A 57,199-nucleotide genomic window follows, 5' to 3' on the forward strand; every position below is an offset into this window, starting at 1 on the left:
CGCTGGTCATCGCCTTTGGCGCCGTGGCGCTGATTTCGGTGCTCGGCGTCGGCTGCGCCTATGTGCTCGCCCGCTACCGTAATGTCTGGGTCGATATCGGCCTGTTTCTCATCCTCATGCTGCAGGTGCTGCCGGCCTCGCTGATGATCACGCCCATCTTCGTCGGCTTCTCGCAGTTTGGCCTGCTCGACACGCCGCGCTTCGCGGTCATCCTGGCGATCGCCGCCAAGAGCATGCCGTTCTTCGTGGTCCTCGTCAGGGCGACTTTCATGAGCGTGCCGATGGAGCTCGAGGAGGCGGCTCTCGTCGACGGCAATTCGCGCATCGGCGCGTTCTTCAACATCGTCCTGCCGCTGGCGCGCAACGGTATCCTCGTCAGTGCGATCCTCATCTTCATGCAGGCCTTCGGCGAGTTCGTCTATTCGAAGTCGATGATCCAGGACATCGAACTGCAGCCCGCCAGCGTTGGCCTGAATTCCTTCATGGGGCCGAACACCAACGAATGGAACAACATCATGGCCTACGCCACGATCTACGTGACCCCGATTCTGGCAGCCTTCATCCTCTTGCAGCGCCGCATCGTTTCCGGCCTCACTTCGGGAGCCCTCAAATGACCCTCCAGATCGAACTCAACGGCGTCAACAAGTTCTACGGTGCCTTCCACGCGCTGAAGGACATCAATCTCGCGATAGAGGAGGGGACCTTCGTCGCTCTCGTCGGCCCATCCGGCTGCGGCAAGTCCACCCTGCTGCGTTCGCTCGCCGGCCTCGAAAAGATCTCGACCGGCGAGATGAAGATCGCCGGCGCGCTCATGAACGACGTTCCGCCGCGAAAGCGCGATGTCGCCATGGTCTTCCAGTCCTATGCGCTCTATCCGCATATGACGGTCGAGGAGAACCTGACCTACAGCCTGCGCATCCGCGGCGTGAAGAGGGCGGAAGCGCGCAAGGCTGCGGAGGAAGTGGCGGCAACGACCGGGCTCTCGCATCTGATGAAGCGCTATCCGCGCGAACTCTCGGGCGGCCAGCGCCAGCGTGTCGCGATGAGCCGAGCTATCATCCGCCACCCGAAGGCATTCCTGTTCGACGAGCCGCTTTCAAATCTTGACGCAGCGCTTCGCGTGCATATGCGCAAGGAAATCCGCGCATTGCATGACCGGCTCAACGCCACCTCGGTCTACGTGACGCACGACCAGATCGAGGCGATGACCATGGCCGACCACGTCGTCGTCATGCGCGACGGCATCATCGAGCAGCAGGGCCGGCCGCTCGATCTCTACGACCGCCCGGCCAACAAGTTCGTTGCGGGCTTCATAGGCTCGCCCGCTATGAACTTCATACCGGCGATCGTCGGCGAAGGTGGCGCTCATGTCGCTCTCGACTTCGGCAAGACGCAGGCGAAGCTCGCGCTCGGGCGCGGCCTGCCGCCGGGATCCTCCGTCACTGCGGGTATCCGGCCGGAGCACATCAAGGTCGTTGCCGAAGGGCAGGGCGCCTTTGACGTTCCCGTCGGTTTCGTCGAGTCGACCGGTTCGGCCACTTTCATCACCACGGCAACGCAGCCGGAACTGACGATCGTCGAGACCGGCCGCGGCGGAGTCGGAAGCGGCGATATAATCGGCCTTGCGATAGATCCGGTGCAACTGCACCTTTTCGATACCGCGACAGGCAAGCGGATCGAACCGGAAAATGGGCGCATAGGCATAGAACCGCCGCGGCATCTCCACCTAGCCGGCCATGCGAGCTAGCATCCGGCGAAGAGGGCGGTCATCTCATCTGAGAAAGCCGCCCTAACGCTTTGTTCTTTCGTGCGTCCATGCGCGTCGCGCTTTCACGATCCGCTATGAAGAGGGGCCTTGCCTTCCGCGAGGTTAAGCATGAGCCGATCCTGGCCGACGCGGATCACGTTCTCCATCGCGCTTCGAGCACCATCTTCGTCACGGCGCTGGATCTCCTCGACGATCCGGATATGCGCCATCGCGACGCGATCGATTTCGGCCTCTTCGGGGGGCGGGCTCGTCAGTTTGAACACACCGATCAACGCCGCTTCGATAAGGCTCCCCACGGTCCGCATGAAGGGATTGAGCGAGGCCTCCAGCAGATGCAGGTGGAAATCAAGGTCGGCATGCACCAGCGTCTGGGCACTGTGCCCGGCATCGCCCATGGCGACGGCAAGCCGCATCATTTGGCTGATGTCCGCGTCCGACGCCCGTCGCGCTGCGAGCCCGGCAGCATAGGGTTCGAGGGCCAGTCTCACCTCGCTGAGGTGATGCAGGAAATCCCGGTCGACGCCGACATTGAAATGCCACGAGAGGACATCGCTGTCGAACAGGTTCCAGTGCGAGCGCGGCATAACGCGAGTCCCGATGCGGGCACGCGGGAAGACAAGCCCCTTGGCCGCAAGCGTTTTCATCGCTTCACGCAAGACGGTGCGGGATACTCTGAAGCGCGCCGCAAGCTCCGTGTCGCCCGGAAGTATGTCGCCAACGGCAAATTCGCCGCCGACGACAGCCTGGCCCAGTTCGTCGACGACGTGCTGATGGCTCGTCCGCTTTCCCGACTGTTTGACGAAGGTTCCCGGCGGCATCTCAGACGGCCCTCGGCTTCTCACGCGCGTTGCCGGTTGTCGCGCGACAGATGGATGATCCCCTTCTGCAGGAGGATGAAGGCGAAGAGCAGCGCTCCGATCAGGATCTTTGTCCACCAGCTGGAGAGCGATCCGTCGAAGGTTATGTAGGTCTGGATGAGGCCCTGAATGAAGATGCCGACAAGCGTTCCGGCAACGAAGCCCGATCCGCCGGTCAGCAGCGTCCCGCCGATGACGACGGCGGTGATGGCGTCAAGCTCGACGCCGACCGCGGCAAGCGAATAGCCGGCCGACGTATAAAGCGAGAAGACGATCCCCGAGAGACCAGCGAGCAATCCCGAGAGCGCATAGATACTGACGGTCGTGCTTGCAACAGGGACGCCCATGAGCTTCGCCGTCGCCGTGCCGCCGCCGAGCGCATAGACGTTCGTGCCGAAACGGGTCCGGTGAGCGAGGAGGATGCCAACGGCGAAGACGAGCAGCATCAGTCCGCCGATAAGCGTGATCCGCCCTCCGCCCGGCAGCTTGTAATAAAGGCCCTTCAATGTCGCGTAGAACGGATGCTTGATCGGAATGGAATCGATCGAGAGCACGAAGGCCATGCCGCGCGCAAGGAACATTCCGGCAAGCGTCACGATGAAGGCGGGCATTTCGAGATAGTGGATAATTGCGCCCATCAGTGCGCCGAAGAGCGTGGTTGTCATAAGGACCAGCGCGAAGGCGACGAGCGGGTGCATGGTATGCTCCAGCACCACCGCCAGGAAGACCCCAGTGAAAGCGATCACGGAACCGATCGAGAGGTCGATGCCGCCCGAAAGAATGACGAAGGTCATGCCTACGGCCGCGATGCCGAGGAAGGCATTGTCGGTCAAAAGGTTCCCGATCACCCGGGTGGAAAGAATGTTCGGATACTGAGCGGCGCAGAGCGCATAGCTTAAGACGAAGATGAAGATCGTCGCCGTAAGCGGAAGATATTTCTGCTTCATTTCGCCTCCCGCTCGGTCGGTTTGGCTGCTCGTCCAGGGATGGCGAGGAACGCAAAGACGGTGCGAAAGCGCGGCGACTGAAGCACCAGGATGAAGACGATGATTGCCGCCTTGATGATGAGGTTGAACTCAGGCGGAAAACCGGAAAGCAGGATGCCGGTATTGATCGCCTGGATGATGATCGCGCCGAACACCGATGCGGCGATGCTGAAGCGGCCGCCAAGCAGCGAGGTGCCGCCGACCACGACTGCCAGAATGGCGTCGAGCTCCAGCCAGAGCCCTGCATTGTTGGCATCGGCCCCCCTGATGTCGGCGGCAGCGATAATGCCGGCAATCGCGGCGCACAGGCCGGAAAGCACGTAGGCGGCAACCAGAAGCACCGGCGTGAAGACGCCAGACAACGTGCTTGCCTGACGATTGACGCCGATCGCTTCGATCAGCATCCCGAGTGCAGTTCGCCTGACGAGCAATGCGACAAGAATTCCGAAGACCAGCCAGACGATCACCGGCATCGGTAGACCGGCGAAAGAACCGCTGCCGATGAAAATGAGGCCAGGATCATTGAAGGTGAGGATCGCGCCCTCGGTGATGAGCTGGGCGATGCCGCGCCCGGCGACCATCAGCACCAGCGTCGCAATGATCGGCTGGATGTCCAGAATGGCGACAAGGATCCCGTTCCAGATGCCGCAAAGGATGCCGACCGCGAGCGTGACGAGGAGTGTCTCGGCGAGCGAATGGCCGGAGGTGATGAAAGACGCGGCGACTGCCCCGCAAATCGCCATGACCGCGCCAACGGAAAGGTCGATGCCCTTGGTGGCAATGACGACGGTCATGCCGATGGCAAGCAGAACCACCGGTGCGCCGCGATTGAGGATGTCGATCAGGCTGCCGTAGAGACGGCCATTCTGAATTTCCAGGTTGAGAAAACCGGAAAAGGTCATTGAAATCGCGGCGAGAATGGCGGTGAGCGCGATCAGTTGCGGCAGCAGGCGCGCAAGATAGGTCCTGACGATCGTTGTCACGATGCCCTCCGCTCGTTGGCCGCAGCAATCGCCTCGACGATCTGATCGGCGGTAATTTGCTCGCCGTCGAGTTCGGCCACGTGGGCGCGGTCGCGTAGGACGACGACCCGCGTGCTGTAGGCGACCAGTTCTTCTATTTCCGACGAAATGACGATGAGCGACATACCTTTCTCACGCAGCGTTTCGATGAGCCTGACGATCTCGGCATGTGCGCCGACGTCGATGCCGCGCGTCGGTTCATCGAGTATCAGGAATACGGGCTCGGTAGCCAGCCAGCGGGCGAGTATTGCCTTCTGCTGGTTGCCGCCGGAAAGCAGTTTGATCGGCTTTTCTCGGTCGGCGGTACGGATATCGAGCGCCCGGATATAAAGGTCGGCCAGCCGGTTCTGCTCTGCGCGCGAGATCGGCCGCGTCCAGCCGCGCCTGGCCTGTAGGGCCAAGACGATGTTCTCGCGCACGGAGAGGTCGCCGACAATGCCGGCGGTCTTGCGATCCTCCGGGCAAAAGCCGAATTTCTGGCGGATGGCGGCACGGGGCGACGATAGCTCGACAGGGCGGCCGTCGATTTCTGCCGTGCCACTGTCGGCGCGATGGGCGCCAAAGAGGACTTCCGCCGTTTCCGTTCGCCCCGAACCGAGCAGGCCGGCTATGCCGACGACTTCACCCGCCCTGACGTCGAGATCGAACGGTTCGATACGCCCCCGCCGGCCGTAGTTTCTGAACCGGTAGCGCGGCTCGCCGCCTGCAGTGTTCGCGTGGGCCGAATGGATCTCGGCCGCGAGTTCGCGACCAATCATCATCGCGATCAGATCGCGCCGGTCGAGGTCGGCCGCGTCGCGGGTTCCGACGAGGCGGCCGTTGCGCAGCACCGTTATGCGGTCCGAAACTTCGTAGACCTGCTCGAGGAAGTGGGTGATGAAGATGATGCCGAGGCCGCGTGCCTTGAGGCGTCGGACGATGCGAAAGAGCATCGCCACCTCGTGCGCGTCGAGGCTCGCTGTCGGCTCGTCGAGGATCAGCACCTTGCCTGAGAGGTCGACGGCGCGGGCGATGGCGACGACCTGCTGAATGGCGACCGAATAACTCGCAAGCGCACGGGTGACATCGAGCTCAAGCTCGTATTGCGACAGCAGTTCGCGCGCCTTGCGGTTCATCGCCCGGATATCGACCATGCCGAAGCGGCGTGGTTGCCTCCCGAGAAACAGGTTCTCGGCGACGCTGAGGTTCGGCAGCAGGTTCACTTCCTGGTAGACCGTCCCGATCCCCAGCCGCTGGGCATCGAAGGTATCGCGCGGGTCGAGTTCGGCCCCGTCGAGCAAGATGCTGCCGCCGTCCCGGTGATAGGCGCCGGTCAGGCATTTGATGAGCGTCGATTTGCCCGCGCCGTTCTCTCCGAGAAGCGCGTGAACCTCGCCCCGCCGCAGATGAAAGTCGACCTTGTCCAAGGCCTTCGTTCCGGGAAAACCCTTGTCGATCCGGACCGCCGAAAGAATGTTCTCGCTGCTGGTTTGCATGGATTCCGTCTCTGGACTACCGCCTGCTTGGCAATTGGGCGGGGACGCCGCGTCTTGGCGGCGTCCGCTCCTGTCTCAAGCCAAGCGGGTATTCCTCTCCGAAGGCATAGGCGGCCCGCGCGCATCCGTCGTGGCGGGCCGCAAGCGAGATCAGTAGCCGAGGCCCTTTTTCTCCTCGTAGACCTTCATGGGATCGTCAGCCTGGGTATAAAGCTTCGATTCCGTCTGGATCCATTTCGCTGGTTCCTTGCCGTCTTTGAGGTAGGCGGCGAGGGCGTCGAAGGCCGGACCGGCCATGTTCGGGGTGAGCTCGACCGTTGCGTTCGCTTCACCAGCGGCCATCGCCTGGAAGATGTCCGGAACGGCATCGATCGAGACAACGAGAATGTCCGTGCCCGGCTTCAAACCGGCTTCCTTGATGGCCTGGATTGCGCCAACGGCCATGTCGTCGTTATGGGCATAGAGGGCGCAGATGTTCTTGCCGCCGCCTTCCGCCTTCAGGAAGCTTTCCATGACTTCCTTGCCCTTCGTGCGGGTGAAATCACCGGTCTGGCTGCGAATGATCTTCAGGTTGTCGTGGCCGGAGAGCGCCTGTTCGAAGCCCTTCTTGCGATCGATCGCCGGCGACGAGCCGGTCGTGCCCTGAAGCTCGACGATGTTGCAGGGCTTGCCGGCAACCGTATCGGCAAGCCACTTGCCGGCGACGTTGCCTTCATGGACGAGATCGGAGGTCACAGCCGTCAAATAAAGATCGTCCGATGCATCGACGGTCCGGTCGAGCAGGATGACCGGAATTTCCGCATCCTTCGCCTCCTGCAGGACTTCGTCCCATCCGGTGGCGACCACCGGAGCGAGAAGAATGGCGTTCACGCCTTGCGCGATGAAGGAGCGAATAGCCTTGATCTGGTTTTCCTGCTTCTGCTGCGCATCGGCGAATTTGAGGTCGATGCCACGCTGCTCGGCCTGCTGCTTCGTCAGCGTCGTTTCAGCTGCGCGCCAGCCGGACTCAGATCCGATCTGGGAAAAGCCGACGACGAGCTCCGCAGCCGATGCGCTGCCGAAGGTGCAGGCGGCAAGGATCGTTGCACTCGCAAGTGCCTTTGCAAATTTCATGATTTCCTCCCAAAGAAAGCTGCTCTCCATGCAGCTGCAGAGAAAAAATCATATTATATTACTTTTGTAAACTGACGTTTGAAATTATCGAGCGTGTTCGCGCCAAATTCATCGGTTCGTCATGCGCTTGACGTCGTTAAAGCGTTGCCAGCGTGCGGTTCGACAATGTTCCCGAATAGAGCTGTCGGATGCTCAGCTTGTTTTCAAGCGCGATTATGATGTCCTCGCTGAAATCCACGCCGCAAAGCGCGGCGATCTCCGGGAGGGCTCCGGGACTGTAGACATTGATTTCCAGTATCTTGTCGCCGACGATGTCGAGGCCCACCAGGAACATGCCGTCTTCCACCAGTTTCGGACGGAGCTTTTCCGCAAGAGTCAGAATTTCCGGCGTGACCGTTGCCGCTTCCGGCGTGCCGCGGGCATGCATGTTGGAGCGCACATCGCCCTTGGCCGGCACCCGGCGGAGTGCGGCATAAACACCATCGCGCGCCAGTGGCCGCCCGTTCATGAGAAAGAGGCGGACGTCGCCGGCCGTGGCTTCGGGCAGGTAGGTCTGGGCGATAAGGTACCCTTCGCCGCTGGCAACTTCGAATATCTGGTTGAGATTGGCTTCTTCCCTGGAACTGATCTTGAAAACGTTCTTGCCGCCTGATCCTTGTAACGGCTTCAGGATGACGCCGTCGGGATGCGCATCGATGAAGCCCCGAATCTCCTCGATGCTCCGCGAGATCAGCGAGGTGGGGCGAACAACCTCCGGAAAGCCTTGAAAATAGAGCTTGTTCTGCGCGGCCGCCAATCCGGTTGGGTCGTTGACGACGATCACGCCGCGATCAACCGCCAGGCGCCCGAAATTCACGCCGGCATAAGCCGCCCAGGAACGTCGTTCTGCGTCCTCGGACGGATCGTTGCGCAGAAAGAGGACATCGATTTCATTGACGTCAATCGTCCTGATCTTTGCCCGCTCGTCCTTGAGCGCGTTCAGCAATGTTTCCGGCTTCTTCGGCTTCGGACCATGCAAGGTCGTGGCGCGGACCAAAAGGCTGTCGTCGGAGCGCAATACGAAATCCCCTGGCATGACGTAGCAAACGTCGTGCCCACGGGCGAGCGCGGCGAGCGCAAGCCAAGTTGTCGTGTAATAGGTAGCCTCGCCTTCGATGGAATTGACGAAAAAGGCGATGCGCATGTCCGGCTCCTAAGGTTCGACCATGTCGAGTGGCGACATTCCCGCACGCGCTCTGGAGAGGCGTGACGGCGCTTCCGGATAGTCTAGGAATATAGGGTGAACCGCCGGCACACCAAGCAGGCCACGGGCACTCAGTTCCTGCATTACGCCAAAATGCGAAGCGGCGATCTTTCCCATCCAGAAGGGTTCCAGGGCGCCGTCAGCCGCAAGATGGGTGAGGAGTTGCAGAAGGCCGCGCAGGTAAATCGCATCCTTGGCCAAGCCCCCGCCGCGATAGACGCGCAAGACGACGTTGAAGGCATCCGCCCTCAAGAAACCATGGTCCTCGATGAGCAGTCGATAGGTTTCGGGCAGCGACGCGCCATCTAGCATTGCGGCGCAGGCAACGACGCGGGCGGCGATGAGACGCAGCCGCTCACCGCTCATGCCGCTCGTCAGGAATTCCGCAAAGACCGCCAGCCCCTCCTGCATGCCCTCGTATCCGGCAAGGCCTGACCGGAAAAGCCGCAAGCCCTGCGCCGAACCGTTGAAATAGGTCAGCAGGTGCACGCCGATTTCATGGCTCAAGATCGGCTCGACGCGCTCCGCTTCCATGGCGGTGCTGCGTGCAATGAGGAGGCGGCTGCCCGAAACCAGAAGACCGGAGGGAAGATCGTCGCGCACTTCCACGGACGCGTCGAAGCCAGCATAGCGGCGCCGGTATTCGGCAATCATCGCGCGCGCCTGTTGCTCGACGAAATAGCAATCGGCGTGTCGTTCCGTGACGCGTGCCTGGCCGCCTGCACTGGCGCTTCCATCGCCGGCCCGAGCAAGAATGTCCCGCGCTACCCGCAGGAGCTCCGGTTCGACGGGACCATAGAGCGCGCGGCCGAATTCGATGAATTTTGCGGTTTCCCGGGCCGAAAGCAACGAAAGCTGAAGATCCAGTTCCTGCTGCTTTTCGCGGTAGAGCTGGTACAGCACCGGGTCTTCAAGATGGTCGAAGCTGATGGAGAAGAGTTTCTTCTTTGCCGCCTCGACCTGCAGCGTCAGCGGCCGATAGAGAAAGCGCGGCGCTCGCCGGTAGTCGCCTGCGGCAAACTCGCTCCAGGCTGCGTCGGCATTGATCGGGGTCACGGCGAGCAGGAAGTCGAAAGTCGAAGCGACCTCGTCGATGCTGCGGTCGGTGCGGACCACGGCATCGATGAAGGCCTTTCTGCCGAGCGCCCGATGCGTCGAGATATTCATGCTTTTGGTAGCCCCGACGAACGCTGCGAGGGCTTGCAGGCCGGCATCGAAAATGCTTGCGATGAGGCGTTCACGAAGCTGCGGATAGATGTTGCCGGATTCTCGCTGCCGATAGATCGGCGCGAACCGAACGCGAAGATAGGGAAATGGCAGGTCCATCCCATCGGCTTCACGAAGTTCGACACGCGGCGTGCGGAACTTTGCTTCGGTCGCTTCGGCGGCATTGGCAAATGCCTTGGCAGCAATCCGCGCGGGCCCCTCCGGGCTTGCCGTGACCTCGATCTTGAATGGCGGAAGGTACGGTGCGTCGTCGGTCAACAGTTCGTCGCGCGCAAGCTCGCCCATTTCGAGGACCATGAATGCACCGAAACGCCGCTTGAGCAGCGTTCCGATGGCTTCTATGACCGAAATGGCGATCTCGGCCTCTGGTGCAATGAGGTAGGACGCATTCGCTTGCGCAATCTCGCGGGCCACCGGACCTTCGTCGTCGCCGGAGATGTGCAGGCAAAGAAAGGGAAGCGCGCGGTCGATATGCAGTCGGCCGCCATCCGGAAGATCTTTTCGTACGGCCTTGCCGGCCTTGATGCTCGCCAGCGCCTCGGCGAGCCAGTCCGGAGTGTCTCCGGTATCCGTGGAAGCGGGCGCGACGGAGCGTTTCATCGATCTGCACCCAACGTGCTCACAAGCAACGGCAGCGTCGACGAGACAAGCTTCCTGATCGCGCCAAGCGCCTCCAGGTCCGGCTCGCCCGTCCATTCGTCCATGAAGAATTTCTTGAATTCGACGGCAATCGCGCAGCCCGTATCGGGGTAGCGCTCATGGATGAACCGAGTTTGTTCGCCTCTACCCTGAAACGCGATGTTTTCCCGCACATCGAGCCGTCGCCCCTGGCATTCGGTGGAACGCAATGCCTCGACAAAAGCATCCACCACACGGGCCCATTTCACGCGATCCATCGAAGACGTGCCGATGTTGACCTCCGGCGCGACTTCCGTTTTCGCCGCTTCCGCTTCGGGGCCGTCGCGCCGGTGGTTGTAACTGTGCACGTCGAGAACGACGAATCGTCCATAGCGCCGTTCGATCCCCGCGAGCAGCGCCTCGAGCATGGCATAATATTCGTCATGCATTGCCAATGACGTCTCTACCACCTCGCGTGGCGGCTCGTGGTTCCAGACCTTGAGACCCCATGCCTGCTCCGGCCGCATGTAGATGGCACCGCTGCGTGGGCGATTGATATCGACTTCGAATCGCGAGCGATGAACGATGATCCGGTTCGGGAAATCGCGGATGATGAACTCGGTGAAGGGATCCTCCTCGCGCAGCCGCTCGACGTCCGAAAGGGCAAGGAGGCCTTTGGCCGCACCACGCACGACATGACCATTGTGAATGGCGGTGGCGACGACAGGCGAGTCACCGCGATGCTGCGTCCACCATTCGTGGTAGAGAGGCTCCGTTGACACCCCACTGGGATAATCCGGCATCTTCATCTCTCATCGGTTCCGCGGCCGTACTGCGCGTATCGGTGACATGTCTACAATTCAAAAACGAACTTTTCTGTTCCCACGTGCGGGCGCAAAAAAGCGCCGCCGGCGGCGCGGATGGCGCCGCAAACGAAAAGCAGTACGGCTCACGCCTCATGCGCGATTGATCGTCGGCAGCAGAAGTTGCACCTCGCGCTGTCTTTCCGGCGCAAGTATTTCGACGTTCTTTTTCCAGAACGCCTCGGCGGCGGCCGGCTCTGGCTCCCAGTTCCGGACCGATGTCTGGTTATCATCGATTACCACCCGGCGATGACCGCCGAGGCGCAGATATTCCTCTGCCAATCTGCGAGCGTCTGTCTGTTCCATGGCTCTCACTCCAGGTTGTTCCCGGAAGTCGGCTCGGCGGCGCCTCGCCGGACACTGCCTATCCGTAACGTTCCTGGCGCGCGGACGTTCCCGGAGCGCAGGTCTTCGGCGTATGAGGCGCCAGCCCGCCGAAGTCTATGTATTTATACGCGCTTCCAGTCGTCGATGCGAGAATGAAGGACTCGGGACCGATCTCGGGAGCGCTGGAACGCCACCGTCGCCGCGTCGGTCGCAGTCACGGCCATGCATCCGAGCGTCGCCCAAGCGCATGTTGATCACCTGAGGGCGGCGGGGCTGGACGGAGCGCGACATTGCGGATGATAGCGGGGTTTTCGGTCCACTACGGTTTAGGCCCGCGGCCCGCTGCTCGAAGATTTTCCGGCTTGTGGTTGGGCGAGTGACGACGGGGAGTCTGAGTTTGTGTCTGAGGCGCTTGAAAAAGGCATGCCGCATTGAGAGGTGCAGCATGCCATTGGCGATGGAGAATGAAAAACAGCGCAGTTGCAAACGGCGGCCCCTGCCGACCACTCTGGCCTACTCCGCCGGCTGCGGGAGCTCGTCGCTAACATGCTCCGCTCTCTCTGCAGCTAGACTGGGCTGCCCCAAGGCTACCGTCGCCACGGTCGCCGCGCCGGCCGCCACTGATACCCAGAAGCCGTTCTGCGCACCAAAATTGTCCACCACCCATCCGGACACGAATGCGCCGAGCGCCATCCCGATTCCGATGCCAGTCATCACCCAGGTGACACCCTCGGTCAGCATCGAGTCCGGCACGCGGCGCTCGATCAATCCAAAGGCGGTGATGAAGGTTGGCGAGATCGCAATGCCGCTGAGGAATACGGCGAGAGCGAGCAACGGTACGGATATGCCCGCCGCAAGAAGCGGCAAAGACGTGACGGCAAGCACACTGACTGCGATGAGCAACTGGCGGTGCAGCGGCATTTTGGGGTTGAAAGCGCCAAGGGTGAGCCCGACCACGAAGGAGCCGACTGCATAGACGCCGATCACCAGACTTGCTGCACTCGGTTGCCCAAGCTCCTTGGTGATCGCCACCGCGCTTACTTCGGCCGTGGCGAAGATCGAGCCGACAAATACAAGCGCCAGAGTGATGATCTGTACGGGGCGCCGACCGATTGCCGAGCCCTGTGCAGTCTGGTCCTGCGCAATCCGCACTTTTGGTTCAGTCGAACGTTGCAGAATGAAGGCTGCAGTTCCCAAGGCAAGGAAGAGCGTGCTGATCAGCATGCCGGCCTCAGGAAAAAGCGCGACCGCCAACCCTACCGAGAGCGATGCTCCCGCAATGTAGACGAGCTCGTCAGCGGCGGATTCGAATGCGAAGGCGGTGTTCAGCTCCGGCCGGTTGCGGAAAAGCTCCGTCCAGCGAGCACGTACCATGGCCGGTATGCTCGGCATGCTCGCGGCGAGGAACGCGGCGATGAACATGGTCCACTCCGGCCATTTCTGGTTTGCTGCCAGAATAAGTGCGAGGAATGACAGGGCGGAAATGATCGTGGTCGGCGTGACGACGGCCGCTTGGCCAAAGCGATCGACAAGCCTCGATATCTGCGGTGAGACAAGCGCGTTGGCGAGAGCGAAAGTGGCCGAGACGGCCCCTGCCAGCCAATACTCGCCATGGGTTTGAGAGAGCATTGCGACGATCCCGATCGGGGCCATCGCGATCGGCAGTCGTGCGAAGAAGCCCGCGGCCGAAAAGCCTTTGGCGCCCGGCGCGGCGAATATTTTTCTGTATGGATTTGACATGCGACGCTCCTCTAAAATCGCGGGCGCGCCACTTACATACGTGGCGTATGCAAACAGGTAATTGCATACCGCGCGTATGTCAATTAGAATACGCCGCGTATGTAAAAAATATACGCATCGTATCCGAAAAGGACATTTATGGTCAGGCCACGCAAGGAAATGATTGCCGAAACCCGTGCCAAGCTGATTGGAGCGGCGCGCCGGGCATTCGGAACGATCGGATACGCGGACTCGTCAATGGATGATTTCACCGCCGAAGCCGGTCTGACACGTGGTGCGCTCTATCACCATTTCGGAGACAAGAAGGGCCTGCTTCAGGCGGTAATCCAGGAGATAGACGCGGAAATGACGGCGCGATTGAACAAGGTGTCAGCCGACGCGCCGACGCGGTGGCAAGGCTTCGTCGCGGAGAACGTGGCCTATGTCGAGATGGCCCTCGAACCGGAGATCCAGCGCATCATGTTTCGCGACGGCCCTGCCGTTCTCGGCGATCCGTCGATGTGGCCCAACGCCAATGGCTGCATCGCCGCGGTCGCGCGGACTATCAGCGCCCTGAAGGCCGAAGGTTTTATTGTAGACATCGATCCCGAGGCAGGTGCCAGGCTCATTATCGCAGCGAGCAGCGGAGCAGCGCAATGGATCGCCAATTCCGATAATCCAGCGGAAACGTCCAAGAAGGCGGTGGGCGGCTTCCGCGTCCTACTCGAAGGTCTGCGCGCCCCAAAATGACCAGTCTCCGCCGCGCTATATGAGTTCAGGACCAGGACTGCGACCGGCAGCGCTGCGCATCTTGTCAGACGCGCAAAGGTGCAGGTTCCATTCCTTCACAGCACCAGGCTCCGGCTTGGGCTGTCCCACGATCTGCTGCGGCCGCTTAGGGTCGACTTCAGCCGTGCCTCGCATCGAGGATAGGCAACTCATCGATATTCCACCCGCCTCGATGCCGGGGGTCAAGGCGAGATGATGCGCGTCGACAACGATGTTGCTGCCCTGCGCAAAAGCCTTTTTTTTCGAAAGGAAGGAGGGCCTGGGAAACAAGAGTTCGCGCAGACATAAGCCTCACGATTCCAGAAAACCTTCCCGTGCATGTTGCCATGCGGTCGTATTTTGTTAAGGTTTGTAGTTCGGTTCACCACCGCTGAGGTTGTGAAAAATGAGAGGTTTGGCCTCGTCGAACCGCCGGACTTGTGAACGGGTTAGCGTGGTCCTTCTCGGCGGACACGTGAAGCGCGGGTTCGACATTGGGGCCGCTGCATTGGGGCTCATCTTCATCAGCCCATTATTCCTGCTGGTTGCCTGCCTTGGCAGATTTGCAGACGGCGAGCCGGTCTTTCAAACCCATCCGCGAATTGCCCGACGCGATAGCCTCGCCAAACGCCAGGCTTGCCGCGCGACGTCCGGGTGCGTCGGCCGCTTGCCGGCGATCGACCTGACGGGCAGGGCTATGCAGCAGTCGTTGAGGCCGCGTCCCCATCCACTCTGTTTAAAAGGCTAGCGAATGGTCCTGGACCTGCGCCCCGAACAGGTAGCTGGAGAGCATTTCGATGTCGTCGTGATCGGCTCAGGCTTTGGCTCAGCCTTTTTTCTTCATGGCTTTTTGAAAAGCCGCAAAGCGCGGGTCCTCCTGCTCGAATGGGGCCGCCACAACTCGCATGCGTGGCAACTTGAACATGGGGCCAATACCGACCTCAAGGATGAGCAGACCTACAGGAGCAATTCGACAAAGCCGTGGAACTACACGATCGGTCTCGGGGGCGGAACGAACTGCTGGTTCGCGCAAACGCCCCGGTTCCACCCGAATGACTTCAGGCTGAAGAGCCTCTATGGGATCGGCCAGGATTGGCCGATCAGCTACGATGATCTCGAGCCTTTCTACTGCCAGGCGGAAACAGTGATGTCCATCTCGGGAGATCCGGATATGGACGCGCTCATGCCGCGTTCGATGCCTTTCCCGCAGCCGCCGCATCGCATGTCGACGCCCGACCGCATGATGAAAACGGCGCAGCCCGATCGGCATTTCGTCATGCCGGCGGCACGGGCGCGGGTGGCGACGGAACAGCGTCCGGCATGCTGCGCATCGCTTCGATGCTGGCTCTGTCCCGCGGATGCTAAATTCACTGCAAACAACGGCCTGATGCATGTGTTCGAACACCCGGATGTGTCCGTTTGCCTCGGCGCGGAGGTCCGCCGGCTGGACCACGCCGCCGGCGCGATCAGCGGGCTGACATTCCGCCATGGCGGTAAGGAGTATGTCGTCACCGGCGACCTGTTCGTCCTCGGAGCCAACGGAATCCAGAGTGCGGCCATCATGCTCAGATCCGGTCTCGATGGCGAATTCGTGGGGCGCGGTCTTCATGAGTCCTACGGCTGGAACTTCGAAGCCTATCTTGACGGCGTCGACAATTTCGATGGCAGCACAATAACGACGGGACTGAATTACGGCCTCTATGACGGAGAGCACAGGTCGGAGCAGGCCGCGGCGCTCGTCTATTTCGAAAATCGTTGGCAGCACGGCTTGCGGCCGGAGAAGGGGCGCCTGCGGCAGACGCTGCCGCTGGTGATCGTCGCCGAAGACCTCTTGGATTCGGAGAATTTTGTCAGCCTCGACGAAAACGACAACGCCTTTGTCAACTACAAGGGACCGGCCGATTATGCAGTGCAAGGCATGGCACGAGCTCGCGAAAAGCTACCCGAACTGCTCGGCCCGTTGCCCGTGGAAAAGATCATCGTTCACGGGCTGCGGGGGACCGAATCGCATGTTCAGGGCACGCTTCGCATGGGCAAGGACGCAAGCGAGTCCGTCGTCGACCGCGACCTCGTCCATCACGACTTCCGAAACCTGCTGGTTGTCGGCACGAGCACCTTTCCCAGTTGCTCCTGCGCCAATCCCAGCCTGACCGCGGCAGCGCTCTCGCTGCGAGCCGCCAGTCGAATTGGGTGAAGGAGGGGAGAATGAAGAGTATTTCGAGACGAACGGTGCTTGCCTTGGCAGCCGGCGCGCTTGCGTCGACAGGTCTCGGCTACGCCGCCGCGCGCTCGTTGTCCGACGCGGACCTGGTGCGGGCCACGCTCGCAAGATATCTCGGTGATCTGAACATGTCGGACGATCACCTGCGCGCATTCATCCTGGAATTCCAGAAGCGCAATCCATGGGATTTCCCGACCGGGAAACTGGCGGACGCAGCGACACTTCTTGAAAGGCTGTTTTTGGGAGACATGGCGCGCCCGCTCTTGCCCGGCGACGCCTTGATGCGGCTGGAGCGATTCGAACGGCTGTTGCTGGCCGATTTTCATCTGCTCACGAATTACGCCTGGCGGAGCGGGCGCGACGATCCGATTACCTATTCCGGGAGCCAGCACTGCGTGAACCCGTTTGCAAACTTCGAGTCGGTTTAGCCTCGGCGCAGCAGCGCCCCTAGTGAGGGCAAATCAAATGCAGTATCGATCGATTGCCGATATGAATGCCACGATTGCCAAGAACCTTCACCGTTTGCCGGGTGACATCGATCTGGTCGTCGGGATCCCGCGGAGCGGGATACTGGCCGCCAACCTCGTGAGCCTGACGGCAAACATTCAAATGACCGATCTCGACAGCTTCATGGCCGGAAAGGTTTTCTCCTGCGGGATCACGAAACGGTCAACCCTCTTGGAACGCCCATTCGATGAGATGCGCCGTGTCCTGGTTCTTGACGACAGCATCAATGGTGGCAACGCGATGAGGGAAGCCAGGATCAAAGTGGCAACGGCGGGTATAGCCCGCGACAAGGTGATATTTGCTGCCGTATACGGCACCTACGAGCGTTACGAGGAGGCCGATCTCGTCTTCGAGGTGGTGCCACAGCCGCGTCTGTTCCAGTGGAACCTCATGCATCACAAGTTTCTAGAGCAGAGCTGCGTCGACATCGACGGTGTCTTATGTCTCGACCCGACGAACGAAGAAAACGACGATGGCCCTGCCTATCTGCGTTTCCTCGCGGAAGCGTGCCCCCTTCATGTGCCTACGCGCAAGATCGCCTCTCTGGTGACCAGCCGGCTGGAAAAGTACCGGCCCCAGACGGAGGCCTGGCTCGCGAGGCGGGGCATCCAATATGGCGAACTCGTCATGCTCGATCTGCCGAGCAAGAAAGAGCGGCAACGCCTGGCCGCCCATGGCCGCTTCAAGGCGGACATCTACCGGCGTTCTGACGCCATCCTGTTCATTGAAAGCGAACACGACCAAGCCGTTAACATTGCAAAGCTCTCGGGAAAACCGGTGCTCTGCCTGGAGACGCAAGAGATGATCACACCGGCTTCAGCACTGGTGCGCGAGCGGCTGAAGGAGGCCAAGACCGCTGAGGGAAGGCATGCGATGTTGAAGGCAGCGGCGCGAGTGATGTTGGGCGAAAGAGGTTACGAGGCGTTGAAAAGCCAAGTGAAAAAGGCCGGCCTGATCTGGCAATGAGCGGCTGGCCGAAGTACGGCAAGTCATCGCATCGCACTTCAACGCAATCGCGCGATGCGCTTTTACGCCTTTGTTTCAAGCAAGTCATCGTCCCAAGACCGCTGCGCACACTTGGGTGCCATGCACCGCATTCAGGGCCTGGTTTGTCCCCTTCCAGTCGGCTTGGCGGCTCTCGCAGGCAGGAGATTGACAGCCTCCCGCAGCGAGGTGCGGCCGAAAGGAAAGAGAAGTGCGATCGCAACAGTGATCGTGTAGGAGAGAAATGCGGCACCCAGGATCGCGAGGACGGCGTGGTCCGGCAGAACTGGTCTCATGAGCCATACGACCGCCAATGCCATGTGTGATCCCAGCACGAAGGGGCTTGCGGCGCGGATCATGTCGCCGACTTTCAAGGGACCTTCCCTGCCGACATAGATCCAGAGGAAGGGTGTCCGCAAATATTCGCTTGCCGCGTAAACGATCGCGACCCCCAACGCGCCATGCGGCAGCCCGATGATGAACGCCAAAGCCGACGTCGTTGCCGTGACGATGCCCCAGCGCATGAAATCTCCCGATCGGCCCTGGCTGATGAACAGCCAGCCCGCCGGATTGTTGAGAGGCTGCAGCAGGCCGGCAAAACCGAGCGCCCGGAAAATATCGGCGCTCTCCCGCCACTGTTGCCCGAGCGCGAACGGAATGAGCACATCGGCTATCGCCACGGCGGCCGCAACGCCCGGAAGCGTAACGATCAGCATCAGCGGCATCACCCGAAGATAGGCGCTGCGGTATCGGTCAGGCTCGCCGGTCAGCCGTGAGAGCGCCGGCACCATGACTTTCGAGAGCGGATTGGCGATTTGACTTAAGGGAAACAGCAGAAGCTTGTAGGCCCGATCGTAGAGCCCCAGCTGCGCTTCGCCCAAGTACTTGCCGATGAGGATATTGTCGAGATTGCGGGCGAAGAAATTGGCGAAGTTGAAGCCGGTGATCCCGGCGCCGAAGTTGAGCAAGTCGCCGACGCCTTCCACCTTGCGCGGGGTGCCTGGCCGCCATCGCGAATTCGCCCAATAGCAAAGCGTTGGGAGAACCGCACTCGTGAGCGTGCCGGCGTAAAGAGCCCAGTAGGATCGATCGACGATCGTCCAGGCGACGGCAGCGCAGAAGCCGGCAATCGCGCTGGCGATTTCGATGAGCGCGAGCCGGCGGAAGGCCATGCGGCGGTTGATAAGGGCGAGGTGCTGGGCTCCGAGACCGTAAGCCACGATCTGCAAGGCCATCGCGGAGATAAGCGGGCCGACCCGAGGCTCCCGGTAAAAGGCGGCGATCAGCGGCGCCGCCCCGAGCATCAGGCAGGCGAGCGTAACACTGACGACGACATTGACCCAGAAGAGGCAATTTACCTCATCATGCGTTATGGCGCTCTTTTGCACGGTCGCCTGGGTAAGGCCGAAATCCTGGAAAAGCGCGATAAAAGCCAAGACCGGTGCGCACATCGCCACGATGCCGAAATCCTGTGGCGAGAGGAGGCGGGAAAGGACAATCACCGAAAGGATCTGGGTCAAAATCTTGACGGCCTGAGCCAGTCCCGTCGCAATGGCGCCGCGCCCAACGGACTTGCGGAGCGTACCTTCGGGTGGATCGAACGCACTGGCTTTCAAATCCTTACCCTCATACCGGTTTCGGTCTACGAGCACCCTGGAATATCGAGATATCTTTCGCCACGCAACGGGAAGGGGCGATTTCCGCCCTCAGGTCGTAATGAGGCGGCGGGCACTTTGCGTTACACGCTCAGATGGCCGCCGCGACCCTGACGCGGCCCAAGCAATGGGCCGCTCTCAAAGCCGCGCAGGCGACATTTCGACGCCTCGGGATGCGGGCCGACGATCGTCTACGGGCAGAATCCCCATTTAAAACAAGTTGCTGATATTAAACTTCTGCGCGTGGCCGAAATTGGTCGGCCGTGACATGCCCGCGACGGAACTCAGGCGGCAATGCACTCCTGGGTCGCACAAACGTCGCGAAGAGTTAAGGTCGGGGACGACGCGAAGGAGTGTTTATTAAATACTACAGCGCTGCGCATTCATTCAGATTCTGAAAATGTCGCTGTAACACCTCGAAACTGCGCATTGTTCTGTCCTTGGCTTTCGATTCAAGGCATTACGCCGAAGCTTGTTCCCCGAGGACGATTAACAGTCATTTGAAGTGGAATTCATGATGACGGTAAGCGCGATACCTTTCTGGAATTTCGGCCAGAGTAATCCCCCCCGTGTCAAAGAGTTGGCTTACACCTATGACGGCCTGACCGCATTCACGCCCTTCTGGGCGCTGGCCGCGATCTTCAGCATCGCCGGCGATACCCACGGCCTCATCGGATACAAAGGATCTGCCTATATGGCCCTGAGCTGGGCCGTCGTTCTGTTCAGTCTGTTGCTTCTCCTCTACCCACGGCGCACCGGGTTTCTGTTGGCGCTGGTCGCGCTCTCGCTGGCGCTATACGCCCTTCGGCTGCCTGTCGCCTCAAACAACAAGACGATCGCTACCGTCATGAACGGTGCCATCCTGCTCAGTGCCGCCGTGCTCTACGTGAAGGCGGGCGGTCGCGGATCCATAGACCGCGTGGCCCTTTACGACCAGATCCGGGTCGTCGCGCGTGCTCTGCTCGCGATCATGTACTTCTACGGCATCTTTCATAAGATCAACACCGACTTTCTCGATCCTGCCGTCAGTTGCGCCGTGGGACTCTATGTGCCGCTCGCGCGCCCGTTCGGACTTGAGGATAACTTGTTCGGCCGATATCTCGCGATTTACTCCACCTTTGTTATCGAAGCGATCGCCATCGTGTCGCTCTATTGGAAACGCTATTTCGCCGTCGGCTTCATCCTTGCGCTGATCTTCCACTACATCATCCCGATCTCCGCCTATTCATGGTACATGGATTTCTCCAGCCTGGTTTTTGCGCTCTACGTGCTGAGCATCCCGACGCCCGCCAGCAAGATGCTCTATGGTATCTCGCTCGGCGTGGCCAATGCACTGCGTGAAAACTTCGGACGGATCGGGACGCTCATCCCTGGCGTCTCATTGCTGCTGACGGCGGGCGCCGTCGTCATGATTTTGACCCTTGCCTTCCCGGAACGCTCCTTCGACATGATCGTCCATTCCATATGGGTCCTGGTCTGGGCGGTCGCTGGCGGTGCCGCGATGGTGGTGCTCACCTATGTGGCGCTTTGGAATCTGCCTTGCGAGAACGTTTCCCCGCCCCGCCAGCCGGCGTGGATCTACGCGGTGCCGGGCTTGTTCTTCATTTCCTGTCTGTCGCCGTATGTCGGGCTGAAGACCGAGAGCTCGATCAACATGTTCAGCAACCTGCATACCGAGGCCGGGCAGACCAACCATCTGCTCTTTTCCAAGCCGCCATATCTTTTCAATTACCAGAACGAAGTCGTGAAAGTCGTCGACGCTTCCGATCCGCACTGGGTGCGCCAATCGCAGGCCGGCAATTTTCACATCCTGCACGACCTGAAGCGGCAGTTGCGATGGAATCCGCAAGCCTGGGTGACCTATGTGCAGGAGGGTGCCACGGTGACACGGGCAACAGCAGCAAGTCTCGCCGCTGAAATGCCGAACATACTTGAACGCAAACTGCTGATCTTCAAGCTGGTGGATTTCTCCCGGCCGAAGGTTTGCACGCATTGAAAGCGCACCACATTCGGCGCGCTCATCGAGCGCGGTCTACGTCACTTTCTGTCTATGCCGTCTGCCCTTGGCGACATGGACAGAAGTGCTTTGGTTCAATCCAATTCCTGAACGCGATCACCAACCGTTGCTGGCATCCGGCGACCGGTCAAGATCGGTTGGAAGCAGCGGCCGGCCGCGCATACGCAGCGTGACGCGGCGCCCGAATTTGAGCATGGGATAGATGAGCCGCGCGGCCGTCCTGTTGGAAAGAACTGCGCGGTTGAACCAGCCGAATAGCGACGAGGAGGAACTGAGTATCGCCAAAAGGTTGACGGCTTCGTCGCCATGGTAGACGCGATCGTCGAAGACGAAGAGCATTCCTTCATTCAGGTCGTAGCCCTGACGCTGGAAGGTCGCCACGCGCGGATCGCCGGAACGGGCGTCGACCAACTCGACGGCGCCCACAGTCTCGCGCAAGCGCATGAACCGAACATAGCTCTGGCAGAAGACGCAATCGCCGTCGTAGACGATGAGCGCCGGTGTCGCCGCTTGCTTCATTGTTTCACCGGGTCACTGCCAAGATCTGTGGGCGGCTCGGCGACATCGCCCAAGGAGCATTCGCCGTAGAATGTGCAGCCCGAAACAACGGGCAGGTTGGCGAGCGCGTCGAAGACCCCGACAAATGCCAGGGCGACGATACCGACCACGATCAGCTTTTTGTAAACAGGCATGTCCTGAAGCATTCTGGTTCGTTCCCTGGCCGGGTTCACGTCATCTGACTTGCTTCGTTGACGACCAATGGACGCGGCTCGATAGGTGCGACCACGGCTTTATCACCACGGTCCCAGCGGACCGTCGCCAATCCTGTGCAATGCACAATGTCTCTCGCGACGGGTCAAAAATCAAGAAAATTCTACCTCAGAGTTGCGCCCATGGCCAGCGTGCGCAACCCAAGGATGCTTAATGGATCATCTCGCGCGACCGGCGAGGCTTCGCCTCATCTGATCGACGCTGATCGACAGCGAGCCATGACCCAGGAACCATGGCGAAAGAATCGTCGACGATTTGAGGAGGCGATAGACGAGGTAAGGCAGCCCGACAGACAGGGCGATGAGCGTCAACTCGGAGGTCACGCCTGAATCGCGCAGCGTGAAATGAACGAACTGGTGACCGAACATGATGACGAGGGAAGCCTTGCCGAGCTCGGCAACTGGGGCGACCGGAATGTTTCGCGCGGTGACCAGTTGAATGAGGCTGAGCACGGTGACCGAGATGGCCAGGGCGAGCAGCAGACCGAGGATCGGTGGACCGAACTTGGTGTTTTTCATCGTCACCGCGAAGTCGACGCCTGCCAAGGCAAGAGCGATTGAAATCCCGAACACGGCAATCGCGGCGACGGCAATCGCACTCGCGGGGAAACTGCGCTCTCGCAGGACATGTCCAAACCAGAAGGCGCCTATGGCAAGCGGGACGTTGGTCAGGGCGAGAGGGGAGCGAACCTCCGGCCAATAGGACTGGATCATATAGGCAAGGACGACGCAGCCGGCTACGAAGATCAACATGGCAAGGTCGGTTGGTCCGGCGGTTCTGAGCGCGACTTCGTTATAGAGAACCTGCGTCGCGAAGAGACAGGTCACGAACCAGAAGACGCCGAGCTCGCCGGTCAGGTATCTTCCGCCCAGGGTCGCGTTCGTCATGAGTTCCCTGATTTGCCAGGGCGCCGGTATTTCACCTCGAAGGACGTCGACGAAAAGCACACCGGTGATGACGAGGCCGAGAAAGGCAACGTATGGGATGAGCAGTCCGCGCCCCCGCTTCGAAAGCAGGACCTTTCGGTCGGTAACCGTGAAGAGATAGCCGGAGATGACGAAGAAGAACGGCATGAAGAAGAGGGAGATCGCGAAATAAATCGCAGGTGCCCATTGCCATTCGCTGTGGAAGAGGACGTGGGCGAGAACGACGAAAACGATGCCCACCCCCTTGGCGACGTCGAGCCAAGTCTGGCGCATTGCGAGCCTCCAATGCCGTGATCGACCGAGATCGGCCTGTCGGCGTTTTCGGATCGCGGCATTGTGCAGCGTTAGGCGGAGTTGACCAACCCCCAAAATGGCTCGGGACAGGCAATGCCGACACGAACAGGAAGTCCTTCACGCGGGAAAGGGCCGAAGCAAAAACGCCCTTGAGCGCCAGCATGTCACTGTCAGAGGACCGCAATAGTGTCGCTGCCGTTACCGTTCGGGCGGCAGTCTGATGGTGGCGTCACCGCGCATTTGACTCATTCAAGTTACCGTGAAAGCTGCCGGCCGCGCCTATTTCGGATACCGCCATACCGCAGAGTACCGAAAAAGTTCGGCGCAGTGCGCCGACGTCGACGGTCGATCTCGCCTGCAACGGGCTGGGGCGATGAGTCGAGCGAGTGTCTGGCGGCGATTCTCAACCACAGCGGACGGGTGCGCCCGGTCCGTATCATCGAGAATACTGGTTCCCAGCCCGACGCCTATTGAGAATCCCGCCGTGCGAGATCGCCTGCAAGCGTTTGACGCTCTCCCAAAGAAGTGAGGCTCAGGCGTGAGCGAGTGAGGTGGTCTGTTATCGAGACGGCGGGCCTGAAGGTCGTCTCCTTCTCACGGGCTGACCAGCGGAGGCGGAAAAAATCCGCCTCCGCTTGGTGCCTCTGACGCTTGTCTCTTCCAATGCGTCCCAGACAACCGCAACTCCAAGGGTTCCGTGCGCCGAGATTACTGACCGCGGCCCACGAGAGGGCGAACCGTGAAATGTCAAACTGAGCAGCGAAAACTCGAGGGCACAATGAAGAACGGTCGATGCAGGCGAGGGGGGAGCTAACGTCCTGGACAGCATCAGCCGGTGTCTCGACGATGTTTCTGTTGACCCGGTGTATTTTTCTAATATCCGAGCCGTGTGCGAGTGATGCCGAGCTGCGAGCCTTCGTTGACCATATGCGATGGGCGCTCGCACTATGAGTACACCTAGCTAGCGGATATTCCCCACCGGGGAACAAGCAGGACGCGCGGCCGTTTCCATGATGGCCGAGAGCATCACGACTGAAACTTGGTCGAACATAGAGCCTTCCGTGTCTTATACGCTCGTCAGGCTTTGAACGCGCCATGGCCCAGTGATTCAGCACGGAGGCTTGAGTGGAGGACTTCCTACTGTTCGCAGTCGTCGGGTTCCTGGCCCAGGCAGTCGATGGCGCGCTTGGCATGGCCTATGGCGTGATCTCGTCGACGGTGCTGCTGACTTTCGGAGTGCCACCGGCGCAGGCGTCTGCTTCAGCTCACGCGGCGGAACTGTTCACCACCGCGGCTTCCGGATCGGCCCATCTCTACCACCGCAACATCGATTGGAAACTGTTTTGGCGACTGATTCCGTTTGGAGTAGGCGGTGGCATGGTCGGTGCCTTCGTGCTCACCTCGTTTGAAGGCGATCAGGTCAAGCCATTCGTCACAGCCTATCTCGCGACAATCGGGAGTTGGCTTCTCTACCGCTCCTTTCATCGCATCCCCACAAACCCTGTGAGACTAGGAATCGTGGCGCCCCTCGGTGCGGCTGCCGGGTTTCTCGACGCGGCGGGCGGTGGGGGCTGGGGGCCGGTCGCGACCACAGGGCTTCTTGGCGCCGGTGGACAGCCGCGATTTGTTATCGGCACGGTCAGTGCGAGCGAATTCCTGATCGCGCTTTCGGTTTCCGTGAGCTTCCTTGCTGCGATCGTGACGGGCCATTGGGAGGTAGGTGGCGAATCCCGCGCCTATCTAACGTCTGTTGCCGGGTTGATCCTTGGGGGTGTTCTGGCCGCACCGCTGGCGGGATGGATGGTCAAGGCATTGCCGGAAAAAATGCTTCTGCGGCTTGTCGGATCTCTGATCACGCTCTTGGCCGGCTATCAGACTCTGGAACTCACTGGATTGCTCTGACGATCGCCGCGCGCGGACGATGATGGGGTTAGGGGCAAGCATGATCGGGTCATCCGCTGGCGGCCGATGGCGCGTCTTTCCGATCGACAATTCTCGGTCGAAAACAGCTCCAAATCAGGTGCAGCCTACCCGCCAAAAGCAGTGCATCCGCCCGACAATGGGAAGGGACTCACGCCTTCAGGGTGCCCTTCGTCGCGTCGCCCCTGCCTAGCCGCAGGGTGCTCTGACCGTCGAAGAAGTGGACATCAGCGGAAGCGAAGGCGAGGCCGATCTGGTCGCCGGGTGCCAGGCTGACGCGCTCGCGAAGCAACATCGCCAGCTGCGCTCCGCCGAGCTCCACCAGGAGGTGTGTTTCGTCGCCGGTCGGCTCCACGATCAACACCTTGGCGGCGGGGCCGGCGGCGCCGATTTGCAGCTTGTTGGGCCTTATTCCCGCGATCGCCGGTCCTCGATGGGCCAGATTGGCGGCGGGAATGACGATGCCGCCTGGAGCTCGGAATGTGCCGTCGACGACCTCGCCTTTGATGAAGTTCATCGAAGGACTGCCGATGAAGCTCGCCACGAAGAGATTGCGGGGATGATCGAAAAGCTCCAGTGGCGTCCCTATCTGCTCGACATTGCCGTCGCGCATCACGACGATGCGGTCGGCCATCGTCATGGCTTCGATCTGGTCATGCGTCACGTAGATGCTGGTGGTGCGCAGGCGCTGGTGCAGACCTTTAATCTCGGCACGCATCTGCACCCTGAGCTTTGCGTCGAGATTTGACAGGGGTTCGTCGAACAGGAAGACTTCCGGGCGGCGGACGATGGCCCGACCCATGGCGACGCGCTGGCGCTGGCCGCCCGAGAGCTGGCCGGGGTAACGTTCGAGCAGACCCTCCAGGCCAAGCATGGTAGCCGCTTCGCCTACCATCTTCTTCTGCTCGTCCTTCGGGAGCCGGGCGAGGCGAAGTGCAAAGGCCATGTTCTCGGCAACAGTCATATGCGGGTAGAGCGCATAGTTCTGGAAGACCATCGATATGTTGCGGTCCTTCGGAGCGACCTCGTTGACGATATCTCCTCCGATCACGACCGCTCCGTCGGAGATTTCCTCAAGACCCGCGATCATGCGCAGAAGGGTGGACTTGCCGCAGCCCGAGGGGCCAACCAACGCCACGAATTCGCCGTCGGCGATCTCTGCCGAGACACCATGGACGACTTCCAGCGCACCATAGCGCTTGACCACATTCCTGATTTCGACGCTGGCCATTTCAGCCTCTCGCTTTCTTCATTGCCGCTTCCATGTTGTGGAATGGGCGGCGATAGGTCGGCACCCGGTCCGCGACATCCGGGAACTTGCCGAAGGGCTTATGCGGCTCCGCCTGGTACCAGAAGGCGACGGAGGAGATATCGTCGGCGCGGCGGTTGGCGTGACCATGTTCGATCGTCACCCGAATGCTCTTCTGGAAGATAGCGGGGTCTTCGATGTGCCAGCGGTAGAGCGTGACCGGCTCGGTCCAGTTGGGGCCGCCGGCCGCGATGATGCCGTGGTAGGGCGCGCTATAGTCCTGGGTCGGGCACCAGGCGGTGTTGAAATAGTCTTCCGTGCCCGTGCCGTGCAGGGTCGGCGGCCAGGCATCATTGGCGCCTGGTTCAGATTCCGGCCGCGGTTCGATCAACGCCGCTTTCGGACCGATGCGCGGGTCGGGCTTGCGAACCGTATCCGGCACCGACAACCCCTGCTCGCCGTCGATGAAGATCATGTCGTCGCCTTCGCCGTACCAATCCCAGACTTCGGACCGGCGCCGCGAATAGACGCTGTAGAGTACGCCAACGTAATGGCCGCGCCCTTCGGCTTCGAGGATCGTGTAATTCTGCCGACCGTCGACGTTCTCGCCGCCGAACAGGAACTGTTCGTTGGTCAGCCCGGCTTCGCTCATACCTGCCGGCCGTGCCTGGCGGTAGTGTGCGTGGAAACGGCCCATGTCCTCCTCGAGGACGTCGTGAAGCTCGAGGTCGATATAGTAGTAGAAGAGGAGGTCGTGTTCCGCCTCGTTGGTGACAGTGAACTTCATGTGCGAGCCGAAGGGCATCGGGAAGTAGCAGTTGAAGGCCTTGCCGTCCTCCGGGCTCGCCTGCATCGGCAGGCTGGCATAGTTGGCGGTGCGGGCGTGGCCCATGCCGAAGAAGTCGCCGATAGGCGCCTCGATGCTCGGCTCCGTCTCCCCGTCCCAGTAGGCCCTGAGTACGATCTTGCGCAGGAAATCCTCGCTCTCGCATGCGAGCGTCGCCCAGATATGGGTGACGATGCCGGCGCCTTCGTGTTCGCCGATCACCGCCGTGGTGCCGGGTTCGATGTGCAGCCTGTCGTCGTTGCCACCGGTGCGGTCATGGCTGGAGAAGCGGCGCGTTTTCGCGTTGCGCAGCTTCGCGAGACCGCGAAGGGGCGAGAGGCCGGCATTGGTCATTCGAATTGCTCCTGTGTAAATCGCTCGCAGCTCACTTGAGGCCGCTGGTCTTAAGGGAATCCATGATCTGCCTCTGGAAGATCACGAAGAGGATGAGGGTCGGGATGGCGACGATCGTGGAAGCCGCCATCATGTAGTTCCAGGACGCGGAATACTGGCTCTTGAAATTCGCAATCCCGAGCTGGACGACCCAGAGATTGGGGTCCGAGGTGATCGTGAGCGGCCACAGGAAGGAATTCCAGTTGGCCAGGAAGAACAGGATCGCTAACGCCGACATGATGGGGCGGCTGAGCGGGAGGATGACGCTCCAGTAGATGCGCCAGTAACCCGCGCCGTCTATGCGCGCCGCCTCCTCGATCTCTTTCGGCAGCGACAGATAGTACTGTCTTAGAAGGAAGATGCCGAAGGCATTGAAAATCGCCGGGATGATCAGTCCCACGTATGAGTTGAGCATGCCCATCGCTTTTACGATGACGAAGAGCGGTACGATGATCACCGGCAGCGAGACGAGGAATGTCGAGAAGATCGACAGAAACAGTACCTCGCGGCCCGGAAATCTCAGTCGCGCCAGCGCATAGCCGGCCATGGTGTGGAAGAACAGCGCCACGATCGTGACCGTGGCCGACACGAGGAAGCTGTTGACCATGTAGCGGATGAACGGAACGCCGGTCAGCACATAGATGAAATTGTCGAGCGTCGGCGCCTGCGGGATGAGGTTCGAAGAGAACGACTCCGCCGCCGGCTTGAAGGCGATCGACACCATCCAGAGGAGCGGAAAGAGCGTCATGAAGGCGAGGATAGCCGTCACCACCATCCAGAGACCTCGCACTAGCGTGACCTGTGAGCGGGAGAAATAGGGCAGGGGGCGCTTACTGCTCATGATTAAAACGTCCTCCCCGGGTCAGAGCAAAGAAAACTGCCGTCACGAGCATGAGCGCCACGACCAGGATGGAGGCCATGGCAGCTGCGTAGCCGAAGGCGCCGAAACCGAAAGCCTGCTGATAGATGTAGACGATCAGCACCGACGTGGCGTTGGCAGGCCCGCCCTTGGTCATGACGTAGATGATGTCGAAGGCCTGTGCGCCCGCGACGGCCGCAACCATGGACACCATGACCACGAAAAAGCTCGTGGGTTTGAGAAGCGGCAGCGTAATGAACCAGAAGCGGGCGACAGGGCCGGCCCCGTCGATCATCGCCGCTTCGTAATATTGCCGGGGAATGTCCTGCAGACCGCCCAGGAAGATCAGCATGTAGAACCCCATCAGGAACCAGACGCTGACCAGGACGATGGTGATGAGCGCGAAGTTGGGATCGCCGAGGAAAGAGAAGCCGCCCATGTCGAGCGCGGCGGTCAGCCTGCTGATCACGCCGATCTTGTCGACCACCATGAATTGCCAAACGAGCGCGACGACCACGAGACTGACCATGTGCGGTGCAAAGAACATCGAACGCATGACGGCGTTGAAGCGGTCGGTGCGCTGCACGAGAAGGGCAAGGCCCAGCCCGCACACATAGAGCAGCGGGACCAGCATGATGGCGTAGAGAGCGGTGACCCTCGCTCCCTTCCAGAACAGCGGATCGTTCCACATGCGGAGGTAATTCTTTACGCCGACGAAGGAATAACCGCCGAAACCGTTTACCTCGAAGACGCTGAGCACGAGCGATAATGCCATCGGCACCCCGAGAAAGACGAGCAATCCCAATGCATCCGGCAACACGAAGAGGTAGCCCGCGATCCACTCGCGATGCTTGGCGGAAAGGCGGGTTCGGCCGGCGTGCCTGCGCCGCGCAGCCGTTTCGGCAATCGTTGTCATGACGTCATGTCCAGCTTGCTGAGGCGGCCGCATCATGTGCGGCCGCCGGTTTGGCCGTCAAAGGATCGGTGCGCCTTGATAGCTCGAAAGAAACGCGTCGAGCTGCTGAGAGGCGGCCGTCGCCGTGGCTTGCGGATCGGCGCCGCCCAACTGGGTCTGCTGGATCGCATCGGAGATGATCTTGTAGACCTCCGGTGGAACGCGTGGCTCCGCACGGGTTCCGGGATGGATCTCTTCGGCGAATTTGCCGATCATACCTGTCGAGAAGGCCCCGCCGCCAGCCTTCAGCGCGCTGTTGCGCGGCGGCATGTCGGATTTGCCCTTGGTGCACCAGGTGGCGACCCGGTCGACAGAGCCCTGATTCATGGAGGCGAGGGCCCAGGCGCAGAATTCGCCCGCCGCGTCGGAGTTGCGGCCCTTGGCATTGGCGACGAATGCCCATCCGCCGCCCACGGTCACATATTTGCCGTTCGGCGGCGTCGGCAGCCGGAAGACGCCATATGGGAAATCCTTGGCATTGCTCTGAAGCTGTGAAATGCCCCAGATGCCGACGTTCTGCATGGCCACATAGCCGGATGCAAGATTGGCGATGGTGTCATGTCCGCCCGCACCCATGATCTGTCGGGGCGCCGCGCCACTGTTGATCGCATCCTGCCAGAATTTGAGCGCTTGCACCGTTGCCGGTGAATCGAAGCTGCTCTTGCCGTCCGCCGTCTGGAATTCGCCGCCGCCCTGCCAGAGGAAGGGATACCACGTGAAGTTCTGGTAGTATCCCGGCTGGGTCTCGAACATCACCCCGAAGCGCTCGGGAGTCGTGAGCTTCTTGGCGACCTCAAGCAACTCCTCCCATGTCTTGGGAACGTCGTTCTCGTTGAGGCCGGCCTCCTCGAAGGCCTTGACCGAATAGTACATGGCCATCGGCTCGACTTCCATCGGGATGCCGAAGATCTTGCCGTCCACCATGCGGTTGGCGATGACGCTTTCGGGAAAGTCCGCCTTGGCCGCTTCGTCGATGAAGGGCGTCAGGTCCTTGAGGACGCCGCCATTGTAGTAGCGCAGGAAGTCACCCGGCGAAATGATGAAGATGTCGGGCCCTTCGCCGGAGGCAAAGGCGGTGGCCAGTTTCGGGCCGCTGATATACTCGGAGTTCGGAATGAACTCGAGTTCGATCTTCTGCGGATGGCTGTCGTTCCAATCCGCGACCGTCTTCTCGAACCATTCGACCTGGCTCGCCACCGGTCCGCCGGGTGCGTAGAACTGCCAGAATTTCAGCGGCGTTTCCTGTGCCCGCACCGCCAGACGGTTGATGTAGGGAAATCCACCGAGGCCGACGACGCCGCCGGCTACCGCCGCACCGCCCTTAAGCAGGCCGCGGCGCGTCAGTCTCGGAAAAACCTTCTCTTTGTCACTCATTACTTCCTCCCGGTTTTGCTGGTAAACACCCCCGGCTCCTCTCCGGGGGCGGCTTCGTCTTACGCCGTATCGAAGGCGTGAAGGATGCAGGGGATCACCTCGGAGCGAGGCGGCCCGGAATACTCGCCCGACAGCCGTTCGAGCAGCATGGCGGTTGCTCGGTGGGCGAGCAGCGAAGGGGTGTTGCCGACACGCGCTATCCGCGGCCGCACATATTCGAGCTGTGGCTGATCACCGAAAACGGCAATCGCAACGTCGTCGGGAATGCGGACGCCGCGATCATGGAATTCAGCGATCGCTCCCGTCGCCATGAGATAATTGCCGAAAAAAATGACTGAAGGCAGGCGATCGCCTTGAGTCGCCAGCAACCAGTCTACGGCTTCCTGGCCCGACGGGCTAAGATAGGTGCCTTCGCGCCGCAACTCGGCGAGCGGTTCCACGCCGTGGTCGCGCAGTCCCTGTTCGAAACCCGCCGCCCTTGCCATGGCCTCGGCAAAGAAAGACGGGCCTGTGACATGGGCGATGCGCTTGTGGCCTTTCCTGGCGAGATAAGCGCCCATCTGATAGCCGCCGCCGAAATCGTCGATCTTGACGCTGTCGACGGCTGCATTTGGCAGATCGCCGATGAAGACGGTGGGGACGTCTATGCCGATCAATGTGTTGTGCATGCCATGCAGGGCAAAATCGCCGACGATCAACCCGTCAATCCGGCGGTTGCGGATGTGTCTCAGATATTGCTGGCTATGTTCCTGCGAGTGACCGCCGGGAACGTCGGTGTTGAAGATGAGAAGATCCAGCCCCGTCGCCTCGAGATCCGATTGCGCCGCTTTTACGAGTTCCGGATAGAACGGGTTGCGGATATCCGGGATCAGCATTGCCACCAGGTTGGTCCGCCCCGTGCGCAGGCTCTGTGCCTGGGGGTTCGGCACGTAACCTAACTCGGCTATTGCCGCTTCCACTCTCCGACGCATTTCGGCCGACACGCGGTCTGCATGATTCAACACATGAGAGACCGTGGTCAGAGATACGCCCGCTCGTTTCGCGACTTTGGCAATCGTTGTCATGGTTTCATTGCATAGACGATCACAAATCGTTTTGCAAATCGTTTTGCAAAACGATTTGCGACGCGCGAATACGAAGGCGAAGGCAGGCGGCCTGTCTTCCGGCAGAAGGTTATGGGTGCGTCATAAGGTGGATCCTTCATTTGGCGCCACACATCGCGGATCGAGGCAGCTGACGAAGGTCACGATCAATCATGACGAAAGTCATATTCGCTTAAAGTCGGCTTGCGCTTAACACAGAGACGGCGGCCTCGTTGGGCAGCTGCCAGCCGATGAAAACCGTGACGCCGCAGGATAATCCAGCGGCACGGGAGCAGGGCGCGGTCTCCGCTTACGGTAACTTCATCACCGTGCTCATCAACCTCCTGATCCTCGCCTGGATCATCTTCCTCATGGTCAAGGCCGTAAACCGCGTGCGTGTCATAAAGAAGCGACACAGGAATGAGTAGGATCGAGATAAATGGCGAGGATCGCAAAGGCAGCCGTAACTAGGCGCCCGATACTGATGAGACGCTCCGGTTCCGCGCCCAGCAGCCAATCTCCTGGTCGGGCAAACCTCTTAAGTATGTTGTTTGGCTGGGTGCGCGCAATTGCTGCTTCCCGGCCACCATCCAGGCTCGCCATGCGCAACTCCGTTCGGAAGCACCCGAGCTGTTAAAAAGTCATTTTAGTACGCGCGAATTCTCTCTGGCGAAAGGCGAGTTGTCAACGGTTGAGACTCACTGCCGCTGCGAAGGGACGACCATGGCCCACTCGGATCGAGGCTTAGAGCTGACCGGAAGGGGAACGGTGCTCTGGGAGCTGTCGTCGGCCTTACCGATAGCGGCTAGAACGGCCTCGGCGAACCCATGGGATGCTAACCTTGCCTCTAGCTGCAAATGACCTACCGCCAAGAAGGCTCCCTCGTCTATATACTCCTCTATATTCCCAAGAAGCCCAGCTAGTGCGATTATTGCCAGCGATCATTTCGGCGTCGCCATAGGTGCGCCGAGGAAGGAAAATCGTCGCGAGTGTCTGGGTGCGACTACGAGGCTTTCACTCGGCAAAGTAAGGCAAGAGAACTCCCGACATCTTGTTAAAGCTATTCTTTACTTAGATTGTACGTAGATTTCCATCATGCAGAATTCTGGCACAGGCGCGGCAACTCCGCCATGGGTAGTCAACCTTGAGCATGCTCTTTTAAAGAGCAATATTGATCACGAGCGCGCAATAGCTGTCATAGGACAAGAGATATTTTCTGTCCCTTGGCGTATTAAAAGCATCATTGCAAGCGGCGAGTTTAAGACTGAAAAGAGGCCCATGGATGCGTCAGCACTTGCCTACAATCAGGACGTATTAGACGCGTTAAAGAGAGAATATCAAAATGGGCGGAAACTGTTCTTGTGTTCGGCGCTTCCATACTCGGTGGTCAAAGCTGTTTGCGACTACCATGGCATATTCTCTGGCTTTTTCGTCTTGGATGCGAGCCAAAACGATAAGGAGGCCGTCCGCAACAGCACAGCCCAAGAGTTTGACTCAATCAGCGACGACTTCGAACTCATTTCCGTGCCAGCGGACATCGGCGCATTGACGGCTGCGGGGCACGATTCTGGGCAAAGCGGCGCGCCAGTCTGGACGAACGTCCTAGCGATCATTTCTGCGATCCGAGTACGCCAGTGGTCGAAGAACGTGCTGGTTTTTGTGCCGGTAATGGTATCGCCAGTCTCAACTACCGAGAACTGGTATCAGTCGATACTTGCATTTTCGGCGTTTTCGCTCGTCGCCTCCATCAGCTATGTGTGTAATGACCTTCTCGACCTACAAGCTGACAGAGCCCACCCGACCAAGAGGTTACGCCCATTTGCCAGCGGTGCGCTGCCCGTCGCAACCGCGCTCTTCCTGGTACCGAGCCTTCTGGTTGCAGCCTGCCTTGCCGCGTTCCCGCTCGCCATCACATTTCAAATGACGCTCGTATTCTATTTCCTGTTGACTTGCCTTTATTCGATTTATCTGAAGCGCATGCTGATGATCGATGTCGTCGTCCTCGGCTGCCTGTACGCAATCCGAGTTGCGGCCGGGGGGGAAGCGACGGGGATAAGGCCATCCGAGTGGCTGATCGCCTTCTCGGTGTTCTTCTTCCTTGCCCTAGCCCTTATCAAGCGGCAGGCTGAGCTCGCTACCATGCTGAAGCTTAGGCGGACAAGGGCTGGCAACCGCTCCTACAGAACTGAGGATTTCCCTGTAATAGCTGCTCTCGCGTCTTCGGCGGCGTTTAATGCGGTCACGATTTACGCTGTATTCGTTTGGTTTGAGGTGCAAAACGAACTCTACAGCGCCCCGGAGGCACTTTGGTTCGCGATACCCATGCTGGTATACTGGCTCGGCCGCATGATTTTGTTGGCACATCGCGGCAGCATGCTTGAGGATCCGATCGTGTTTGGCGCCACCGACGCCAAGAGCCTCATTTGCGGAGCAGTCGTTTTTGGGATCGTTCAATGGGCGCATTGACGACCGCACCAATGGCCGAGGATCTGATCGGGTCCGGCGGTCTGCGAAGGCTCGGTGTTCGAACCTGGGTTTTTGCCGGCCTTCTGGCCGCTCTCCTCTTTGGCTTCTTTCTGTTCAGGATTGGCGTCACCTCGGAAGCAATCCACAGAGACAACTGTATTTTGGGCGCTGACGTGGATAGCTACTTCCGTAGACTGTCGAGCGGTCACTGGGGTGCATTTCGCATCCGCAAGCACGCATTGGCCGTCGTGTCCACAGCGGCTATTGGCTGGCCGCTCACGGAGATGGGCGTTCCGGCCGCGACAGCCGCTGTGATCGCTCTTGCCGCTTTTATCGCGATCGGAGCACTTGCGTTCTTCCTCTTCTTGCGCCTGCTTGGATTGGAATGCATCGGTGCGTTTTTCATCGTGCTTGCGACAATTTCCACGTTTGGTTCGTTGACGATTTTCAGTGTCGTTGAGACCTACGGCTTCACATTTAGCGCAATGGCTGCGGCCATGCTGGCGCTCATCCTCATTGGGCCACATTCGAAAAAGCACCCGATGCTTTGCGCCATATCCGCTGGTATAGCCGGGGCAATTCCCGGAACCGCCAATTTGCCGGCATTGAGCTGCGTGCTTCTATACCCTGGTTTGGCCAACCGTTCTGGGCACTACAAGCCACGGCAGAGATTCATCGTGGTGTTCGCGTTGCCGCTCGCCATTTCGACGGCTCTCTCCCTTCTGCCCATGATCTATACCGATGTCGCAGCAGCCTTCGCATGGCAACGGGAGTATCTCGATCAATTGGCCAGCTTTGCCAATTTCGTATCGCCCGGTGTGCTCGGTGATTACTTATTAAGCTTTTGGGTGTTCGCTTTCGTATCCCCTTTTGACATGGTGCAACACCGATATGGGTGGCAAGCGGCTATCGCGCTAGGCAGCTCGGCATTGAGAGTCGCCGGCTATCTCATGACCGCGTTGGCACTCTGTTTCGGCATCCTTAGTGCATTGAGCGATTCTCGGTTCCGTTCGTTAACCCTGTCGGCTTTGGTAGCAGTTGGTAGCTTGTTCGTGTTCTACCTCTACTTCAATCCTGCCGAAGCAATGCTCTACAGCAGCCAATGGATATTCCTTCTTTTCACAGCCGCTGCTCCCGGCTACGTTGGGCGCCGGTTCTCGGGGCCACTATTCGCAGCCTGCTTCGTCAGTTTGGCACTGATTAATTATTCTCCGCTCATGGATTCTCGTTCAAGCGATCCTTCAGCTTACTGCGGACCCTAGTGGGTTTACAGCGCCAGACCCTTCATCATCGGTGTTTGCTGACCGCATCGTTGAGAATGTCGCCGACACCAGCGTGAGGTTGCAGATTGATTGCTCCATGGCAACTCAACTCGTTTCCCGTTTCCAGATGTGTTGGAAGGTGTAACTCTCACGACCGATCGCTTCGCGCCGTTTAATGCGCCGTTCTACACGTCGCTAGGGTTTCATGCCGTCGAGGGAGATGCATGTCCTGAACGCCATCCTTTCGGCGGAAAAGAAGGTCTCGATCCATTTCGGCGGGATGCGATGATGCTCGTCTTCTGATGGCTCCTTTAGAAGGATTCGATCGTTCTTCTCGGAGCAGCCATATCTTGGGTCAAGCAGGCGCTTAGGCCGGCTTTTGATTTGTACCGGATCGACCTCCAAGTGGCGCCGCCATCGGAATGCTCCGCACGAGGTCGTCGAAAAAGAGGACAAGAAGAGGAGGAAGGCGCCGGCGACGAAGGTTGACAGCCGCCCGCCGGAAGCGACGCCGATGGGGCCGGAAGCGATGTTGCTGGCACCCTACCGATACACTCCTGGCTCTTAAGGTCGGGTGGATTATGTCTGGCCCGCAAACACTGGTCCCAGCGCTTCGCGAATTTTCCAGGCGAGTGATTACTCGCACCACTACGGGTGTTGTTTCACGGCTGGATGTTGTCCACAGACGTATAAAGGTCACTGCGGCACCTTGAGTGCTGCATGTTCTTGAACCGGCGCCGATGTAAAGGAACATGCAATAGATGACGCATGGCCCGCTCGGTCGTCGGGCCATGCGATTCGCGGCTGCCGGGCTTCAGGCCCAGTAGTTGTATTCCAGGTGAACGGCGACAGTGGAACCGTTCGCGACCTGCTGGCTGAACGTACCCTCGAACGCAATCGTTCCGTCAGCGAAATCGGCGTCGCTGAGGATCACCGTCTTGGAATAAGGGTTCAGCGTTTCCGTTGTGCTGCTGTTCGAGTCGGTGCCGACAATGCTGAACGAACTACTATCGATCGTGCCCCCGAGGCTCTCTCTTATGCTGTTCAGATCAGCATCTCCGCTCACGGTGACGATCCCATCGAAACCATCCGTTTCGACCGCGAACGAGCCCGAAAACCACCGTTCCGTGGTGTCGCCACCGATCTTCTGGAAGGTGAAGGACTCGGTACCGGAGTAGATGTCCGCAGAGCCCGCTATTTCGATCGTCAGCGCATTGGTGGTAGAGCCGCCTTGGCCATCCTCGATGGTGTAATTGACGACGACCGTGAGCGTTTCGCCGAGCTTCAGATCGATTGCCCCTCCGGGCTGCAGATCCGGGTGCGACGTGTCGACCGTCACGATGTTGTCCACGACAGTGAGATAGGCGGGAGGCGTCATGGACCCGGCGTCGCCGTCAATCGAAAAGCTCAAGCTGCCGGCGACGACGGAAAGCGTGTCGCCGTCCGGATCGGAAGCGGTTGCGAGGAGGTCGATGGGAGACGCAGCAACGTCTTCGGTCAGATCCTTCAGGATCGGCTCGGCACTGGGAGGCTGGTTGGCGCTGGACCAACCGGCATCGAAGTCGGCGGGCTCTCGCGTATCCGTGTAGAACTCCCGGGTGTGATAGATCGTTTCGGTTTTCTTGCCGCTCGCCTGCACCGTCGACCAGGTTTCGGTGTCGATACCGGTCAGAATAGCGGTCAAGTCGATTTCAACGCCGTTGACCAGCATCGTCGGTGCTGGGTCCGTGATGCTGCCGCCGTCGACAGGGCCGATCTTGCTCTGGGCGGCCGCGAACAGGTTCGAAAGCGTGAAATCTCCCGCGACAACCGCGGCCTTTACGACCAACGCATCATCGACCGAAAGCCCGGCCTGATTGGCCAGGAAGCCGATGTAATCGGCTACGGTTACATCCTGCAGCGCTTCCGTGAGCGCGTCGGTGTAGCTCGAGGAGAGCTGCCCCTGGCCGGATTGGCTGAGACCGGAATCATACGATCCGTCTGTCATGAAACTTGTTGTAAAGAAACTCATTTTGCTTGCCCCTTACCCCGTTTGCCGGCGCATCGATCGATGCACGCTTTCAGTGTTTCCAATAAATTCAGTAACCTTTCCCGTCCTCTTGAGCGCCCCCCGCGTTCTGTAAATTTGAGAAATTCGTCGCGACGAAATCGCGCTCTCGAAGAGGTGGGAAACCGACCAATGGTGGCCGGTCTCCTCTTGCTAATGCCGGTGCCCATCGGGCGAAACTACTCTGTACATGCCTGGCCCTCTCCGACCATCGCGTTCAAAATGGCGGGTCCGGCAACATTCTGAAAATTTGTTTTGATTCCCCCCCGCCGCGGTCACGCTGGCACGTCAGCCGTCGAAGTAGAGCCCCAAATTGTACTCTTAGCATATTCCATAAGTCAGGATACGAACATTTCTGGGTAGTACTTTAACTCGAATGGCGTATAAGTCGTCTTGCATTTCAGCCATTTTAAGTTCAGACAATCTATATTGAAGTGGTTTCCACATGTCGTTAGCGCTGCGTCCCGGAAATTATCACCGCGTACATTCTCGTCCCGGACAGGAAAAGGGGCGAGGTGCCGGATGGCCGCGCGGTCACCATGCATTCATCGGTTTTTGCGCCGCTGTAGCCGAAATCTCCTATCTTTCAGTTGCTTGCCGGAACGCGATCGCGATCGCGCGAATGACTTTACCTCCCGGTATTCGTCTGGTGATGTCGCTTAAGCCTCGTGCGTCATGAGGGCGCATCGAACCGGACAAAACCGGTCCTAGCGTCGCCTTGTTGTCGCTATCGGCTTCGGCGTTGAAATTGCACTGGTAGCTGACTCGGCCCCGCTGCAGTCTGCACCGGGGCCTGTCATGGAGTTAGTTCAGGTTTCTGGCTGGGCGTTCTCACTTCCTTTTATGACCTTGGCTCGTCGTAAGATGATGAAGAACACAGGTGTGAGGAACAAACCAAACAGAGTGACCCCAAGCATACCCGCAAAAACAGTCACACCAGTGGCGAAACGCACTTCCGCGCCGGCCCCGTGACCGATCAGCAGAGGGACCGAGCCGGCGATAAACGCGACTGACGTCATAATGATGGGACGCAGACGCAGTCGGCAGGCTTCCAATGCCGCTTCGATTGTGGACTTGCCCTGGTGTTCAAGCTCGCGGGCAAATTCGACGATCAAGATCGCGTTTTTGCACGCAAGACCCATGAGCACGACCAATCCGACTTGAACGAAGACGTTGTTGTCACCGCCCGTCAGCCATACCCCGAAAAGGGCAGACAACATGCACACGGGTACGATCAGGATTACCGACAACGGCAACGTCCAACTCTCATAGAGAGACGCAAGGACCATGAAAACAAGCAGTGCCGCGATCGGGAAGACGATGGCTGCCGAGTTGCTCTGGTTGACCTGCTGATAGCTGAGGTCCGTCCATTCCATTTCAATCCCGGCAGGCAGGTTTTCCTTTGCGAGTTCGGTTATTTTTGCGATGACTTGCGAAGACGACAATATCCGCGGATCCGAGTCGCCGATCAGGTCGGCAGCCGGATAGCCGTTGTATCTGACCACCGGATCAGGACCGAAGGTCGGGACGACGCTGATCATCGACGCGATCGGCACCATATCCCCCTTGCCGTTGCGGATTTTCAGATTGCCGATGCTTTCGGCGTGTTGCCTGAACGGTGTATCGGCCTGCGCCACGACGCGATAGACGCGACCGAAGCGGGTGAAGTCGTTGACATAGGACGACCCCAAATAAGTCTGCAGCGTCTCGAACAGATCCGTGAGAGCAACGCCCTGGGCCTTTGCCTTTGCGCGATCGACCTTGACCTCCAGCTGCGGGATGTTCGCTTGGTACGAGGTAACGGGATAGGTCATGCCCGGTGTTTGGGCGATCACCGCTTGCATTGTGTTCACCGCTTGCTGCAGGGCGGCGTAGCCGAGGCCCCCTCTGTCCTTCAAGTACAGCGAATAGCCTGAGCCATTGCCAAGCCCTTGAATGGGAGGAGGCATGAGTGCGTAAGAGAAACCCTCCTTGATGGTGGACAGCTTGCTGTTGAGTTCAGCATTGATCTCCTGGGCCGATCTGTGGCGCTGATCGAACGGCTTGAGGATGATATACGACGCCGTGACGTTGGGCGTGTTGACCAGTTGCAGGGCATTCAGCCCAACGTAGGACGAGATAGAGGCCACGCCCTCCACGGACCTGGCAATCTCGTCCATCTTGTCGGCTACTTCAGTGGTGCGAGAGAGAGACGCGCCTTCTGGCAGCTTGGCTCCGGAAAACAAATAGAGCTTGTCCTGGGTCGGAATGAAGCCACCGGGAACGATTTGAAAGAATGCTGCCGTAGCACCCAGCAGGACCAGGTAAACGAGCATTACCGGTCCCCGGCGCCGGAACGACCTTTTGACGGCGCCTTCGTAACCCGCAGCCGACTTATCGAAAAAGCGGTTGAAGCGACTGAAGAAGGGACCCAAAATCTTGTCTATAAGCTTAGACAGCCGATCTTTCGGTGCATGGTGGTCGCGCAGGAGCTTGGCTGCCAGCGCAGGCGAAAGCGTGAGCGAGTTGAACGCGGAGATCACAGTGGAAATTGCGATCGTTACCGCGAACTGCTTGTAGAACTGTCCCGTTACGCCAGACAGGAACGTCATCGGGATGAACGCCGCACAGAGAACGAGTCCGATGGCGATGATTGGCCCGGAAACCTCCTTCATCGCGGCATACGCCGCTTCACGAGGCGATAAGCCGTGGGCGATGAAGCGTTCGACATTCTCCACGACCACGATGGCATCGTCGACGACAATGCCGATGGCCAGGACCAGGCCGAAGAGGGTGAGAGTGTTGATCGAGAACCCCAGCAGGTAGAGGAAGGCGAAGGTGCCGACGATCGAGACGGGAACCGCTACCAGCGGGATGACCGACGCCCGCCAAGTCTGCAGGAAGAGGATGACGACGAGAACAACCAGTACGACCGCCTCGAGCAGGGTTTGTTGCACCGCGCTGATCGAATCCTGGACGAAGACCGTCGGGTCCCAGGTGGCGCGGTAGATGATGCCCTTCGGGAAGGTCTTGGAGATCTCGTCCAGTTTCTCGTAAACGGCACTCGCGACGCCGAGCGCGTTTGCACCTGGCGAAAGGAAAATACCGACCATGGCGGCGTTCTGGTTGTCATCCTTGACGCGCATCGTGTAGTCACCCGAACCCAGTTCGATCCGGGCCACGTCAGACAGATGAACGATCTGACCGACTTCGCCGCTCTTGAGAACGATGTTGCCAAATTCTTGCTCGGTTCGCAGCCGTCCGGCAACGTTGATCGACAGGAGGAAGTCTGTCGTCGTCGGCGACGGTTCAGCGCCTAGCTGACCCGCTGACACCTGAACGTTTTGTTCACGGATGGATTTGAGCACATCGCCTGCGGTGAGACCGACGGCTGCTAGCTTGTTTGGATCCAGCCAGACGCGCATCGCGTAGTCGCCGGCGCCATACGCCACCACATCCCCGATGCCGGTGATGCGCGATAATTCGTCTTTAACATTAAGGCGAATGTAGTTGCGCAGGTACAGTGAATCGTACGAATTGTCGGGCGACGTGATACTGACGTACATCAGCGGCGTCGGCGACTGTTTTTGGGTCGTGACGCCGATCTGGCGGACGGCGTCCGGCAACCGGCTCAGGGCTTGGCTGACGCGGTTTTGAACCCGGACGGCGGCAGTGTCCGGATCAATGCCCGGCCAGAATGTGACGGCAATCTGCAGCGAGCCATCGGACCCGGCAACAGACTTCATGTACATGATGCCTTCGACGCCGTTGATGGCCTCTTCGAGGGGCGTCGCGACGGTTTCGGCTGTCTCTTTCGGGTTTGCGCCGGGAAAGCTCGCCCGCACAACGACGCTGGGCGGGACGACCTCGGGATACTCGCCGACCGGAAGAAACGGGATGGACACGGAACCGACGAGGAAAATCAACACGGACAGGACGACGGCAAGGATTGGCCTGTCGATGAAATAGCGTGAAAAGTTCATCGTCTCCTCCCTAGTTGATCGCAGCAGTTATCGGAACTTCGGAAGGCGAAACGGGCGTTCCCGAAGCGTAAATCTTCTGAAATCCGGAAATGATCACCTTGTCGCCGGCGTTGAGCCCGGCATCGACGACGCGGAGCCCTTCAACCAGTCGGCCGATGGTTATGTCCTTACGAATGGCGGTGTTGTTCGATCCGAGGACGTAGACGAAGCGCCGGTCCTGATCTGTCAGGATCGCCTTGTCGTCAACCAGTAGGGCATTGCTTTCGCTCTCTCGTGCCACTTGAACGCGAGCATACAGTCCAGGCGTAAAAACCTTGTCCTTGTTGTCGAGAAGGGCGCGCAGCCGGATACTGCCTGTTGCAGCATCAACCTCGTTGTTGAGAAAGCTGATCTCGGCCGCGTGAGGGAAGGTGTCTTCGTTTGCCAGCCCCACCTTGACGAGGAGATCCGCGATGGAGGAGCCGGTGCTGCGTGCCTGCGCGGCATAGCGGAGGAAGCTGTGCTCATCGGGATCGAAATCAACATAGACGGTATCCTGCGAGACGACGGTGGTGAGCGAGGATTGATCGGCCACCGCCAGGTTGCCTGCGGTCAGTTTCGCCTGGCCGACCTTGCCGTCGATCGGAGCCCGCACTTCCGTGAAGGCGAGATTGAGTTTGGCAAGATCCAGTGCGGCTTCGGCTTCCAGAACGTCTGCCTCGGCCTGCTCGTAAGACCTGCTTCGATCGTTTGCTTCCTCTTGCGAAATGTACTGGCTTTTGCGCAGAGAAACGCCGCGCTCCTTGCGCTCTTCCGCCGTGGAAACGGCCGCTTGCGCCCGCGCAAGACGCGCAGTGGCGCTCGCAAGTGCGGCGCGGTAGGGACGTTGATCAATGGAAAACAGTAGATCGCCGCGGCGGACTTCATCGCCCTCACGATAGTTCACCTTGTCGATGTAACCGGTCACACGCGGCCGAATTTCCACGGTTTCCACCGCAGTGATACGGCCATTGAATTCGTCCCAAGCGAGGACGCGTTTTTCCACCACTGGAGCGACGTCGACCACGGTCAACGGCGGGCTTCCCGGTTCTGATTTTGCCTCGGTGCACGCCGAAAGAGCAGTCCCGGAAGCTAGCAGCGCCAAGGCGAAAATGGCGCGCTTCGGCTGTAACATGGTCCCGAGGAGGCCTGGGTCCGGTCGGATCTGAGACGTAGCAGAAGATCGCGTAGGTTCGACAAAATACGAACGGACCTCGCGACAGTGCTGAGCGATATAAAAGGCCTTTAGGAGGTTCATCGATATCTCCGGTGAAATAGGGGTGCCTCTGTCGCTGGACATCGTCCAGTGGAATTTCGGTCGAGTACCGCACAGGATGCACGACCGTCAGCGTTTGCCGATAACTACGACTAGAAGAGTCTTAGTATATGCGCAATGGATGCGGCCTGGAACTGACTGTCAACGGTTTTTTGACAAGTGGACTGTTGCATCTTGGGATGAGCTGTGTTACGGCGACCGAGTTTATCGTAGTTAAGAAATTGGTATTCGGCGGAATTGGTGACCAACAAGATCCAACAGCAATAACAGCGGATCGCACGCCCGGGGCGCAGGCGCGTCGCAAGTGGCGACTGAGGCCGTGTTCCTGTTTGCAGACTACGTCTTCGGACTGGGATACAGCCGGTTCGAGTTGGAAATGCAGCGATCCAAATTTGCCTTCGAAGCGTGCGGCCGAGCGCTTCGGCTTCCGATTCGAGAGCTGTTTCGTCAGCACATCGTTGTGAAAAGATTGAATCGGGATACGGCGTGCTTTTCGACCATCGACAGCGAATGGCCAAGTCTACGGGAAGGCTATCAACAATGGCTGAGGGCGGAGAGTTTCGACGCCACTGGGGACCAATTGAGCAAGCTGGCTTTCGTGCGGTGAGCGTGCCGACGGAGACTCGCATCAACGCACACTGCAGAAACCCTTCGTAATCGCCTGCGATATGACTTTAATACGCTTTCCCAAGGAACAGCATGACGGGAACAAGCGAGACGCCGAGGAGGTTGTGCCCGGCGTTCCCTCGTGCCTTCAACGCAAGCGCGGTTAGCCCCCTGTCAAGACGCTCATCAAAATAGAGGTAGTCCGACAGTTCTATCGTGACTGCGTTGAAATCGCGGTCCAGAGTGCCGTCGGGTTTTAACATGAATACGCTGCGGCGAGGTTGGATATTTCAGTCCATCGACGTCGATATAATCCGAAATGAAGTGTGCAGCTGGTGCGTCAGCCCATACGTCGACCGTATAGTCGTGGCGACGCAGCAACCCGTCCGATCCGAAATAGAAGCGTTGTTCCTGGGTATGACTGTGCACATTCTCCGGAAAACGTACGGCTACTCCACGCAACGTGTCCAGCTCTCCATCGATCGTCGGGACGTCACGAGCTTCGTAGCCCGGTTCTCCAAAAACGAACGGTGTGGCATGGTACGTCCACATAGCATAGCCGTTGAAATAAGCCAGATTCAGCGGATCCCATTGGCCAGTGAAACTGCGGTCGAAGGCTTCTCTCCCGTTGTCCCGCTGGGCAACTATCGACCCGTCGCCGGCGGTTACTTCCACGTGACCAGGAGTCCAGGTCATCGTCCAATCGGGCTCTCCGAGGGGGTAACGCGGGTCCATTGGCGGTGAAATTCGCTGGTTGCGCGCCGTGGTAGGGGAGGTAGTGGCGTCCCTTTCAACTCCCACAGCTTGCCGCCGGTTCGTATCGTCGATGCAATGCCCTTAAACCTTCGCCACCGGTGGTATCCGCGGTGCGCTTCCAACGCTTCGTCCGGCAGCGGATGAAACTTGCTCGTCATCGCCTTTCTCCCGAGGTCGAGTGTTTTGGTGTATTACACGCTCCCGACTACAGCGGGAGCTGCAGCACCTGTGAGAGTTTCAAGCAGAGCGGTATTCGCGCGGGTTTTCCTAAGTCGTCGCCGTGCTAGAACAACCGTTTCCAAGCTACCAGCTTTCCGCGCGTTTGGGTGGGGACAATTCGTTTGTAGCTGACGCCTTTCCAAGAGGCCCGCGGTGTAAAATGCGGCCGCCGCGACGAACGCCGGCACATTTCCTGCGGGCGATTTTGTAAATCACTGTATCCGATAAGCGCCCGAGCAGTATTTTTTTACATTTCGGATCTTCAAACGATACACGCCGTACACTTACGAAGCGCCAACTCCTTTCAGCAGTCCGAAGCACTAACGCGTCAGACGTCGAAAGGAAACGAAGTGAATAAAATAGCCACGCAATATCGCAATACCATGTTTGGAGTGAACGCTACTCGCGGCGCACTTTTCGCAGTTGCGGCCATGGTGAGCACGGTTGGTCTTCAGCCCTCGCAAGTGATGGCGGCATCCGATGAGATCCGCCCGTTCACAGTCAATATTCCTGACGAACAGCTGGCGGAAATGCGTCAGCGCATCGCGGAAACGCGATGGCCCGAAAAAGAGACGGTACAGGATTCCTCTCAAGGCGTTCCGCTCGCGGCGATGCGTAAACTCGCGGATTATTGGGCGAAGGATTATGACTGGCGAAAGGGCGAGGCGAAACTAAACGCGTATCCGCAGTTCGTCACCGAGATCGACGGGCTGGACATCCACTTCATCCACGTGCGTTCGAAACACAAAAACGCCCTGCCGCTCGTCATCAACCACGGATGGCCCGGCTCCGTCTTCGAACAGCTGAAGATCATCGACCCGTTGGTCAACCCGACTGCGTACGGCGGTAAAGCCTCCGACGCATTCGATGTCGTAATCCCCTCGATGCCGGGATACGGTTTCTCCGAAAAGCCGGCGAGCACCGGCTGGGGACCCGAGCGCATGGCCCGCGCCTGGCATGAACTTATGCAGCGGCTTGGCTACAAGCGTTACGTCGCCCAGGGCGGCGACTGGGGTGCCTTCGTGGTCGATCAGATGGGCCTCCAAAAGCCGAAGGGCTTGCTCGCCGTGCACACCAACATGCCGGCGACCGTTCCCGCTGATGTCGACAAGGCACTTCTCGCCGGCGCGCCGGCGCCCTCGGGCCTGTCAAGCGAAGAGAACCGCGCCTACCAGCAGCTGGTCCGAACTTTCAAGCAAGTAGACTATGCAAGGTTGATGGCGACGCGCCCGCAGACGCTCTACGGCATTGCGGATTCGCCGGTCGGCCTCGCTGCCTGGCTCCTCGACCATAATGACGCAGACGGCCAGCCAGCCGCCGCCGTCGCTACTGCACTCACACGGAAGGCGAGTTCCGAAGGGGAACTGACCCGTGATGAGATCCTCGACAACATCAGCCTATACTGGCTGACGAACACGGGCGTCTCGGCGTCGCGCCTCTATTGGGAATACAAAGGTGGTTTCTTCAACACCAAGGGCGTGACGATCCCGGTTGCCGTCAGCGTCTTCCCTGGCGAGCAGTATGAAGCACCGCGCAGTTGGACGGAGAAGGCATATCCGAACCTGATCCACTACAACAAGGTGGAAAAAGGCGGCCACTTCGCCGCATGGGAACAGCCCATGCTCTTCGCCAAGGAGCTCCGCGACGGGTTCAAATCGGTTCGCTGATGAGTCCTGCGCAATTCCGGGCTTCCGCTCGCCGGAATTGCGCTCGGGTGACGCGGACGAGCCCTTGGCGTCCGCGTCCTCGCTTTTCACCTGCAGCCATGTGGACGCGTTCCATTGTGGCTCCCTGTCGGAGTTAATACATGTTTGAACTTTCTCGGCTCATCAACAAACGGCGCTACATTGCGGCCACCGCATTAACCGGCCTTCTTCTGCCGACCGCGGTCGCTCACGCAGAAGCGCTTTCGAATCACGCCGACGTGAAGGCGGCCGTGCAGTCGCAGCGCACGGGCACGACCGAAACCGCGACGGCCCTCGACGAGACTATTCGCCCATTCCAGTTCCACGCCAGCGCGCAGTCGCTTACCGATCTTAAGCAGCGCATCGCGGCCACCAAGTGGCCGAACCAGGAACTGGTGAAGGATGGCACCCAGGGCGTGCAACTCGCCACCATGCAGAAGCTCGCCGACTATTGGGCGACCAAATACGATTGGCGCAACGTCGAGAAGAAGCTCAACGACCTTCCGCAATTCGTCACCAACATCGACGGCGTAGACATCCATTTCATTCATGTGCGGTCGAAGCACAAGAACGCGATGCCGCTCATCATCACCCACGGCTGGCCCGGCTCGATCATCGAGCAACTGAAGATCATCGATCCCTTGAGCAACCCGACCGCGCACGGCGGCAATGAAGCCGACGCCTTCGACGTCGTCGTCCCCTCGCTCCCCGGCTATGGCTTCTCCGGCAAGCCCAATGAGCTTGGCTGGGATCCGGTCCGGATCGCGCGGGCCTGGGCGGTACTGATGAAGCGTCTCGGCTATACCCGTTATGTCGCGCAGGGTGGCGACTGGGGTGACGCCGTCACGGAGCAGATGGCGCTACAGCAGCCCGCCGGATTGCTCGGCATCCACACCAATATGCCGGCGACCGTTCCGGCCGAGATCCAGAAGAGCCTCGACGCCGGTGGCCCAGCGCCATCCAATCTTTCCGCCGACGAGCGTCGTGCCTACGACCAGCTCGATTTCTTCTACAAGAACGGGCTTTCCTATGCCCAGGAGATGAGCAAGCGTCCGCAGACGCTCTATGGCATCGAGGACTCGCCGATTGGCCTTGCCAGCTGGATGCTGGACCATGACGCCCGCAGCTACGAACTGATCGCCCGCGTATTCGATGATCAGTCGGAGGGTTTGACGCGCGACGACGTGCTCGACAACATCACGCTCTACTGGTTGACCAATACCGCCGTGTCATCGGCGCGGCTCTATTGGGAAAACAAGCTTGCTTTCTTCCAGCCGAAGGGCGTGCAGATCCCGGTGGCCGTCAGTGCCTTTCCGGACGAGCTTTATCAGGCACCGAAGTCCTGGGCGGAAAAGGCGTTCCCGAAGCTCATCCATTATAATCGCCTCCCCAAGGGCGGGCACTTTGCAGCCTGGGAACAACCGGAAGTCTTCACCGAAGAACTAAGCACCGCGTTCAGGTCTCTGCGTTAGTCGGTCCCAGGGAGGGGCGGCCGAAAGGTCGCCTCTACCTCCCTTTCCCTTTCTTCGGCCTGACGCCTTCACCGCAATGGGACCGATAACCGGCGAATGTTCATCGTTCCTCGACCTGCCCGCGGAGCGTACTCCCCCCCGGCGGCAAATGACTAGACTAGAGGCAGTTCGGAACGTGCCATCGCGGTGGCAGAGGTCTCAGTCATCCGAGGCTTCGCACCGGATCGATCGATGTGTGTCAATGCGCGGCTTCTTGGGGCCCCCCGACACTATTTGCGTCGGCACTCGATGATCGCCGCAGAACGCGTCAGCCATCGCGGCTTCCTACCACAGGTAATGAACTCCCGGTCCGAAACGGCTGAACCAACACGACGGGGCCCGGACGGGCTATGGGCAGCGGTCACGTTGCTTGTTGGCGATAACAACATCAACAATCCTCGATGAGAGCCGCTGCGTTCGACGAGCCTTCTCAAGCTATTGGCGGCTACACAGAGCGCGTGCTCGACAACTCAGTCTTGGAGTGTGGTCCAAGCTTTTCGGGGGTGGGACGGCCAAGCATGCAGGCTCGTGTTCTTCGTCGCACGCCTAAACACTTTGTAGATCTATGTAGAATTCGCGCCCATCTGACTGAGTTTTTAGTCCCAGAATTCTGAAATTAACCAATTGTAATCATTTCATTCTCCTGGGTTGCGATATTTGCTGCATCGTTGCAGCTCATCAACCACCCACCAGGACACGCTGTTACAGTTCACCGTCCCTTCGGGCACACCCAAGATACAGACGTAGAGGAACATATCGCCCATGACCCGATCGGTCATGGTGAATAAATCCGAGCGTCGCTCGGACCGATCCAACAAAGGGAAGTATCAATGATGAAGACGCTTATGAAATCCGCAATCGCGATGGCGATTATTACTGCTACCGCCGGCGCATCATTCGCTCGCGCACCGGACCGTGGCGAGTACTACCAAGGTACGGAACGGCAGGCAACGATCCGGACGACCAACCAGGGTTCGTCAATTGATCGCTTTGCCACGGGCAGCATCAGCAACGACCAAGACGGCGGTAAGGCTCACCGTTTCATCAAGGGCGGCGAGGGCGAGTACTACCGGGGTATTCAGCGCAACTGACTAACGTGGCGACAGAAACGGCCGGGCGCGCAAGCGGAGGCCGTTTCCTCGCTCCTTTAAGTTGGCAGATGAGGAGGCAACATGCCGGATGGTTCCGCTCCGCGGTCGGAGACACAGCGCAGCCGAAAGCTGCCGGCCAAAGCGGTCCCGGTTGTGTTCGCGTTTTTCATGTCAGCGATAATGGCGCTGCTGATGTCCAGCGTTATTGTCGCGGCGAATACGGGTTTTGATGAGGGATATCCGCTGAGAGTAATCACGTCGTATGCTCTCGCGATGCCTGTTGCCTTCGTCTGCGTGCTGATCGTTCGACCGCTTGTAACGCGCCTCGTTTCCTTACTCTGCGACTTCCAAAAGTAGGGGTGCGCACGCGAGAGAGCTGGGGATCGACTTCTTCGTTAGATCTACCGCGCGCTTCGGGCGCAACCAGCTACGGGAAGTCCAAAGGCGAAAACGTCAATGCCCGGTCTCCATAATACCAAACAAATTCGTTTTCGCTGGCGGCAAGTCCTCCGGGGTTCCTGAGTACCACGCCGCACAAAGCGGTCTCCTTCTGGGAAAAGCAAACCTCGTTACCGTCGATCCGGACCTCAACGTCACTGGGATTGCCGATCCCAAGAGAAGTCCAACCTCCTGATAACGTAGCCCTTCCACCGGGCGAGATGATCATTTCGTGCGCCTCTCCGGATCCTAAGACCCGACCGCGCAGCCTCTGCCCGAACAAAAGCGAACGTATCTCGGCGGGCTCGAGTTCTTTCCCACTATCGATCCCGGTCGGATTTTCAGGTACTCCCGCGAAACGTAGTCCGCGGTGAAGCCGTTCTCTGTCGTCCGGAAGAGCGAAATCCAGTGAGGGGCAGGTCGAGATCGTAGCGGCGATTCCGCCGTGCTCAACGCTCAGCTTGTTGAACCTGGCGATGGCTGCCGCAGCGTCCCGTTTGAGGCCAAGGTGTCCATAGGCAGCCGCCAGGAGGAGAAGCGAACTGTCATCCTCCGGGTTGAGTTCGGTGCTGGTTCGGGCTGCCGTCGCAGCCGCCTGGAAATTCTCCATACTGAACTCCGTGAGCCCGAGGACATACATGAAGAATGAGGGAGGTTTCGGGTCCAGCCTCATCGCGGTGCGTATGTGAGGTATGGCTTCTTCGGGGCGCCCTGACGAAGTAAGCACGAAGGCCATAAGGGCATAACTCCACGAGTCTCCAGGTTCTAGGGCGATAGCTTCTTTTAGTTCAGCAACTGCTGCCGGGTGCTGCCAATCGGCCTCAGAGAGAAGACTCGCAGCCTGATGTCCCAATGCCGTTTTGCTTTTCCGTGCTGATTCAAGGTACTCGACCGCTTTGGCTTTTGCCTCGGACCGGGATATCGGCAATTGTGAGTTCCAATGCCACAAATATATACGCGCGTACACCATGGCCGCCGCGGCATAGGCACGTCCGTATCCAGGGTCGAGCTCAATAGCCCGTTCGAAGAAAGGTATCGCCTTAACTAGATCCTCGGGCGTGCTGCGGCGGTGGTGTTCCCACCCGCGGAGGAAAGCATCAAAGGCGGCTGAAACCGGTGTTTGATAGCCAAGTTTTCTTGTTTCGCTGGCCGATGTCAATCTGACTGCCAATGCATCAGCAATGCCGCTGGTCACTTTATCCTGCAGCGCGAAGACATCGGATAGGGTGCCGTCGAATTTCCCGGCCCAAACGTGACCCCCGTTAAGTGAGTCGATTAGTTTAGCATTGATGCGTAGCTGGTCTCCGGCGCGCTGGACACTTCCCTCGAGAATATACCTTACTCCGAGATCCTTTGAGACTTGTCGAGGCGAAACCGCCTTGCCCTTGTAGCTGAATGTCGAGTTTCGCGCGATGACGAACAATTCGGATATCTGGGCCAATTCGGTGACGAGACCGTCGGTCATACCGTCCGCAAAATACTCCTGCTTGGGGTCGTCACTGACGTTGGCAAACGGAAGCACGGCGATCGATGGCTTGTCGGGCAGAGGTAAATCCTGCTGGGGCGTTAGAAGGGTTTCAACTGGCCGGTCCCAGGGCCGCCACCACCACATCCCGATACTAGCGGCGGCCAGCAACAGTAAGCACCCAGCGATCGCAAACAATCGGCGGCCTCTACTTTTTTTTACTTTGCGACGGGATCCAACCCCGTCCAGCACGATGCGGTATGTTCGTATTGGCTTGTAGACGTGCTTCAACCGCTTCTCGCCGAGAGAAATGAAGGCAACATCGAGGTGCTTCTCGACGTGATCGTATGCCGTGCCCGATATCACAATTCCGCCTGGTTCAGCCAAGCTCTGCAATCGCTCCGCGATGATGACGCCATCCCCGTGAATGTCGTCGCCCTCAACAATCACGTCGCCGAGATTGATCCCTATGCGGAACTCCAGCTGGTGCTTGTCTCGGTCGCGGTTTTTTGATTTGGCGCGCTGGACTTCGACAGCGCAACGGACTGCCTCCACGACGCTCGGGAACTCGACGAGTAGGCCGTCACCCATGGTCTTAATCAGACGCCCGCAATGCTCGGCTATTCTCTGTTCAAATATGTCACTTAAATCGGCTCGAAAGCGCACGCGAGCGCCTTCTTCGTCGGCCTGGCTGAGCAACCCATAGCCCGACACATCAGCCATCATTACGGCGGCAAGCTTGCGCTCCATAGCCCTCCCACGGACGGAACAGGGTTACACAGGCATACTAACCGAATGACTGGGGTGGCTAAAAGAGCTGTTTCTCGAAGTCGAAGCTATCTCACGCTCGCTCACCTGCTGTCGGAGCAGAGGGGGTAATCTGGATCGCACCTGCGCGTTCAGCCTTCGACCAACTTCCGTGAGCCGACGAAACCGGCTCTGCCGTCGCCAACAGGCACTGTGCAGCCGTTTGCGTGTTGGGGCGGGCTCGACGGTCCTTGTTTCGCCGGTCGCTGCAGGACACGCTTCGCCCGTGGTGGGTGCAGAAGACGCGGCCACAGGATCGGTTGGCGTAGTCGCCGCGAGCTCCTGTGGTGGTGCATGTCTCGGTGCTCGGAAACCCTCGAGCGACGGCCACTTACCGGGTAGGCAGCACCCAGTCGGGTCGCGGAAAATGGCAGTTGTAGCCTGTCGGGAAGTTTTGCAGGTAGTCTTGGTGTTCCGGCTCAGCCTCCCAGAAGTCTCCTACCGGCTCTACTTCGGTTACGACCTTGCCCGGCCACAGGCCCGAGGCCTCGACGTCTGCAATCGTGTCCTCGGCAATTCGCTTCTGCTCGTCATCTAAGAAGTAGATCGCCGAACGGTATGAGATGCCGATGTCGTTGCCTTGGCGGTTTCTCGTGGTGGGGTCATGTATCTGAAAGAAAACTTCCAAGATCCGCCGGTAGCTGATTTTTTCAGGATCGAAGACGATCTCGATACCCTCTGCGTGAGTGCCATGGTTACGGTAGGTGGCGTTCGGAATGTCTCCGCCCGTATATCCTACTCGCGTTTGGATGACTCCCGGGAGTTTCCGGATCAAGTCCTGCATCCCCCAGAAACAGCCACCAGCTAATACGGCTCTTTTGGTCATCTCAGATGTCCTCAACCTGGTTGATAAATTGACCGTAACCCTTGGCGTCCATCTCCGCACGAGGAATGAAGCGCAAAGAGGCGGAATTGATGCAGTAACGCAGTTCACCTCTGTCTCGCGGACCGTCAGGGAATACGTGTCCGAGATGGCTGTCTCCATGCCTGGAACGCACCTCGGTCCGGATCATGCCGTGGGAGCGATCCGGTAGCTCAGCGACATTTGCATGTACAATCGGCTTGGTAAAACTCGGCCAGCCGCAGCCGGAATCGAATTTGTCGGCCGAGGCGAACAGCGGTTCGCCGGAAACGACATCGACATAAATTCCAGGGCTCTTATTGTCGTTGTGCTCCCCGGTGAAGGGGCGCTCGGTACCGTTCTGTCGGGTCACCCGATATTGCTCGGGCGACAGCTTCGCGATTGCTTCGTCGGTCTTTGCATAGGTCATCAGCTTATTCTCCGTCGAGATCTGAGCTTTCTGCACGGGGTGCAAAGAGAAGTTCAGGCAGTTTCTCAAAAAGGCGGGCTCCGGAAGTCTCTAGTCGACTGCCGGAATCTCTTGAATGTTAGCTTTGGAGCGCCGCGAGTGGCGTGTTGCGGAAACTGATGGCCATCCGATTGTAGGCATTCATCAGCCCGATTGCGATAGTGAGGTCTACGAGTTCCCGCTCGTCGAATATCGCGCGGGCTGCGTCATATGCTTCGTCGGGGACGCCCGTATCTGCGACCCGCGTCACGCTTTCAGCCCAGGCAAGAGCAGCTCGCTCGCGTTCGTCGAAAAGGCCGCCGGCTTCGGCCCACGCCTGCACGAGCGCAATCTTTTCGACCGGTTGACCCTTTTTCAGCAGGTCGCGGGTGTGCATATCTAAGCAGTACGCGCAGTTGTTGATCTGCGAAATCCGAAGATACACCAGTTCCGTCAACGCCGCCGGCAGGCCGCTCTGCGCGATGTAGCCGTAGACTCCGCCTAAGGCTTTTGCACCTGCCGGCGCGATTTGGTTGTAATCAAGACGTTTGCTCATTTTCATATCCTTGTTGGCCTTACTTGATGGGTGCGGTCAGCTTTTCTTCGTTGCTGTCGAGGACAAACACAGCGAGAAGTTTTGCGGGCTTGGTTTTGCTGGCATTGCGGCTGACCAGGTGCTTTGACGCGGGCGGCTCGTACCAGCTTTCGCCGGCTCGATAGACCTTTGCCGGTTCGTCATTCACTTTCGACTCGATCTCGCCGGAAAGGACGTAGGCAAAAATAAAGGACGAGTCCGCGTGCTTGTGCGGGATCGACTCACCGGCTGGGGGATAGTCGACGATCACGGCCTTGAGCGTCTTGCCCGGGATGTTCGGTATTCCCTTCTCGAAATGCGGTGTCACGGTTTCGGCCGGGCCGTGTGCCGCTACGGGAGAGGCAGCAAGTAGAGCAAGAGCGGCAACGGCGGTTCCGATGACGGAGCGAGCATACATAGGTCTTCTCCTCGATGGTGGTTGGTTCGCTGCTGACAACACCGGACAACAGAACTTGTAACTACGACTATATCGCTCGTAGTAAGAGGACAACGAATTTGTTGGGTTTTTCGCTATACAGAGTGTCAATGCCACGGCGACGATCGTATGTTGCCGCTCACCGCTTCTCGTGTTATCAACGATCAAATTAATCGGCGTTAAGGATTGTTTTCCCATGGCCCATGTAAGCGCAGGCGTTGAATATGCGCTTCACAGTCTTGTGTTTCTCAGCCGTTCTCATGTGCTGGAACAGCCGCCAAGCGCACGCGATCTTGCGGCTCTGCAGGAAATTCCGGCGGAGTTCGTCGCAAAACTGTTCACCAAGCTGCAGAAGGCCGGCATCGTGGCCGCGCGAGAGGGGATCGGCGGGGGCTTCACATTGGCTCGGCCGGCCGAAGACATTACGGTACTCGAAGTTGTCGAAGCCGTGGACGGCCGCAAAGCGCTCTTCGACTGCAAAAACATTCGCGCGAAGTGCGCGCTTTTTGCTGGCGACACGCCTGGTTGGGCCGTTGAAGGTGTCTGCTCGATACATGCCGTCATGCTCGAGGCTGAGCAACGGACAAGGGATGTGCTGGCGGCTCATACACTGGCGAGCGTCGCGCGACGGGGAGCAAAGAAGGCACCCGAGGACTATGGGGAACAGGTGATGGATTGGCTCGCGGCGCGCACACCAAGGCGCGCCCGGCGCGCTCAAGCGTCGTAAAAAGCTTCGGAACTCTAAAAAACGCATCTTTATAGCCACGGGCAATCTCTCTGCACGCGCAAAGCGATCGCGCATCGCATTGAACGCAGTGGCCGCATAGTCATTTCCGTCGGTCCGGCCTCGCTGAGGCGCGGTGCGTTGCTGTTGGGGTCAAGCGTGTCGGCGGCTTTCGTCAGGTTGGCAAGAGGAGGGTTGGCCTGGCGCATGGCGAACCAGCTGTACAATCCCAGCAGTGAAAGCTGCTCTACGAGCACGCAAGGCAGCCACTTGGCCATGACGCCCCGTCGCGTGACGTCTATCGTCAGTGGCTCGCCGTCGCTCAAGCGAAGATGCGCCTGAAGATGGCGGGCCGATCCGGGATCCTCCAACCTCGATCGGGTGTTTCGCGCCTCTTGCAGCCTGGATCTTGGCGGCGACCTCGGCGTCGTCCGGCTCAAGCGTGGGATTGCAAAACGAACCGGTATGAGCCACGAGCAAGGAGATGCTCCGCGAGGAAATCATCAACCGGCTGGAAATTCACGAAAATTCCCAGAATATGAGCAGTAATGCTATTCAAAACGAACACCACGTACAGAATTCAAATACCGAATCCAGCAATGACTTGAACCTAGCTCTAGAAACGAGCAGGGGGCGAAGGCGAACCAGTCCAGGCCGCCGACGAGCGAGCCGATAAAGGCATTTCCGTTGGGTATGGTGCTGAAGGCTTGCCCAGAGATCAACGATCATGGGCCAGGCGGCGCGGTTGGAAGCTGGCGCGACCTGATGTCGGCGGCGGTCGTCGTTCGATGGACGCTGGGGGTCAGCCCGGCAGCCTATCAGGACGCCTGCGAGGTCATGGGACAGCAGAATGCCGCGGTTGCTGTCGCATGCATCCTCGAAAGGGCGGGGCACATCAACAATGCCGGCGGCTATCTCCGGGATCTCACGCGAAAGGCGGCGCGCGGCGAGTTTTCGTCGGGCCAATGCTGATGGCACTGATGCGGGCGAACCAGGACGCGGGCCGGAAAGCCGCCCGGATACGCGAGGGAGATTTGAGTGAAGTCGGCCGTACCTAGTCTTGTAGGCGCGATGGCTATCACGCTTGTGCCGCGCCATTCGGTGAATCTGAATCCGCTCGCTCGGTACCGCGCCCAGAACGTGGTGAGATCGCCGCCGAGCTCGGAAAGCTCGTGCTCGAGCCAGTCGCGATGGTCGCCGAGCAGGGAGCCGTCGGGGGTGAGAACGGTGCGGGTGCCGTCATTAGGCGTCGTAGAGGGTGGTCGCGGTGAAGCTAAAGTTGGAAAAAGCGCGCGACAGGACAGGGGCGAGCTCCGCGTAAGCCGTTTCGGGATCAAGCGCGGCCAGCACGGCCTCGGCTGCTGGCACGCGGATCGGTTCTATGGCCATCTCGGGCGCCCTTCCTTCACGGTATCGGTTCCGTGCTCATCCTTTCGGTACCATGCACCATTCTACCTCCTACCTCGTGTCGGCACAGGCGCAAGGGGTGGACACCTCGTTTGCGGCATCCCAATCGAGCCCTGAGCCTTATGAAGCAGGCGCTCAAGAGCGAACCAGCCCGAGGCGGCGCGCTTCGTCCAGCAGCGCCCTAACGGAAGACGGCTGCCACTTCCGGCCGCCACGTGGCAGCCGCTCATGCATCTGGTCCAATTGGACGGCAATGTCGCGCAACGACAGATCAGGATCGGCGATCGCAATTCCGGCAACGAGCCTCATCAGCTGATCCTCGGGCGGCCGGCGCGGCGAACGGGTAAGCAGTTCCGGTTCCGCGAGCTTTTCGCGCACCATCCGACGAACCGCCCGGCGCAACCGTTCGTTCCCTTCGATCGGCATCTCGAAATCACGAGAGCTGGTGGTCCCAAGGATTGATGATGGCAATGCCGGTACCTTCGAAGTCCGCGACATTGCGCGTCGCCAATGCCGCGCCGCGGGAACGGGCGATCGCGGCAATCTGTGCGTCGAACTGGCTGATAGGGCGGCCGGCTTTGCGCCGCTCCACGGCCAGCGTGGCATAGGCGTCTGCAGCTTCGCTGTCGAATGGCAAAATGCGCCCGGCAAGATCCTCGCGAAAGATCGGGACGATCGCCGCCTCGAGGTCGCGCCGGCGGCGTCCATCCGGTAGAAGCCGCAGGCCGTAAAGGATCTCGGCTTCGGTGACGGTTGTGGTGAACACCGACGTCGGCGGCCGCTCGGCGAGCCATGCCTCGACAGCAGCGGACGGCGACGGTGTCAGCAATTCCGATAGCACGTTGGTGTCGAGGATGATCACGCGGAGAAGTCCGGCGCTTCGCGGATCGCCTCCCGTGGGGATGCTTCGAGCGTGATGCCGCCGGTCGGTGCGATGCGGGCGCGAATGGCGGCGGCGAGATTGTCCGGTTGCCGTTCACTCGTCGACAGCGCCACACGCAGGATATCGCGGGCCTCGTCTTCCATTGACCGTCCGTGTGCAGCGGCGCGCAGCCTGAGCCGCTGCTTGAGACTGTCATCGAGATTGCGGATCGTCATGCTAGCCATCGGAGGCGCCTCCGTTCATCATTGATTGCAATTT

At 59.4% G+C, this 57,199-nt stretch carries 48 protein-coding genes and 6 pseudogenes (1 of these 54 running past the window's edge); 18 read left to right on the forward strand and 36 right to left on the reverse strand.

The features are described from left to right. Positions 1–614 carry the 3' portion of a carbohydrate ABC transporter permease gene (locus QN224_RS20865; protein ID WP_173513536.1) on the forward strand. Its footprint begins 214 nt before the window's first position, so only the last 614 of its 828 coding nucleotides appear in the window; its start codon lies off the left edge, out of view; its stop codon occupies positions 612–614. Next, positions 611–1,747, forward strand: coding sequence for an ABC transporter ATP-binding protein (locus tag QN224_RS20870; RefSeq protein ID WP_283978196.1), 1,137 nt, complete (start codon positions 611–613; stop codon positions 1,745–1,747). Before QN224_RS20865 ends, QN224_RS20870 begins: the two co-directional genes overlap by 4 nt. An 83-nt stretch (positions 1,748–1,830) precedes the next feature. On the opposite strand, the gene QN224_RS20875 is transcribed toward QN224_RS20870, so the two are convergent. From QN224_RS20875 to QN224_RS20920, 10 genes are all read right to left on the reverse strand, one after another. Further along, on the reverse strand, positions 1,831–2,586 hold the full coding sequence (locus QN224_RS20875) for a FadR/GntR family transcriptional regulator (RefSeq protein WP_283978197.1): 756 nt from the start codon (positions 2,584–2,586) through the stop codon (positions 1,831–1,833). A 20-nt stretch (positions 2,587–2,606) separates the two neighbouring features. Next, a complete protein-coding gene (yjfF, locus tag QN224_RS20880) occupies positions 2,607–3,572 on the reverse strand; it encodes a galactofuranose ABC transporter, permease protein YjfF (RefSeq protein ID WP_283978198.1) in 966 nt (321 codons plus the stop codon). After that, the gene (locus tag QN224_RS20885; protein ID WP_283978199.1) at positions 3,569–4,594 is read right to left on the reverse strand and encodes an ABC transporter permease; all 1,026 of its coding nucleotides are present in this window, start codon (positions 4,592–4,594) and stop codon (positions 3,569–3,571) included. The genes yjfF and QN224_RS20885 overlap by 4 nt, the downstream gene beginning before the upstream one ends. Then, the gene (ytfR, locus tag QN224_RS20890) at positions 4,591–6,108 is read right to left on the reverse strand and encodes a galactofuranose ABC transporter, ATP-binding protein YtfR (RefSeq protein WP_283978200.1); all 1,518 of its coding nucleotides are present in this window, start codon (positions 6,106–6,108) and stop codon (positions 4,591–4,593) included. Before ytfR ends, QN224_RS20885 begins: the two co-directional genes overlap by 4 nt. Before the next feature lie 150 nt (positions 6,109–6,258). Further along, positions 6,259–7,221: a galactofuranose ABC transporter, galactofuranose-binding protein YtfQ gene (ytfQ, locus tag QN224_RS20895; protein ID WP_283978201.1), complete on the reverse strand. Its 963-nt coding sequence runs from the start codon at positions 7,219–7,221 to the stop codon at positions 6,259–6,261. 136 nt (positions 7,222–7,357) lie between these two features. Beyond that, positions 7,358–8,404: a glutathione synthase gene (locus tag QN224_RS20900; protein ID WP_283978202.1), complete on the reverse strand. Its 1,047-nt coding sequence runs from the start codon at positions 8,402–8,404 to the stop codon at positions 7,358–7,360. A 9-nt stretch (positions 8,405–8,413) separates the two neighbouring features. After that, the gene (locus QN224_RS20905) at positions 8,414–10,291 is read right to left on the reverse strand and encodes a flavohemoglobin expression-modulating QEGLA motif protein (protein WP_283978203.1); all 1,878 of its coding nucleotides are present in this window, start codon (positions 10,289–10,291) and stop codon (positions 8,414–8,416) included. Continuing rightward, entirely contained in the window at positions 10,288–11,112 is an 825-nt protein-coding gene (locus tag QN224_RS20910; RefSeq protein ID WP_283978204.1) for an N-formylglutamate amidohydrolase, read from the reverse strand. Before QN224_RS20910 ends, QN224_RS20905 begins: the two co-directional genes overlap by 4 nt. Before the next feature lie 153 nt (positions 11,113–11,265). Next, positions 11,266–11,478 (reverse strand): hypothetical protein, encoded by a 213-nt coding sequence (locus QN224_RS20915; protein WP_173513546.1) that lies wholly within the window; start codon positions 11,476–11,478, stop codon positions 11,266–11,268. A gap of 534 nt (positions 11,479–12,012) precedes the next feature. Then, positions 12,013–13,239, reverse strand: coding sequence for an MFS transporter (locus QN224_RS20920; protein ID WP_283978205.1), 1,227 nt, complete (start codon positions 13,237–13,239; stop codon positions 12,013–12,015). 138 nt (positions 13,240–13,377) lie between these two features. Between QN224_RS20920 and QN224_RS20925 the strand changes: the two genes are divergently transcribed. From QN224_RS20925 to QN224_RS20940, 4 genes are all read left to right on the forward strand, one after another. Then, positions 13,378–13,968: a TetR/AcrR family transcriptional regulator gene (locus QN224_RS20925; RefSeq protein ID WP_173513549.1), complete on the forward strand. Its 591-nt coding sequence runs from the start codon at positions 13,378–13,380 to the stop codon at positions 13,966–13,968. 769 nt (positions 13,969–14,737) lie between these two features. Then, positions 14,738–16,180: a GMC family oxidoreductase gene (locus tag QN224_RS20930; RefSeq protein ID WP_283978206.1), complete on the forward strand. Its 1,443-nt coding sequence runs from the start codon at positions 14,738–14,740 to the stop codon at positions 16,178–16,180. An 11-nt stretch (positions 16,181–16,191) separates the two neighbouring features. Further along, positions 16,192–16,635, forward strand: coding sequence for a hypothetical protein (locus tag QN224_RS20935; RefSeq protein ID WP_283978207.1), 444 nt, complete (start codon positions 16,192–16,194; stop codon positions 16,633–16,635). Between the two features lie 37 nt (positions 16,636–16,672). Then, a complete protein-coding gene (locus tag QN224_RS20940; RefSeq protein WP_283978208.1) occupies positions 16,673–17,680 on the forward strand; it encodes a phosphoribosyltransferase family protein in 1,008 nt (335 codons plus the stop codon). Positions 17,681–17,811: 131 nt separating this feature from the next. Here QN224_RS20940 and QN224_RS20945 read toward each other — a convergent pair whose 3' ends face one another. Beyond that, on the reverse strand, positions 17,812–19,314 hold the full coding sequence (locus tag QN224_RS20945) for a lipopolysaccharide biosynthesis protein (protein ID WP_283978209.1): 1,503 nt from the start codon (positions 19,312–19,314) through the stop codon (positions 17,812–17,814). 556 nt (positions 19,315–19,870) lie between these two features. On the opposite strand from QN224_RS20945, the gene QN224_RS20950 reads away from it, so the two are divergent. Beyond that, positions 19,871–21,349, forward strand: coding sequence for a thiol-disulfide oxidoreductase (locus QN224_RS20950; protein WP_283978210.1), 1,479 nt, complete (start codon positions 19,871–19,873; stop codon positions 21,347–21,349). A gap of 117 nt (positions 21,350–21,466) precedes the next feature. On the opposite strand, the gene QN224_RS20955 is transcribed toward QN224_RS20950, so the two are convergent. The 3 genes from QN224_RS20955 to QN224_RS20965 all read right to left on the reverse strand — a co-directional run bounded on the left by QN224_RS20955 (position 21,467) and on the right by QN224_RS20965 (position 23,340). Next, positions 21,467–21,889: a DCC1-like thiol-disulfide oxidoreductase family protein gene (locus tag QN224_RS20955; RefSeq protein WP_283978211.1), complete on the reverse strand. Its 423-nt coding sequence runs from the start codon at positions 21,887–21,889 to the stop codon at positions 21,467–21,469. Continuing rightward, entirely contained in the window at positions 21,886–22,074 is a 189-nt protein-coding gene (locus QN224_RS20960; protein ID WP_283978212.1) for a hypothetical protein, read from the reverse strand. Before QN224_RS20960 ends, QN224_RS20955 begins: the two co-directional genes overlap by 4 nt. Positions 22,075–22,299: 225 nt before the next feature. Continuing rightward, positions 22,300–23,340, reverse strand: coding sequence for an acyltransferase family protein (locus QN224_RS20965; RefSeq protein ID WP_283978213.1), 1,041 nt, complete (start codon positions 23,338–23,340; stop codon positions 22,300–22,302). Between the two features lie 1,146 nt (positions 23,341–24,486). Between QN224_RS20965 and QN224_RS20970 the strand changes: the two genes are divergently transcribed. Continuing rightward, positions 24,487–25,263 carry a sulfite exporter TauE/SafE family protein gene (locus QN224_RS20970; protein WP_283978214.1) on the forward strand — a complete coding sequence of 259 codons (777 nt, stop codon included), beginning with the start codon at positions 24,487–24,489 and terminating at the stop codon, positions 25,261–25,263. Between the two features lie 169 nt (positions 25,264–25,432). On the opposite strand, the gene QN224_RS20975 is transcribed toward QN224_RS20970, so the two are convergent. The 6 genes from QN224_RS20975 to QN224_RS21000 are packed head-to-tail and all read right to left on the reverse strand — an operon-like array spanning position 25,433 to position 32,001. Next, a complete protein-coding gene (locus QN224_RS20975) occupies positions 25,433–26,512 on the reverse strand; it encodes a sn-glycerol-3-phosphate ABC transporter ATP-binding protein UgpC (RefSeq protein WP_283978215.1) in 1,080 nt (359 codons plus the stop codon). A 1-nt stretch (position 26,513) separates the two neighbouring features. Continuing rightward, on the reverse strand, positions 26,514–27,710 hold the full coding sequence (locus QN224_RS20980; protein WP_283978216.1) for a DUF2961 domain-containing protein: 1,197 nt from the start codon (positions 27,708–27,710) through the stop codon (positions 26,514–26,516). A gap of 31 nt (positions 27,711–27,741) precedes the next feature. Then, positions 27,742–28,590: a carbohydrate ABC transporter permease gene (locus tag QN224_RS20985; protein ID WP_173513561.1), complete on the reverse strand. Its 849-nt coding sequence runs from the start codon at positions 28,588–28,590 to the stop codon at positions 27,742–27,744. After that, positions 28,580–29,524, reverse strand: a complete 945-nt coding sequence (locus QN224_RS20990) for a sugar ABC transporter permease (RefSeq protein WP_283978217.1) — start codon at positions 29,522–29,524, stop codon at positions 28,580–28,582. The genes QN224_RS20985 and QN224_RS20990 overlap by 11 nt, the downstream gene beginning before the upstream one ends. A gap of 57 nt (positions 29,525–29,581) precedes the next feature. Beyond that, complete coding sequence (locus tag QN224_RS20995) at positions 29,582–30,937, reverse strand: sugar ABC transporter substrate-binding protein (RefSeq protein WP_173513563.1); 1,356 nt, start codon at positions 30,935–30,937, stop codon at positions 29,582–29,584. A 59-nt stretch (positions 30,938–30,996) separates the two neighbouring features. Beyond that, complete coding sequence (locus QN224_RS21000) at positions 30,997–32,001, reverse strand: LacI family DNA-binding transcriptional regulator (protein ID WP_283978218.1); 1,005 nt, start codon at positions 31,999–32,001, stop codon at positions 30,997–30,999. 299 nt (positions 32,002–32,300) lie between these two features. On the opposite strand from QN224_RS21000, the pseudogene QN224_RS21005 reads away from it, so the two are divergent. The 3 genes and pseudogenes from QN224_RS21005 to QN224_RS21015 form a co-directional block, all read left to right on the forward strand. Beyond that, positions 32,301–32,417: pseudogene (locus tag QN224_RS21005) on the forward strand (MscL family protein); the annotation flags it as partial. 697 nt (positions 32,418–33,114) lie between these two features. Next, positions 33,115–34,485: a UbiA family prenyltransferase gene (locus tag QN224_RS21010; RefSeq protein ID WP_283978219.1), complete on the forward strand. Its 1,371-nt coding sequence runs from the start codon at positions 33,115–33,117 to the stop codon at positions 34,483–34,485. Further along, positions 34,473–35,747, forward strand: coding sequence for a hypothetical protein (locus tag QN224_RS21015; RefSeq protein WP_283978220.1), 1,275 nt, complete (start codon positions 34,473–34,475; stop codon positions 35,745–35,747). Before QN224_RS21010 ends, QN224_RS21015 begins: the two co-directional genes overlap by 13 nt. A 409-nt stretch (positions 35,748–36,156) precedes the next feature. On the opposite strand, the pseudogene QN224_RS33765 reads toward QN224_RS21015, so the two are convergent. The 4 genes and pseudogenes from QN224_RS33765 to QN224_RS21030 form a co-directional block, all read right to left on the reverse strand. Next, positions 36,157–36,313: pseudogene (locus tag QN224_RS33765) on the reverse strand (sodium-independent anion transporter); the annotation flags it as partial. 248 nt (positions 36,314–36,561) lie between these two features. Continuing rightward, entirely contained in the window at positions 36,562–37,734 is a 1,173-nt protein-coding gene (locus QN224_RS21020) for a hypothetical protein (protein ID WP_283978221.1), read from the reverse strand. An 869-nt stretch (positions 37,735–38,603) separates the two neighbouring features. Beyond that, positions 38,604–41,756, reverse strand: a complete 3,153-nt coding sequence (locus QN224_RS21025; protein ID WP_283978222.1) for a multidrug efflux RND transporter permease subunit — start codon at positions 41,754–41,756, stop codon at positions 38,604–38,606. A gap of 10 nt (positions 41,757–41,766) precedes the next feature. After that, a complete protein-coding gene (locus QN224_RS21030; RefSeq protein ID WP_283978310.1) occupies positions 41,767–42,801 on the reverse strand; it encodes an efflux RND transporter periplasmic adaptor subunit in 1,035 nt (344 codons plus the stop codon). A gap of 556 nt (positions 42,802–43,357) precedes the next feature. Between QN224_RS21030 and QN224_RS21035 the strand changes: the two are divergent. Beyond that, positions 43,358–43,657, forward strand: a pseudogene (locus QN224_RS21035) (GNAT family N-acetyltransferase); the annotation flags it as partial. A gap of 185 nt (positions 43,658–43,842) precedes the next feature. Here QN224_RS21035 and QN224_RS21040 read toward each other — a convergent pair. Continuing rightward, entirely contained in the window at positions 43,843–44,352 is a 510-nt protein-coding gene (locus QN224_RS21040) for a hypothetical protein (RefSeq protein ID WP_283978223.1), read from the reverse strand. Between the two features lie 710 nt (positions 44,353–45,062). On the opposite strand from QN224_RS21040, the gene QN224_RS21045 reads away from it, so the two are divergent. Both QN224_RS21045 and QN224_RS21050 read left to right on the forward strand, forming a co-directional pair. Then, positions 45,063–46,298 (forward strand): epoxide hydrolase, encoded by a 1,236-nt coding sequence (locus tag QN224_RS21045; RefSeq protein WP_283978311.1) that lies wholly within the window; start codon positions 45,063–45,065, stop codon positions 46,296–46,298. Between the two features lie 140 nt (positions 46,299–46,438). After that, entirely contained in the window at positions 46,439–47,788 is a 1,350-nt protein-coding gene (locus QN224_RS21050; protein WP_283978224.1) for an epoxide hydrolase, read from the forward strand. Between the two features lie 674 nt (positions 47,789–48,462). Here the strand turns inward: QN224_RS21050 and QN224_RS21055 are convergent. After that, positions 48,463–48,606, reverse strand: coding sequence for a hypothetical protein (locus tag QN224_RS21055; protein WP_283978225.1), 144 nt, complete (start codon positions 48,604–48,606; stop codon positions 48,463–48,465). 51 nt (positions 48,607–48,657) lie between these two features. Here QN224_RS21055 and QN224_RS21060 point away from each other — a divergent pair, with 51 nt between their 5' ends. Beyond that, entirely contained in the window at positions 48,658–48,918 is a 261-nt protein-coding gene (locus QN224_RS21060) for a hypothetical protein (RefSeq protein WP_283978226.1), read from the forward strand. An 81-nt stretch (positions 48,919–48,999) separates the two neighbouring features. Further along, positions 49,000–49,275 (forward strand): DUF2798 domain-containing protein, encoded by a 276-nt coding sequence (locus tag QN224_RS21065; protein WP_283978227.1) that lies wholly within the window; start codon positions 49,000–49,002, stop codon positions 49,273–49,275. A gap of 70 nt (positions 49,276–49,345) precedes the next feature. On the opposite strand, the gene QN224_RS21070 is transcribed toward QN224_RS21065, so the two are convergent. The 5 genes from QN224_RS21070 to QN224_RS21090 form a co-directional block, all read right to left on the reverse strand. Next, positions 49,346–51,571, reverse strand: a complete 2,226-nt coding sequence (locus QN224_RS21070; RefSeq protein WP_283978228.1) for an adenylate/guanylate cyclase domain-containing protein — start codon at positions 51,569–51,571, stop codon at positions 49,346–49,348. Between the two features lie 388 nt (positions 51,572–51,959). After that, entirely contained in the window at positions 51,960–52,454 is a 495-nt protein-coding gene (gene msrA / locus QN224_RS21075) for a peptide-methionine (S)-S-oxide reductase MsrA (protein ID WP_283978229.1), read from the reverse strand. Position 52,455: 1 nt separating this feature from the next. After that, positions 52,456–52,899 (reverse strand): peptide-methionine (R)-S-oxide reductase MsrB, encoded by a 444-nt coding sequence (gene msrB / locus QN224_RS21080; RefSeq protein ID WP_283978312.1) that lies wholly within the window; start codon positions 52,897–52,899, stop codon positions 52,456–52,458. 118 nt (positions 52,900–53,017) lie between these two features. Next, the gene (locus tag QN224_RS21085; RefSeq protein WP_283978230.1) at positions 53,018–53,473 is read right to left on the reverse strand and encodes a carboxymuconolactone decarboxylase family protein; all 456 of its coding nucleotides are present in this window, start codon (positions 53,471–53,473) and stop codon (positions 53,018–53,020) included. 19 nt (positions 53,474–53,492) lie between these two features. After that, on the reverse strand, positions 53,493–53,909 hold the full coding sequence (locus tag QN224_RS21090; protein ID WP_283978231.1) for a cupin domain-containing protein: 417 nt from the start codon (positions 53,907–53,909) through the stop codon (positions 53,493–53,495). 214 nt (positions 53,910–54,123) lie between these two features. Between QN224_RS21090 and QN224_RS21095 the strand changes: the two genes are divergently transcribed. Beyond that, positions 54,124–54,654 carry an Rrf2 family transcriptional regulator gene (locus QN224_RS21095; RefSeq protein ID WP_283978313.1) on the forward strand — a complete coding sequence of 177 codons (531 nt, stop codon included), beginning with the start codon at positions 54,124–54,126 and terminating at the stop codon, positions 54,652–54,654. 57 nt (positions 54,655–54,711) lie between these two features. On the opposite strand, the pseudogene QN224_RS21100 reads toward QN224_RS21095, so the two are convergent. Beyond that, positions 54,712–55,080: pseudogene (locus tag QN224_RS21100) on the reverse strand (two-component sensor histidine kinase); the annotation flags it as partial. A 52-nt stretch (positions 55,081–55,132) separates the two neighbouring features. Between QN224_RS21100 and repC the strand changes: the two are divergent. After that, positions 55,133–55,709, forward strand: a pseudogene (gene repC / locus QN224_RS21105) (plasmid replication protein RepC); the annotation flags it as partial. Positions 55,710–55,893: 184 nt separating this feature from the next. Here repC and QN224_RS21110 read toward each other — a convergent pair. The 4 genes and pseudogenes from QN224_RS21110 to QN224_RS21125 all read right to left on the reverse strand — a co-directional run bounded on the left by QN224_RS21110 (position 55,894) and on the right by QN224_RS21125 (position 57,165). After that, positions 55,894–56,040, reverse strand: coding sequence for a hypothetical protein (locus tag QN224_RS21110; protein WP_283978232.1), 147 nt, complete (start codon positions 56,038–56,040; stop codon positions 55,894–55,896). A gap of 153 nt (positions 56,041–56,193) precedes the next feature. Then, positions 56,194–56,466: pseudogene (locus QN224_RS21115) on the reverse strand (recombinase family protein); the annotation flags it as partial. Positions 56,467–56,491: 25 nt separating this feature from the next. Then, on the reverse strand, positions 56,492–56,920 hold the full coding sequence (locus tag QN224_RS21120) for a type II toxin-antitoxin system VapC family toxin (protein WP_283978233.1): 429 nt from the start codon (positions 56,918–56,920) through the stop codon (positions 56,492–56,494). Next, positions 56,917–57,165 (reverse strand): plasmid stabilization protein, encoded by a 249-nt coding sequence (locus tag QN224_RS21125; RefSeq protein WP_283978234.1) that lies wholly within the window; start codon positions 57,163–57,165, stop codon positions 56,917–56,919. The genes QN224_RS21120 and QN224_RS21125 overlap by 4 nt, the downstream gene beginning before the upstream one ends. Positions 57,166–57,199 lie beyond the last annotated feature (34 nt).

It is taken from the genome of Sinorhizobium sp. 7-81, from assembly GCF_030124405.1.
GTDB classification, from domain to species: domain Bacteria; phylum Pseudomonadota; class Alphaproteobacteria; order Rhizobiales; family Rhizobiaceae; genus Sinorhizobium; species Sinorhizobium psoraleae.

Bases quoted from the DNA above. Each gene is read 5' to 3' on its own strand.
- QN224_RS20870 (WP_283978196.1), top strand. From the start codon at position 611: ATGACCCTCCAGATCGAACTCAACGGCGTCAACAAGTTCTACGGTGCC.
- QN224_RS20875 (WP_283978197.1), bottom strand. From the start codon at position 2,586: ATGCCGCCGGGAACCTTCGTCAAACAGTCGGGAAAGCGGACGAGCCAT.
- yjfF (WP_283978198.1), bottom strand. From the start codon at position 3,572: ATGAAGCAGAAATATCTTCCGCTTACGGCGACGATCTTCATCTTCGTC.
- ytfR (WP_283978200.1), bottom strand. From the start codon at position 6,108: ATGCAAACCAGCAGCGAGAACATTCTTTCGGCGGTCCGGATCGACAAG.
- ytfQ (WP_283978201.1), bottom strand. From the start codon at position 7,221: ATGAAATTTGCAAAGGCACTTGCGAGTGCAACGATCCTTGCCGCCTGC.
- QN224_RS20900 (WP_283978202.1), bottom strand. From the start codon at position 8,404: ATGCGCATCGCCTTTTTCGTCAATTCCATCGAAGGCGAGGCTACCTAT.
- QN224_RS20905 (WP_283978203.1), bottom strand. From the start codon at position 10,291: ATGAAACGCTCCGTCGCGCCCGCTTCCACGGATACCGGAGACACTCCG.
- QN224_RS20910 (WP_283978204.1), bottom strand. From the start codon at position 11,112: ATGCCGGATTATCCCAGTGGGGTGTCAACGGAGCCTCTCTACCACGAA.
- QN224_RS20915 (WP_173513546.1), bottom strand. From the start codon at position 11,478: ATGGAACAGACAGACGCTCGCAGATTGGCAGAGGAATATCTGCGCCTC.
- QN224_RS20920 (WP_283978205.1), bottom strand. From the start codon at position 13,239: ATGTCAAATCCATACAGAAAAATATTCGCCGCGCCGGGCGCCAAAGGC.
- QN224_RS20925 (WP_173513549.1), top strand. From the start codon at position 13,378: ATGGTCAGGCCACGCAAGGAAATGATTGCCGAAACCCGTGCCAAGCTG.
- QN224_RS20930 (WP_283978206.1), top strand. From the start codon at position 14,738: ATGGTCCTGGACCTGCGCCCCGAACAGGTAGCTGGAGAGCATTTCGAT.
- QN224_RS20935 (WP_283978207.1), top strand. From the start codon at position 16,192: ATGAAGAGTATTTCGAGACGAACGGTGCTTGCCTTGGCAGCCGGCGCG.
- QN224_RS20940 (WP_283978208.1), top strand. From the start codon at position 16,673: ATGCAGTATCGATCGATTGCCGATATGAATGCCACGATTGCCAAGAAC.
- QN224_RS20950 (WP_283978210.1), top strand. From the start codon at position 19,871: ATGACGGTAAGCGCGATACCTTTCTGGAATTTCGGCCAGAGTAATCCC.
- QN224_RS20955 (WP_283978211.1), bottom strand. From the start codon at position 21,889: ATGAAGCAAGCGGCGACACCGGCGCTCATCGTCTACGACGGCGATTGC.
- QN224_RS20960 (WP_283978212.1), bottom strand. From the start codon at position 22,074: ATGCTTCAGGACATGCCTGTTTACAAAAAGCTGATCGTGGTCGGTATC.
- QN224_RS20965 (WP_283978213.1), bottom strand. From the start codon at position 23,340: ATGCGCCAGACTTGGCTCGACGTCGCCAAGGGGGTGGGCATCGTTTTC.
- QN224_RS20975 (WP_283978215.1), bottom strand. From the start codon at position 26,512: ATGGCCAGCGTCGAAATCAGGAATGTGGTCAAGCGCTATGGTGCGCTG.
- QN224_RS20980 (WP_283978216.1), bottom strand. From the start codon at position 27,710: ATGACCAATGCCGGCCTCTCGCCCCTTCGCGGTCTCGCGAAGCTGCGC.
- QN224_RS20985 (WP_173513561.1), bottom strand. From the start codon at position 28,590: ATGAGCAGTAAGCGCCCCCTGCCCTATTTCTCCCGCTCACAGGTCACG.
- QN224_RS20990 (WP_283978217.1), bottom strand. From the start codon at position 29,524: ATGACAACGATTGCCGAAACGGCTGCGCGGCGCAGGCACGCCGGCCGA.
- QN224_RS20995 (WP_173513563.1), bottom strand. From the start codon at position 30,937: ATGAGTGACAAAGAGAAGGTTTTTCCGAGACTGACGCGCCGCGGCCTG.
- QN224_RS21000 (WP_283978218.1), bottom strand. From the start codon at position 32,001: ATGACAACGATTGCCAAAGTCGCGAAACGAGCGGGCGTATCTCTGACC.
- QN224_RS21010 (WP_283978219.1), top strand. From the start codon at position 33,115: ATGCAGAATTCTGGCACAGGCGCGGCAACTCCGCCATGGGTAGTCAAC.
- QN224_RS21015 (WP_283978220.1), top strand. From the start codon at position 34,473: ATGGGCGCATTGACGACCGCACCAATGGCCGAGGATCTGATCGGGTCC.
- QN224_RS21020 (WP_283978221.1), bottom strand. From the start codon at position 37,734: ATGACAGACGGATCGTATGATTCCGGTCTCAGCCAATCCGGCCAGGGG.
- QN224_RS21025 (WP_283978222.1), bottom strand. From the start codon at position 41,756: ATGAACTTTTCACGCTATTTCATCGACAGGCCAATCCTTGCCGTCGTC.
- QN224_RS21040 (WP_283978223.1), bottom strand. From the start codon at position 44,352: ATGACCTGGACTCCTGGTCACGTGGAAGTAACCGCCGGCGACGGGTCG.
- QN224_RS21045 (WP_283978311.1), top strand. From the start codon at position 45,063: ATGGTGAGCACGGTTGGTCTTCAGCCCTCGCAAGTGATGGCGGCATCC.
- QN224_RS21050 (WP_283978224.1), top strand. From the start codon at position 46,439: ATGTTTGAACTTTCTCGGCTCATCAACAAACGGCGCTACATTGCGGCC.
- QN224_RS21055 (WP_283978225.1), bottom strand. From the start codon at position 48,606: ATGACCGATCGGGTCATGGGCGATATGTTCCTCTACGTCTGTATCTTG.
- QN224_RS21060 (WP_283978226.1), top strand. From the start codon at position 48,658: ATGATGAAGACGCTTATGAAATCCGCAATCGCGATGGCGATTATTACT.
- QN224_RS21065 (WP_283978227.1), top strand. From the start codon at position 49,000: ATGCCGGATGGTTCCGCTCCGCGGTCGGAGACACAGCGCAGCCGAAAG.
- QN224_RS21070 (WP_283978228.1), bottom strand. From the start codon at position 51,571: ATGGAGCGCAAGCTTGCCGCCGTAATGATGGCTGATGTGTCGGGCTAT.
- msrA (WP_283978229.1), bottom strand. From the start codon at position 52,454: ATGACCAAAAGAGCCGTATTAGCTGGTGGCTGTTTCTGGGGGATGCAG.
- msrB (WP_283978312.1), bottom strand. From the start codon at position 52,899: ATGACCTATGCAAAGACCGACGAAGCAATCGCGAAGCTGTCGCCCGAG.
- QN224_RS21085 (WP_283978230.1), bottom strand. From the start codon at position 53,473: ATGAGCAAACGTCTTGATTACAACCAAATCGCGCCGGCAGGTGCAAAA.
- QN224_RS21090 (WP_283978231.1), bottom strand. From the start codon at position 53,909: ATGTATGCTCGCTCCGTCATCGGAACCGCCGTTGCCGCTCTTGCTCTA.
- QN224_RS21095 (WP_283978313.1), top strand. From the start codon at position 54,124: ATGGCCCATGTAAGCGCAGGCGTTGAATATGCGCTTCACAGTCTTGTG.
- QN224_RS21110 (WP_283978232.1), bottom strand. From the start codon at position 56,040: ATGGCCATAGAACCGATCCGCGTGCCAGCAGCCGAGGCCGTGCTGGCC.
- QN224_RS21125 (WP_283978234.1), bottom strand. From the start codon at position 57,165: ATGGCTAGCATGACGATCCGCAATCTCGATGACAGTCTCAAGCAGCGG.